General features: G+C 52.6%; 40 protein-coding genes (2 of these 40 running past the window's edge). 25 read left to right on the forward strand and 15 right to left on the reverse strand.

Features of this window, described 5'->3' with window-relative positions; genetic code table 11:
• The 4 genes in view from CRO74_RS18600 to CRO74_RS18615 are tightly spaced (at most 50 nt apart) and all read right to left on the reverse strand, a layout consistent with a single transcriptional unit that may run on beyond the window.
• A protein-coding gene (locus tag CRO74_RS18600) for a hypothetical protein (RefSeq protein WP_097127782.1) crosses the window boundary here: on the reverse strand, window positions 1-1840 show its 5' portion. The gene continues 266 nt to the left of window position 1, outside the view; only the first 1840 of its 2106 coding nucleotides appear in the window; the start codon lies at window positions 1838-1840; its stop codon lies off the left edge, out of view.
• A 5-nt stretch (window positions 1841-1845) separates the two neighbouring features.
• Window positions 1846-2670 carry an HpcH/HpaI aldolase family protein gene (locus CRO74_RS18605; protein ID WP_097127783.1) on the reverse strand — a complete coding sequence of 275 codons (825 nt, stop codon included), beginning with the start codon at window positions 2668-2670 and terminating at the stop codon, window positions 1846-1848.
• A gap of 50 nt (window positions 2671-2720) precedes the next feature.
• Window positions 2721-4961: a hypothetical protein gene (locus tag CRO74_RS18610; RefSeq protein ID WP_097127785.1), complete on the reverse strand. Its 2241-nt coding sequence runs from the start codon at window positions 4959-4961 to the stop codon at window positions 2721-2723.
• A 42-nt stretch (window positions 4962-5003) separates the two neighbouring features.
• Entirely contained in the window at window positions 5004-7280 is a 2277-nt protein-coding gene (locus CRO74_RS18615) for a ligand-binding sensor domain-containing protein (RefSeq protein WP_245877904.1), read from the reverse strand.
• Between the two features lie 501 nt (window positions 7281-7781).
• Here CRO74_RS18615 and CRO74_RS18620 point away from each other — a divergent pair.
• From CRO74_RS18620 to CRO74_RS18645, 6 genes are all read left to right on the forward strand, one after another.
• The gene (locus tag CRO74_RS18620; RefSeq protein WP_097127789.1) at window positions 7782-8324 is read left to right on the forward strand and encodes an RNA polymerase sigma factor; all 543 of its coding nucleotides are present in this window, start codon (window positions 7782-7784) and stop codon (window positions 8322-8324) included.
• A gap of 229 nt (window positions 8325-8553) precedes the next feature.
• On the forward strand, window positions 8554-8751 hold the full coding sequence (locus CRO74_RS18625; protein ID WP_097127791.1) for a hypothetical protein: 198 nt from the start codon (window positions 8554-8556) through the stop codon (window positions 8749-8751).
• Between the two features lie 80 nt (window positions 8752-8831).
• A complete protein-coding gene (locus CRO74_RS18630) occupies window positions 8832-12245 on the forward strand; it encodes a SusC/RagA family TonB-linked outer membrane protein (RefSeq protein WP_097127792.1) in 3414 nt (1137 codons plus the stop codon).
• Between the two features lie 21 nt (window positions 12246-12266).
• A complete protein-coding gene (locus tag CRO74_RS18635; protein ID WP_097127794.1) occupies window positions 12267-13910 on the forward strand; it encodes a SusD/RagB family nutrient-binding outer membrane lipoprotein in 1644 nt (547 codons plus the stop codon).
• Window positions 13911-14037: 127 nt separating this feature from the next.
• Window positions 14038-15309, forward strand: a complete 1272-nt coding sequence (locus CRO74_RS18640) for a hypothetical protein (protein ID WP_097127796.1) — start codon at window positions 14038-14040, stop codon at window positions 15307-15309.
• A gap of 102 nt (window positions 15310-15411) precedes the next feature.
• The gene (locus tag CRO74_RS18645) at window positions 15412-16785 is read left to right on the forward strand and encodes a PhoPQ-activated pathogenicity-related family protein (protein ID WP_097127797.1); all 1374 of its coding nucleotides are present in this window, start codon (window positions 15412-15414) and stop codon (window positions 16783-16785) included.
• 252 nt (window positions 16786-17037) lie between these two features.
• Here the strand turns inward: CRO74_RS18645 and CRO74_RS18650 are convergent, their stop codons facing one another.
• Window positions 17038-18114, reverse strand: coding sequence for a M48 family metalloprotease (locus CRO74_RS18650; protein ID WP_097127799.1), 1077 nt, complete (start codon window positions 18112-18114; stop codon window positions 17038-17040).
• A 166-nt stretch (window positions 18115-18280) separates the two neighbouring features.
• On the opposite strand from CRO74_RS18650, the gene CRO74_RS18655 reads away from it, so the two are divergent.
• A complete protein-coding gene (locus CRO74_RS18655) occupies window positions 18281-19267 on the forward strand; it encodes an aldo/keto reductase (protein WP_097127800.1) in 987 nt (328 codons plus the stop codon).
• Window positions 19268-19427: 160 nt separating this feature from the next.
• Here CRO74_RS18655 and CRO74_RS18660 read toward each other — a convergent pair whose 3' ends face one another.
• The 3 genes from CRO74_RS18660 to CRO74_RS18670 form a co-directional block, all read right to left on the reverse strand.
• Window positions 19428-20450, reverse strand: coding sequence for a WD40/YVTN/BNR-like repeat-containing protein (locus CRO74_RS18660; RefSeq protein WP_097127802.1), 1023 nt, complete (start codon window positions 20448-20450; stop codon window positions 19428-19430).
• 64 nt (window positions 20451-20514) lie between these two features.
• Window positions 20515-21024, reverse strand: coding sequence for a hypothetical protein (locus CRO74_RS18665; protein ID WP_097127804.1), 510 nt, complete (start codon window positions 21022-21024; stop codon window positions 20515-20517).
• Between the two features lie 152 nt (window positions 21025-21176).
• On the reverse strand, window positions 21177-21977 hold the full coding sequence (locus CRO74_RS18670; RefSeq protein WP_097127805.1) for a Rossmann-like and DUF2520 domain-containing protein: 801 nt from the start codon (window positions 21975-21977) through the stop codon (window positions 21177-21179).
• A gap of 202 nt (window positions 21978-22179) precedes the next feature.
• Here CRO74_RS18670 and CRO74_RS18675 point away from each other — a divergent pair, with 202 nt between their 5' ends.
• The 10 genes from CRO74_RS18675 to CRO74_RS18720 all read left to right on the forward strand — a co-directional run bounded on the left by CRO74_RS18675 (window position 22180) and on the right by CRO74_RS18720 (window position 38213).
• A complete protein-coding gene (locus CRO74_RS18675; protein WP_097127806.1) occupies window positions 22180-23706 on the forward strand; it encodes a cellulose synthase family protein in 1527 nt (508 codons plus the stop codon).
• Window positions 23707-23970: 264 nt separating this feature from the next.
• Entirely contained in the window at window positions 23971-31593 is a 7623-nt protein-coding gene (gene sov / locus CRO74_RS18680; protein ID WP_097127808.1) for a T9SS outer membrane translocon Sov/SprA, read from the forward strand.
• A gap of 117 nt (window positions 31594-31710) precedes the next feature.
• Window positions 31711-32865, forward strand: a complete 1155-nt coding sequence (locus CRO74_RS18685; RefSeq protein WP_097127809.1) for a BamA/TamA family outer membrane protein — start codon at window positions 31711-31713, stop codon at window positions 32863-32865.
• 100 nt (window positions 32866-32965) lie between these two features.
• Window positions 32966-34042: an aldo/keto reductase gene (locus CRO74_RS18690; RefSeq protein WP_097128680.1), complete on the forward strand. Its 1077-nt coding sequence runs from the start codon at window positions 32966-32968 to the stop codon at window positions 34040-34042.
• 107 nt (window positions 34043-34149) lie between these two features.
• Window positions 34150-34533 (forward strand): glycine cleavage system protein GcvH, encoded by a 384-nt coding sequence (gene gcvH, locus CRO74_RS18695; protein ID WP_097127811.1) that lies wholly within the window; start codon window positions 34150-34152, stop codon window positions 34531-34533.
• Window positions 34534-34632: 99 nt separating this feature from the next.
• Window positions 34633-35982, forward strand: a complete 1350-nt coding sequence (locus CRO74_RS18700) for a dihydroorotase (RefSeq protein WP_097127813.1) — start codon at window positions 34633-34635, stop codon at window positions 35980-35982.
• Window positions 35979-36530 carry a DUF4199 domain-containing protein gene (locus tag CRO74_RS18705; protein ID WP_097127814.1) on the forward strand — a complete coding sequence of 184 codons (552 nt, stop codon included), beginning with the start codon at window positions 35979-35981 and terminating at the stop codon, window positions 36528-36530. Before CRO74_RS18700 ends, CRO74_RS18705 begins: the two co-directional genes overlap by 4 nt.
• Window positions 36531-36542: 12 nt before the next feature.
• Complete coding sequence (locus CRO74_RS18710) at window positions 36543-37064, forward strand: DUF4199 domain-containing protein (RefSeq protein WP_097127816.1); 522 nt, start codon at window positions 36543-36545, stop codon at window positions 37062-37064.
• 70 nt (window positions 37065-37134) lie between these two features.
• Window positions 37135-37857 carry a gliding motility-associated ABC transporter permease subunit GldF gene (gldF, locus tag CRO74_RS18715; RefSeq protein ID WP_097127817.1) on the forward strand — a complete coding sequence of 241 codons (723 nt, stop codon included), beginning with the start codon at window positions 37135-37137 and terminating at the stop codon, window positions 37855-37857.
• The gene (locus tag CRO74_RS18720) at window positions 37857-38213 is read left to right on the forward strand and encodes a VanZ family protein (protein WP_245877905.1); all 357 of its coding nucleotides are present in this window, start codon (window positions 37857-37859) and stop codon (window positions 38211-38213) included. The genes gldF and CRO74_RS18720 overlap by 1 nt, the downstream gene beginning before the upstream one ends.
• Window positions 38214-38295: 82 nt before the next feature.
• Here the strand turns inward: CRO74_RS18720 and CRO74_RS18725 are convergent, their stop codons facing one another.
• Entirely contained in the window at window positions 38296-39666 is a 1371-nt protein-coding gene (locus CRO74_RS18725; RefSeq protein ID WP_097127820.1) for a tetratricopeptide repeat protein, read from the reverse strand.
• Window positions 39667-39971: 305 nt separating this feature from the next.
• Here CRO74_RS18725 and CRO74_RS18730 point away from each other — a divergent pair, with 305 nt between their 5' ends.
• Window positions 39972-40349, forward strand: a complete 378-nt coding sequence (locus CRO74_RS18730) for an NAD(P)-binding domain-containing protein (protein WP_245877906.1) — start codon at window positions 39972-39974, stop codon at window positions 40347-40349.
• 205 nt (window positions 40350-40554) lie between these two features.
• Window positions 40555-41640, forward strand: a complete 1086-nt coding sequence (locus CRO74_RS18735) for a fatty acid desaturase family protein (protein ID WP_097127822.1) — start codon at window positions 40555-40557, stop codon at window positions 41638-41640.
• A 95-nt stretch (window positions 41641-41735) separates the two neighbouring features.
• Here the strand turns inward: CRO74_RS18735 and CRO74_RS18740 are convergent, their stop codons facing one another.
• The gene (locus CRO74_RS18740) at window positions 41736-42605 is read right to left on the reverse strand and encodes a DNA/RNA non-specific endonuclease (RefSeq protein ID WP_097127823.1); all 870 of its coding nucleotides are present in this window, start codon (window positions 42603-42605) and stop codon (window positions 41736-41738) included.
• A 124-nt stretch (window positions 42606-42729) separates the two neighbouring features.
• Here CRO74_RS18740 and CRO74_RS18745 point away from each other — a divergent pair, with 124 nt between their 5' ends.
• Window positions 42730-44751, forward strand: coding sequence for a hypothetical protein (locus CRO74_RS18745; RefSeq protein WP_097127825.1), 2022 nt, complete (start codon window positions 42730-42732; stop codon window positions 44749-44751).
• A 230-nt stretch (window positions 44752-44981) separates the two neighbouring features.
• On the opposite strand, the gene CRO74_RS18750 is transcribed toward CRO74_RS18745, so the two are convergent.
• The 4 genes from CRO74_RS18750 to CRO74_RS18765 all read right to left on the reverse strand — a co-directional run bounded on the left by CRO74_RS18750 (window position 44982) and on the right by CRO74_RS18765 (window position 52283).
• Window positions 44982-46298: a DUF3472 domain-containing protein gene (locus CRO74_RS18750; RefSeq protein ID WP_097127826.1), complete on the reverse strand. Its 1317-nt coding sequence runs from the start codon at window positions 46296-46298 to the stop codon at window positions 44982-44984.
• 84 nt (window positions 46299-46382) lie between these two features.
• Window positions 46383-48614, reverse strand: a complete 2232-nt coding sequence (locus tag CRO74_RS18755) for a S41 family peptidase (RefSeq protein WP_097127828.1) — start codon at window positions 48612-48614, stop codon at window positions 46383-46385.
• Window positions 48615-48723: 109 nt separating this feature from the next.
• The gene (gene scpA, locus CRO74_RS18760) at window positions 48724-50913 is read right to left on the reverse strand and encodes a methylmalonyl-CoA mutase (protein WP_097127830.1); all 2190 of its coding nucleotides are present in this window, start codon (window positions 50911-50913) and stop codon (window positions 48724-48726) included.
• Between the two features lie 20 nt (window positions 50914-50933).
• Entirely contained in the window at window positions 50934-52283 is a 1350-nt protein-coding gene (locus tag CRO74_RS18765) for a methylmalonyl-CoA mutase family protein (RefSeq protein WP_097127831.1), read from the reverse strand.
• Between the two features lie 304 nt (window positions 52284-52587).
• Here CRO74_RS18765 and dnaA point away from each other — a divergent pair, with 304 nt between their 5' ends.
• The gene (dnaA, locus tag CRO74_RS18770) at window positions 52588-53997 is read left to right on the forward strand and encodes a chromosomal replication initiator protein DnaA (protein WP_097127832.1); all 1410 of its coding nucleotides are present in this window, start codon (window positions 52588-52590) and stop codon (window positions 53995-53997) included.
• A gap of 75 nt (window positions 53998-54072) precedes the next feature.
• Window positions 54073-55059, forward strand: coding sequence for a GNAT family N-acetyltransferase (locus CRO74_RS18775; RefSeq protein ID WP_245877907.1), 987 nt, complete (start codon window positions 54073-54075; stop codon window positions 55057-55059).
• Here the strand turns inward: CRO74_RS18775 and CRO74_RS18780 are convergent.
• On the reverse strand, window positions 55027-55446 hold the full coding sequence (locus CRO74_RS18780) for a helix-turn-helix domain-containing protein (protein ID WP_097127836.1): 420 nt from the start codon (window positions 55444-55446) through the stop codon (window positions 55027-55029). The two genes, CRO74_RS18775 and CRO74_RS18780, sit on opposite strands and share 33 nt — an antisense overlap.
• Before the next feature lie 914 nt (window positions 55447-56360).
• On the opposite strand from CRO74_RS18780, the gene CRO74_RS31675 reads away from it, so the two are divergent.
• The 3 genes in view from CRO74_RS31675 to CRO74_RS18795 are tightly spaced (at most 46 nt apart) and all read left to right on the forward strand, a layout consistent with a single transcriptional unit that may run on beyond the window.
• Window positions 56361-57089, forward strand: coding sequence for a WG repeat-containing protein (locus CRO74_RS31675; protein WP_179830247.1), 729 nt, complete (start codon window positions 56361-56363; stop codon window positions 57087-57089).
• A 25-nt stretch (window positions 57090-57114) separates the two neighbouring features.
• On the forward strand, window positions 57115-57513 hold the full coding sequence (locus CRO74_RS18790; RefSeq protein WP_097127839.1) for a cysteine peptidase family C39 domain-containing protein: 399 nt from the start codon (window positions 57115-57117) through the stop codon (window positions 57511-57513).
• Window positions 57514-57559: 46 nt separating this feature from the next.
• A protein-coding gene (locus CRO74_RS18795; RefSeq protein ID WP_097127840.1) for a thioredoxin domain-containing protein crosses the window boundary here: on the forward strand, window positions 57560-57671 show its start. The gene runs 227 nt beyond the window's last position; only the first 112 of its 339 coding nucleotides appear in the window; the start codon lies at window positions 57560-57562; its stop codon lies beyond the right edge, outside the window.

Here is a 57671-nt window from a genome sequence, read left to right on the forward strand (position 1 = left end):
GGATGGCGTTTACCGTAATGACCCATTCCGTGAGCAGCCGCTGAGGACGCCAGTCGACCAGCGCCCGTTCAAAATTACCGACCACCATCAGCCAGAGCAACACCAGAAAAATGAGCTGCCCTCGCCCGAGCCAGGTGGCCGGAACGATAGACAGCGGTTCCTGCGCGTGCCGACGGATGAGGATGATGAACAGGAGAAGAACCAGCAGCCAGGTTGCCTTGAACCAGCCTTCGGGTGTCATGTATAGGAAGTCGACGCCGGGCAGGTGGCCCAGATACGGCGCATCCCAGAAAGCGGCCGTGGTTTTTGGGCCATCCGGCGAAGGAACGACCTGTGTCCACACCTCGGGGTTCAAGTGCTCAGTCCAATCTTCGACGTTCTTGACCAGATTGACGTATGGAATGGCTAGCAAGACGAAAACGACAGCGACGCCCAGCGTCCATTTGCCGGGAGTCGGTTTCGGTGGATCGATATGAAGCGGAATCCGCGTTGCCAGAAAGCCCAGCGCCACCACAATAGCGATGCCGTTTACGAAGCCGTAACCCTGCTCCAGAAAGCTGTGCCAATTCTGGTGCTGCCAGTTGCTCCAGTTGGCGGTGATGGTTTTAACCGCTTCGCTTTCGGGCGAAAGCCCTTTGCCGATCAGTATGCGCGGGTTTCCGGGAGCCATCATCAGTTGCTTCACCCATTGAATCCCGGAAAAACCCAGTCCACCAATGATGCCGCTGATGAGCGACGCCACGGCAACGGGCAGCAGTTGATGTCGGCGCATCCAGCGAATCATACCGATAAACGCACCCGTAATACCCGCCCAGTCATCGCTACGGGGCGGGGTCATGTGGAGGCCGCCGTAGCTGGTGAACAAGGCGCTGCCGAGCACCGGAACGACCAGAAAGAAAAGTAGCCAGCCAGCCGCCATGTAGACAATGAGCGAGGCCCCGTGGCGGAACCGGCCAAACCGGTTAAAATAAGCCGTTATCCCAAGTAAAAGACCGATGATCCAGCCAATATGCTGCGGATAATCGCTGAACCCCTGGGGCCAGTTGTTGAGAAAATTAGCTGAATCGAAGGCCAGCGTTCCTGTTTTGGGGTCAATGTAAGTCGGATCGCCCAGTGGATAGGTCACCAGCGAAGCCAGCTTGCGGTCCAGATCAGCTACTTGCAGCAGTAGTTGAACCCCCCAGCCAAACAGCGCACCCACGCCCGCAAAAACGGGTAACAATACTATGTTTTTCTCCTTTCGGTCGATCAGGTCGTACAGGGCCATGGCCAGCAGTGCAAACAGAGCTGCCAGGTAATCGGCATCGAGCCAGTAGAGCGGACTCTTGTGCCGCGACCAGGTATGATCGGCCGGAAGGCCCGCCTGCAGCCATTCCACCAGCGGGTCTTCCACCAGGTCCTGAAGAAACCAGATGCCGAATAGAAACAGAATGGGCTTGACAAGCTGAACGAGTTGTTCCCGTTTGGCCACTGCCGCCAGTGCTGTTCCGGCTCCTCCCAGTGCGGCCCATAAAAAGCCAATGTAAAACAGACCAACGTACCCAAACCATTGCGTAGCTGTATGACCGCTCTGAGTATACGCAATGACCTGCATGTAGGAAATAGAGCCACCAAAACCCCAGCCAATGGCTCCGAAGAACGCAAAGTAAAGAACGCGCTGTCGCCAGTCGGCCCGGCCCGATAGCAGGGGGACGACGATGGCCGCGAGGCATCCGGCAAAGGCGGCTCCGTACTCGTGGCCAAAATTGCCCCGGATTCCCCAGCCAATGGACAGGGCCAGGCCGCTCAGCAGCATGGCATCTAACCGCCAGATGGGCGCTTGTGTAGTTGAAAGGCTCATGGTTGTTATACAATGGGCGAACTAACCGGCTCCGGCCCCTGATTGTCGCCCACGGCTTCCCGGATGAGGGTCAGATCGTGGCGCAGACGCTGGCTGAACAGAGCAATGTCGAAACTATGCACAACCATGTTGGCCCCCTCGTTTATCCACTTGATCTGGCGTTCGGGCTCCAGCGAAAAATGAATGCCGACGGACAGCCCGTTTGAACGGGCCGTGTGAATAATGGTGCGAACGGCTACTTCAAAGTCGGGGTGGTCGTACTGCTCCGGCAAGCCCAGACTGACCGATAAATCGTGCGGTCCGATGAACACGGCATCGAGACCCGGTACCGACAAAAGCTCGCCCAGACGATCCAGCGCGGGTACGCTTTCTATATTGGCAATGCATAGCTGGTCGGCGTTGTAGGCCGCGATATACGCCAGCATGTCGGCCGACAGGACTTCCAGGCCGCTCAGCACGTTAGCTAATCGTTCACCTTTCAACGGTCGAAATTTGGTAGCACCCACCAGTTCCCGAACCTGCTCCACCGATTCGAGGTAGGGTGCTACAACGCCAAGCGCCCCGCCATCAATCACCTGACAGGCCCGGAATGGGTCGGGACTCGGTATCCGGACGATGGGCGTAATCCCGTAAGCCCGAAACTGCTGGCACAGGGTGGCCAGCTCGGCCCGATCCATTGGAATGTGTTCGGTGTCCAAAAAGACGAAGTCCAGACCGACCTGACTGATGGCTTTCGGCCACATGGGAGCGGTCGATGTGATACAAGTGCCATAAACTCGCTGACCCTGTTGTAATTTCTGACGGAGACTCTGCTGGGTTGAACCCTTCATTTGAACACTGATTACACGGTTTGTCAACGGGTAACTACCCACAGTACGGATTACTGGCCCGTTCGGGCTATGGGTGCGCTGATTACGCCCAGGTAGCGGCCCATCCAGTAGGGTAGCAGCCAGATGTCGCCCGCGCTATGTTCCGATGCACCGTTGCCTCGCGTTCGGTCCAGCGCAAAGGTGTTGCCATTGTGCCGCTGGATGGGCCGTTCGGCGGGGGAGAGCACTTCTTTGGTGGTTTGTCCCCGGAAGTTATCGGCCAGCATCTCAAGATCTTCCCGGTGGCTGTTGTGGATCTCCCAGTCGATCAAATCGAGCGGGTGCTCCCGCAGGTACCAGGCGGCTTCGTTGAGGTCAAAGGTTTTGGTGCCGGTAAGGGCTGTAAAAATATTCCAGGCACCGTCTTTTTCGGGGCGTTCAATTTCCCAGTGGTCGAGTATCGCCTTTTTGTAGTTTGCCTTCAGGGTATCGTTAAACGCATAGCGGTACAAGCCCCAGTAACCCACAAAGTACATTTCATCGTCGGAGTGGTTCCATCCGTCCGACATATGCTTGCTGTGTTCATCGGCATCGTCGGACGCTTTTCCAATTACCCGCATGGGGCGCATCATATTCTCCAGATAGCCGTATTTCTGCATCAGCTCGAAGGCCTTCTTTTTATACTTTCCCTTTTTGGTGAACTGGTAGGCCGTTTGCAGCATGGCGATGATGTTGGACGAGTTCAGCTTCCGGTCGCCCACGTTGACGGGGAACGCGTTGACATACTCCGGGTTCCATTTTCCCCACAGCGTTGGCTTGCCATTAAAGTCGATCAGGTAGAGGTCGTGGCTCAGGATGTGGCTCATGAGGGTGTCGATGAGGGTAATGGCCCTGCGTTGCATCGACTTGTCGTCGACCAGTTCGGCCATAGCTCCGAAGGCGAAAATATGCCCGATCACTTCATCGCTGCTTGTGGTCGACTTCCAGTCCCAGCCGGGCTGGGGCGAATGCTGCCAGCGTTCGGGGTCGCTGAGCCGGGCAATATAGCCCGCCCGCTCGAACGACCGCGCCGGAAAGCCCGGTACCGGATTGATGGTGTACAACCGCTCCATGGCATCGAGCGATTCGCGGCAGTTTTGCAGGGCGTCTTTTTCTTTCGTAACGGCGTAGCGGAAGATTTCTCCGGCCAGATACATGGAGGTCCACAAGCCGTCATTATCCGAATCGGCCAGGTAACCCGTTGCCAGATTTCCCTTCTCCAGCCCGTCCAGCGAGGCATTGAAGCCATTCCGGATGTGTCGGCTCCGCACCTGTTGTTCGTAGAATACGGCTTTGTCGTGCAGGGTCATGGCTTTGGTAGTCAGCTCGGCCATACCCGCCGTGGTGAGCACCAGGACGCTGTTTTTTGGTCCGGCAACCAGTTGCGTGACCTCATTGCCCGGCAACCAGCGTTCGCCGTTGAAGTAGTTGAACTTCCCATCTGGCCGTAGGGAAAACGCGCCTTTGGTGGAGCCGAACCACAGTTGCCCGTTTATGTCGGCTACGGCTGTGAGTTCGGTCCAGGGGAGTTTCCGGTGGATGGTCCCGAGCTGGGTTTTGGTGAGCGGATCGAATTCAAGATAGCCGTCGGTAGTGCCGATAATTACTTTTTTACCCTGGCTGGTGAGATCGAAGGCGGTGAAATTCTCGCCATGCAGCACGTTGGTAAGTTTGTACCCTTTCTCCGCCAGCGTGTACAGGCCCTTTTTGCCCAGTACCCAAAACAGGCCGGTGGCGGGTTGATACCGCACCCCGATCACCTGATCGTCGGGCAGTTCGCCTTTCCACACAACCGATGTTTCGCCCACCAGGTGCAGGGCTTTCCCGTCTGAAACGAGGAAGGTGAAGTTAGCGCCACCCACAAATAACTGCGCTTTCGGCAACTGGTGTTGAGCGTAAAGTTTTCCGGCCCAGGCATTGCTCAGCACCGCCTGATCGTCGAGGTAAACGATTTGCTGGTCGTAGGTACCCACAGCAGCCAGTTTCCGATCCTGCATGGGTCGATAAGTGCGGTCGGGTGGTAAGGTACCGGGAATGAGAAACTGCCCGCTGTAAGGATGCCGCAATCCATCGGTACTCAGTAGCTGAATAACCCCGTTTCGGTCGCAGGCCAGGCTGGTGAGTTTTCCGGTTGTTTTCTCCGAATAATATTTGATGCTATACGTCTGTCCAAACGGTTTGTCCTGGTAAATCGACTGGGCGAGTAAACTCCGGCCAGGGGAGAGAACGGTAAGGAAGAGGATGAAGATTCGGGTAAAAGAGAAATTTTGCATAAGAATCGGGTATTCGGTTACGGATGATTGCAGACGGGTACTTTATCGGATCATGGTTAAATAGCGCCCCATCCAGTACGGCAATAGCCAGAAGACAGGTTCACGTTCAATATCGGGTGTGCCATTTACGGCGGCCCAGGGGTTTTTGTCCCAGCGTACTACGGTGCGGATGCTAGCCGGGGGAAGCTGGTCCACCTGAAGTTCGTCCAGTACGGGTGTTCGCACCAGCTTTACGTCTTCACGTTTAGTATGATCAACCGTCCAGTTGACCAGATCGAGGGGCGTGTCGACCAGAAAATCGACGGAGGGGGCAAGGTCAACCTGTTTATTGCGGGCGTAGCAGTACAAAAAATTAATGAGCGGGTTTTTGTCGGCCCGGCGTTTGGCCAGCCAGGTGTCCATGTGGTTTTCGTAGAAGGCCCGGAGTTTTGGGTCTTTCTCGCAGCGGATCAGGATTGGATACACATAAGCCGCCAGAATCACATCGAAGTAAATAAACCAGGCCGGATTCTGCCGGGCAATGTTAGCCATATTGGTCAGATACCCTTCCCGGTCGATCAACCGGCGGTAGTGCTGCTCGTAGGTGACGTTGCCGGTTGTGTAATACGCCAGTTTGAGAAAGGCCAGCAACTCCATCGAATTCTGGTTACGGTCGGGTGCCCAGTCTGGGTCACGGTTCAGCAAATCCGGCGACCATACGCCCCAGCGGGTAGGCCTGCCGTCAATGTCTGTCAGCGTGAAGTTGTGGGCGATCAGGTGATCCACTAATCGGGAAATATGCGCCCGAACGACTTTCTTCTCAGCTTCGTCGGCAACTAGTTCGTAGTAGAAATAGTAGCCCATCATATGGCCGCAGAGTTCATCGCTGCTGGTATCGCCTTTCCAGAGCCACTTGCCGTCCTTCGATTTTCGCCAGCGCACGGAAACGGGTTTGAACCGGGGCTCTTTCACTAGTTCGTCGGCCCGTTCCCGGTCGGTGAAGGTGCGGTTGCCATCGTCGATTTCGGTCCAGTCTGCCGGAACGATCGTGCGGGCAAAGAAGCCATCGGTTTCGGTCACCTCCTGAAGTAAGGTCAGGAACTGAAAAGCTTTCCGGGCTTTTTCCTTCGCATCCGGGTCGTGGGTAGCCGCATACCGGAAGCACTCCATGGCCAGGTAGTTACTCGTGTATTCACCATCGTTATCGTCGTCGTCGGGTGCCCACGTGCTAAGATCGCCGGGGGTTGTTAAGCGACATTGTCCGGCAATCCAGGGCGCGCGGATATGCCGCTTCATTAGCACATCATAGAAATAATCCTGCTTGCCAACCAGTGTCATGGGTCGCTTTCGGATGGCGCTGACCCCTTTTTCGGTGGCAATCCAGGCGGTGCCCTGCGCATCGAACGCAATGTCGTTTACGTGGTCGTCCAGCAGCCAACGGCGCGTGAACCGCAGGGAGTGACTGCCATCCGGCCGGTAGCGCACAATGCCCACCTCCGTACCCACCCACATACTCCCGTCCGGCGATGTCTCTACGCAGCGCACAAAGATGGACGGAATACCCTGCTCCGGGGTAAGCGTCCGGTTCTTCCGGCCCTGAGCCAGTATCGTTACGCCCCCGAGGCCCCCAACCCAAAGGTGCTGGCGGGTATCGAACGCGATGCCTTTTACGGCGGCACTCAACAGGTCTTCATTCTTCCGGAAAATGCGGGTCAGGGTATCGTTAACCTGGTAAAGTCCCACATCGGTAGCTACCCACAGGCCACCGCTGCCATCAGAAATGGCCTGTCGGATGGAGCGGGGCAACTGATAGACTTTTTTCTGACATCCCAGATCGGTAACAAGCCATACGCCCTGCGGCCCGAGGGCATACATCCCTTCCCGCGCCGGACAAACGACCGAAATGGGCGAATCGGGGCCTGTCACGCGCTCAGGTTTCTGGTCTTTATACCGATACAGGCCAGTCCAGGTACCCACCCAGACAACTGACTCCGCGTCTACCACTATCGAATAAGCAGGTCCATCAGGCATGCCCAAAACGGGTAGCCAGTTCGACTGATCTACTTTTTTTAAGAATACGCCCGCATCCGTAGCAATCCAGACGGTAGACTGGTTGTCGACCGCAAGGCTGCGTACGTTGGTGTCGTTTCCGGTACCATGTATTGGGTAAGCTTCGTGGTATTCCTGCCCGAAAGGCCGATCGGTATACACCGTCGGTGCAGGTATACGTTTCTGGGCCATCGAACGGCCCGGCCAACCGATGCCGACCAGCAACCCCGCAGCACAGAGAATGACCCATTGGGGAAGGCATCGATACGGATTCATTGGGCGTGTGGGCAAACGAGTGAATTAGTTTTAGCCGCTATAGTCAAAAGATATACGCCACTGCGACTCTATCGGACTATTGGCAAACGGGTAAATTTTGCATCTGCGAGGAGGAATGCCCCAGTTTGCCGGTCAACTAACGATGAATAAACTGTTATTTTATTGTTAACTGCGCCAAAAGTCAGGCTAAATAACGTGCTGATACTAAGCGGCTAAGATAATAATCCGCCGATTTAAATTATGCAGATGTGAAATTGATGCACTTTGCGCAAATAGACGATATTAATACGCAAAGCGCGAAGATTAATTGAAATATCGTAATCTATATTTGTTTCGAAGATTGGGAGAGGGCCAAATTATATTTGGCTATGTGGAGGTATGAGAACGAGAGGTTGCTATTTTTTGCTCAATTGTATAAGAATTATTTGGTAAATGATCCAAATTATATTTGGATATATGTCGAAATTATAGTGAAAAATTCGTAATCCCTAGTTTACCTAACCGCAACCCTTCCATATGACAAGCAACTATCCTATTGAATCCATCCTCGGCAGCGTCATTCAGGGTGATCAGGCTGCCTTTGCAAAGCTTTATCGGCACTACCGCACTCCAGCCCTCAAATTCTGTTTTTATCTGGTGAAAGACCAGGAAGAGGCTGAGAACATGATTCATGATCTTTTTATCAAAATCTGGGAGCGACGCACCCAAATCAACCCAACCCTGAATTTTAACTCCTACTTGTTTACCTGCCTTCGAAACATGGCGTTCGATTACCTGAAGCAGGTCGAAAAAAGCCAGCTCCTCCGGCAGCGTTACATGGAACAGATGGAGAGCGTTCCGGAAGAACCCGACGATCAGGAAGCCCGCATTCAGTTGCTCGAAGTAGCGATCAACTCCCTTTCCGAAAAACGAAAAATGATTCTGCTCATGAATGTCGAGGGGGGTAAATCCTATCAGGAGATTGCGGAGATGCTGCGCATTTCCAAAAATACCGTCAAAAATCAACTCGTAAAAGCCAAGCAGCTCCTGCGCGAAAAGCTCGATTTCGCCCTTTATTAATCATCTGTACGCCAAGTTGTGAACTAATGGCTTGGTCGTGTTAGCGATCACCCTGCACCTTGTGTTACCTATATAGATGTCGGTTAGCCTGTTTTTGGCTGGAATTCGCGGGTGCCTGCCGGGACATGCGAAGGGCCGGTCTGCTCGTTGAAAAAATAAGTGGCCTAGGGATAGTCCTTTATATGACGTTGTCCGTATTATAGGCAAACCCGCTAACGGTTACGATACAATGTCAACGGCTGACAGTAACTATCTGATCCAACAACTGCTCCGTAGCCAACTAACGAGAACAGAACTGGACGAATTCCTGGCTGGGCTGCATGATGAAGACGACGTCCGGGTGTATTCGGAGGTACTGGAAGCTTTCTTTATCGAACTACTGAAACAACACAAGCAGCAGCCTGAACCTGATCCGCAGGCTGACTAAGAAATACCCCTTCAACCCGTACTTATCCAAAACCCGTTTTTAACCCTTTGTATTTACTGACTATTTATAACTGAACACGCATGAAACCATTTTCTACTTTTCAGTTGATTTTGAGGCAAACCCTAACCATCGCTCTGCTGATGGGAGTTTGCGCTCTGCACACGTTGGCCGTTGGGTCGGCTACGGGCAAGCCGCCCAGAACGATTACCGGGAGCGTTACTCTGGGCACTAACAACCAGTCGGTGGCGGGTGTCAATATCCTGGTAAAAGGTACCCAGCTTGGCACCGTCACCGACCAGCGGGGTAATTACGCCATTACCGTAAGCACCGACAATGCGGTGCTCGTCTATTCATTTATCGGCTACAAAACGCAGGAGATTACGGTCGGTAACCGGTCGGTTATTGATGTGGCGCTGGTTGAGAACAACGAGGTGCTGGGCGAAGTCGTGGTTACGGCTCTGGGTATCAAGCGCGAAGCTCGCTCATTGGGGTATGCCGTTGGGGAGGTGCAGGGCAAAGACCTGAGCCGGGTAGCGCAGGAAAACGTACTGAACTCGCTGGCGGGCCGTGTGCCGGGCGTTCAGATCAGCTCAACCGGGCCGTCGGGTTCGTCGGTGAGCATGATCATTCGCGGGGCCAAATCCCTCAATACTGACAACCAGCCGCTGTTTGTGGTCGATGGGGTACCGGTCGCCAACTCGCTCAACAATGTTAGTCAGATTGGTAACGATAACCGCGTCGATTACGGAAACGCCATTTCCGACATTAACCCCGACGATGTGGAGAACATATCCATCCTGAAAGGCCCCAGCGCGGCTGCCCTGTATGGCTCACGGGCGGCTAACGGCGTGGTGCTGATCACGACCAAAAGCGGATCAAAATCGCAGAAGATGACGGTGTCGGTTTCGTCGAACACCGTTTTCGACCAGCCTTACCGATACCTGAAAATGGGCTCACAGTTTGCCACCGGTATTTTGCCGTTTACGCCGGAAAATAATCCGTATCCGGGGGGTATTCTCCAAATCGACGAGAGTTCGGCAGGTGGGGTTGGTCCCGAACTGGACAAAGGATATAACGCCATTCAATGGAACAGCCCCACAGGCCCCGACGGCAAGAAAATTCCGACGCCCCTGGTGTCGCACCCGAACAACATTCGTGACTTTGTTAGAACTGGTATTACGAGCACCAACGGCGTATCCATCGCCAACAATTCGGAGAAGGTCACTTACCGGTTGTCTTATTCCAACATGAATAGCCGGGGTATTGTGCCGAACTCCGATCTGTTCAAGAACACGCTGGCGATCAACACATCGGTGCGGGTCAATGATAAACTGACGCTGAGCACCAACCTGGACTTCAGCCGGAGTAATTCCAACAACCGGCCCGCCGGCGAACGGGGCACCAACCCGCTGCAATGGGCATATGGCGTCGGCTCACACATCGACATCAACGAGTTGCGGGATTACTGGGTGCCCGGTAAAGAAGGACTGCAACAGAAGTCGCAAAGTATCGGCAACTACAACAACCCGTACTTTCTGGCTTATGAGGTCAACAACAGCTTCGTTCGCGACCGGGTGTTTGGCAACCTCAAAGCCGAATGGCAGCTTACGCCCGAGATTAAACTGATGGGCCGCTACGCGCTCGATACCTACTCGGAGCAGCGGGAAACCAAAATTGCCAAGAGCTATACCGGCGAACCCAACGGGGCCTACGGGCTGATCAACCTCAAACGCTACGAGCGAAATGCCGACTTCCTGGCCACCTACACCAAGCGGTTCAATGCGCTGAGCGTTGTGGTATCGGCAGGCGGAAACAACCGGTATTCGCAGTCATCGGATCTGAGCACGAGCAGTCGGAACGGTGCGGGATTGGTTATTCCGGGTCTGTACACCATCCAGAACATCGCGCCAAACAACCTTCAGTATAACAATTACCTGTACAAAAAGGCCATTTACAGCGTTTACGGAATGGCCAATCTGGGCTTTAAGGACATGATCTACCTGGACCTGACCGCCCGCAACGATTGGTCAAGTACCCTACCGGTCGATAATCGTTCGTACTTCTATCCATCGGCTTCGCTGAGTGTGCTGCTCAACGAAATGATCCATATGCCCAACAGCGTCGATCTGTTCAAGCTTCGGGGCGGTATTGCGCAGGTGGGTAACGATGCCAATCCGTACAGCCTGTTTGCTACTCTGGGCGATGCCGGTGCCTGGAATGGCGTGACCCGCCTGTCCAAATCGGGGGGTATTCTGCTGCCCAATCTGAAGCCGGAGATCGCTACATCCTACGAAGTGGGTATCGACTACAACATGTTCCGGAACCGGCTCCGGTTCTCGGGAACGTACTACACCTCCGAAAACCGGAACCAGATTCTGCCTTCGCAAATTGCTCCGTCGTCGGGCTTTACTACCAAGAGCATCAACGCCGGTCTGCTCGAAAGCCGGGGTGTTGAACTCTCGCTGGGCGGTACGCTGGTTGAAAAAGGAGGCCTGCGCTGGGACCTGACCACAAACTACACCAAAAACACGACCCGCATCAAAGAACTGGCGGAGAGCATACCGTACTATACCTTGTGGACCGATGCCAAAGGCGGTGCCTGGACGTACGTGGGCGATAAAGTGGGCGACATTTACGATGCGGAGATCATTACCGTAACCGACAAAAACTCTCCTTATTTCGGCTATCCTATTCTGGACAACGACGGTTCCTGGCAGAGCAGGAGTGCGTCAACATCCAAGAACAAAATCGGCAACTTCAACCCCAACTTCATCCTGGGCGCACAGAGTTCGCTCTCGTATAAAGGCTTCACGCTCAACCTATCCCTCGACTGGCGGTCGGGTGGCGATTTCGTATCGCAGACGTACCGCTATATGGAATCGGATCTGCGTTCGCAGCGGTTTCTGGACAACCTGATCAATCCCGGCGGCCGTACCGGCGATGCGCTTCGTAACTGGCTGGTCGAGAATGCCGATCAGTACATCAAGATTCAGGGAAACAACTTCCCGATTGTGGGCGGCCCAACCAGTGCATACGGCGGGTATCCCTTTGAATTTGGCGGTAAAACCTATGCCTATGGCGTGTTCAATCCGGGCGTACTGGCTCAGTATGACGATAAAGGCAACATAATTGGCTATACCGAAAATCTGGGTGGTGCCGATACCAAAATTATTCCTTATGGGGATAACTACCCCTGGAGCTTTACCCGGGCGGCTACTTTCGATGCCTCGTTTGTTAAACTTCGGGAGATCTCGCTGGGCTACGACCTGCCCGCCAAATTCGTTAAATCCATTGGCTTGCAGAACGCCAGTTTCTCAGTCTACAGCCGCAACATCATTCTCTGGACCGCTGCCAAGATCAATGTCGATCCCGAAATGGCTTTCCAGCCCCAGTCCAGTCCGCAGGCGGGTACCCAGTTCAAACAGGGGATTGAACGCTATAACGTAACCCCCTGGGTTATTCCGGTTGGTTTCAAACTTGGCCTCACGTTCTAAGCACGTCAAAACTAGTTAGCCATGAAAAATATCCTGAAAAAGAACACTGTCTGCCTGGTTCTGTTTGTGTCTTTCCTGTTTTCCTGCAAAGACCTGAGCCAGTTGAATATAAACCCGAACGGCGTACAGCCCGAAACGGTCAACCCGAACCTGATTCTGCCCACCGTGCTCACCGAGACCGGGAAGGCGTTCGTAAACCTTGGCTTTCAGGACATTGCCGGGGTGGTTCAGCACACGCAGAAAGATGCCTGGTTTAACGGGCACAACGATTACGACTGGGGGGGCGACCAAAGCTGGACCCCTTACTACGACCTGCTCCGCAACAATGACCTGCTCTACCAGCGGTCGGTTACGCTCAATATGGAATTTCAGCAGGGGGTGGCGCTGGTCATGAAATCCATGATCTTTGGCCTCATCACCGACCTGTGGGGTGATGCGCCGTACACCAATGCGCTGAAAGGCGAAGCGGGTGGGGCAGATTACATAACGCCAAAATTTGACGATCAGGCCACGATTTACGCGGGCATTCTGGCCGATCTGGACAAAGCCAGCACTTTATTGTCGAAACCCAAAACGGCCTACTCCAGTATTGTGGAAAGTGCCGATGTGTATTACGGGGGCGATCCGACGAAGTGGCAAAAGCTGGCCAATTCGCTCAAGCTCCGCTACCTGATGCGCATTTCGGCCAAACAGCCCGATATAGCCAAAGCCGGTATTGAGAAAATCGTTGCTAATCCGGCTCAATTCCCGATTATCGACGATGCTTCGGCCGATGCTACTATGGCGTTTGTGGGTAATAACTCGGGCGATGCCTGGCCATCGAACACGGTATTTGACATCAGCGGCAGCAACTACCGCCGGATAAAAATGTGTACGACCCTTCTCAAACCCATGCAGGCAACGAACGACCCACGGCTCGCTATCTGGGCGAAGAAGGTAGAGATTCCGCTCTCGGTCGATGCCACAATGCCCGCCGGTACGGACAAGATTATGAACGGGGTGCGGTATCTGTCGCCGGATAAAGTTGGATCAACGCCCGTCGATACCGACCCGAATTACGTAGGGCTTCCCCCCAGTGTATCGCAGCTGCCATCGGGTTATAACTTCAATCCAACGCCGGGCCAGACCTCGGTCAACCCGCACGTTTCGTACCTGAACGAGATTTATACCCAGGCCAAAGGCCCGCTATTGAAAGCCCGGCTGATGTCGGCGGCTGAAGTGCGGTTCATTCTAGCCGAAGCTGCCCTGAAAGGCTGGGTCGCCGGGGATGCCAAAACGCAGTACGAAGCCGGGGTGAGAGCATCGCTCACCACCTGGGGTGTTGGTAGCAGTTACGCTACATTCATTACCCAGAAAGGTGTCGCTTACGAAGGTACACTGGCGCAGATTATCGGTCAGAAATGGATTGCGAGCTGGACAAATGGTACGGAGGCATGGTTCGACTACCGGCGTACCGGTTTACCGGCCTTGTCGGCGGGTGTTGCGGCTAAGCGGAAAGCACTGCCGCTGCGGTTTTACTACATGCGCGATGAGCTGAACCTCAACAAAGCCAATGCCGGAGCCGCCGTCGATAAACTGGAGGTAACCGCCAACTCCCAGTCCGACGGCAAAAACAGCGCCTGGTCGAAACCGTGGCTGGTTCAGGGAACCGGTAAACCCTGGTAGAGTTTTGTTTTGTAGGGGACCGCATCCTGCTGTCCAGCCGTCAGGCTAAAAATTTTCCATTAATTGCAATTTTAGCCTGACGGCTGGACAGCAGGATGCGGTCCCCTACAATAGTGCTTTGCCCTACATGAAAAAAATCGCCGTTGCGCTCATTATTTTCGGATTAACGGTCGTTTCCGTTTCCGCTCAGGTCTTTAAGGCAGGGGCGGCCGTTCGGCTGATTACCCCGAGTCCTCTGCTGCCCGTTTCCGGCGGAATTGGTACGCCCAAAAAAGCGGTCGAGGCAAAAGGGGAGTTGTTCGTCCGGGCCTGTGTTTTTGAACGGGGTGGCACACGCGTTGCCATCGTTAGCGTCGATAACCTGGGCTGGCCGTCGGTCCTGGGGAATAAATCGAGGGCGCTCATTAAGGGAATCCCGCCCGAAAATGTCCTGATCGGTGCTACGCATACCCACAGTGGACCGGATGCCTATGGCTTCCCTAACGAGAAAGGAGAGTCTTTTGCCGACCTTCCGTATCTGGACAAGTGCGTACACGCCATTGCCGATGCCGTCAACGAAGCGCTGGCAACGGCCAGTCCGGCCACCCTGAAAATTGCCGTTGGCGATGCCAAAGGACAGATCGCCTACAACTATTACGCCCCTGCTTTGTACGACCCTCGCTGCGGGGTTATACAGGCCATTGCCACCTCCGGCACAAATGCCGGTAAGCCCATTGTAACGCTGGTGAACTACGCCATTCACCCAGAGGTGATCGGCTCGGACCGGGGTATCCTTAGCCCGGATTTGTGCGGCCCGCTTTGTCAGCGAATCGAGTCGAAAGCGGGGGGCGTGGCCCTGTTCATGAACGGCGCTCAGGGCGGCATGGTCACCGCCGACAACCGAAGAGAAAACGGCAAAGAAGCCAACACCTGGGAGGAGTGTACCCGCATCGGCGAACTGCTGGCCGACGAAGCCCTGCGTATTGTAACCCCCGCTGAGCCACAAGCGAACCCAACTTTATTCTGTACCACCCGTAACGTAACCTTTCCCATCGAGTCGGAGGTGATGAAGTACATCGTCAAAAACTCACTGTTGAAGTACCCCGTAGCCGCCGGGGATAAGGTAGTGGCTCAGGTAAACCTTCTCAATCTTGGCAGCGCGCAGATACTCACCATTCCCGGCGAAGCCTTGCCCAACATCGGGTATTACCTGAAACGACACATGCACGCCAGTGTACCTTTGTTATTCGGCCTGACCAACGACGCCTTTGGGTATATGCTCACCAAAGTAGACTTCAACAGTTTTAAACGCTATGAGTACATCAGCCGAACGAGCCTTGGCGAAAACACGGCGGAGATTTATATGGACGAAGCCCTGAAACTAATTGCTGACTCGCCCAAGGCAGACGGCTATAAATAGCGTAAATGCCCTGTCCGTTCAGAATGACCAACTCGCATTACTGACTAACTTCCTAAACCCTGTCTCCCGCTCCTGTAAAGGGGTGGGAGAACCTTTTACTCCATGAAACTAAATCGATTCAAAACCCTTGCCCTCGCCGGTCTCCTTGGTGTCAGCGCCCTTTTTTCGTTCGAACTGCCCGAACCCGCCGACGTCATCACCCCGGCCACTGCGCTGGAGAGCTACCTGAAAAATGGCGATCAGTCGTCCAAGTGGGAAGTGAAAGACACCTATACTTATGGCGACATTACGGCCTATGAGGTGATGCTTACTTCCCAGAAATGGCGTGAACACCTCTGGAAACACCAGCTAACCGTCATGGTGCCGAAAGAAGTTACCCAGGACGGAGCTTTGCTGTTTATTACGGGCGGGTCTCTCAAAGAAGGCGAACCCAGATGGAACGGCCGCGAGGATGGATTCAACCGGGCCATGAGTACACTGGCTACGAAAAACAAGGCCATCGTGGCCGTACTTCGGCAAACGCCCAACCAGCCGCTGTACGATAATCTGACGGAAGACGCTCTGATCTCGTACACCCTGCACCAGTTTAAAAAAGACGGGGATTACTCCTGGCCGCTGCTTTTCCCGATGACGAAAAGCGCCGTTCGGGCCATGGACGCCGTGCAGGAACTGGCCAAACAGACGCTGCACAAAGACGTTAACCGCTTCGTGGTTTCGGGGGCCTCCAAGCGTGGCTGGACCACCTGGCTAACGGGAGCCAGCGACAAACGCGTTGCGGCCATTGCGCCCATGGTTATCGATGTGCTGAACATGCCCGTCAATCTGGATTACCAGATGAAGGTCTGGAATAAGTATAGCGAACAGATCGAAGACTACGTGAAAATTGGTATTCCGCAAACGGTACACAGCAAGGAAGGGGCGGCTATCAACCAGATGATCGACCCTTATTCGTACCGCAAGAAGCTAACCATGCCGAAAATACTCATTATGGGCACCAACGATGAATACTGGACGGTCGATGCCGTGAAACACTACATTGGCCAGATTCCGGGCGAGAATCATATTCATTACGTACCTAATGTAGGGCATGATCTGGGCGATAAACGGCAGGCGCTGGAAGCCCTGAACGCGTTCTTCGGAACGACCCTGAATCGCCAACCGTACCCGGCCTGCCAGTGGACCGTGACAACCACCAAAACAGGGGTGAACCTGACCGTAAAAGCCACCGCCGATCTGCTCGAAGACGCCGTTATCTGGTCGGCGAATTCAACGGATATGGTTTTTCAGGACGAGAAATGGGAGGGCAAAAACCTGGGTGTCAAAAACAAAGGAGCTGTGACACTAACCGACATGTATCCGGCATCGGGCTTCCGGGCGTTCTACGTCGATCTGAAGTACAAATCCCCGACGGGCGGCACCTACACGGAAAGTACCCGTATGTTCGTAACCGATAACGACGAGATTTTCCTGAACTAACGATCTTGCCGTCTTTCTTTAAAAACGGTCAACCCGAACCTTAGTTGCCTACCTCTTTTCATAGTGCATGCATGAATTCGGGTTCACGCCGTGAAATCGAGTTCATGTCGTGAAGTCGGGTTCTCAAACCCGAATTTGGTAGGTTTCTCAAAACCTACTGACTAATGATCCGGTAGGTTTTGAGAAACCTACCAAAAGTCAGGTTTGAGAACCTGACTCCACACCTTTAAAACCAGCCAGCCCGTTCGGTTTTCACTGAACGGGCTGGCCGTTTTTGAAGGTCGCTTCAACCTTGTCGCCATCGGCGAAATAGTAGATGCCTTTGCCGTTGGGCATGTTATTCTTGAACCAGCCCGCATATTTATCACCGTTGCGGTAGTAATAAACGCCATAGTCGGAGCGGAGGTTATCGCGGAAATTGCCCTTGTACTTTACTTTGCCGTCGGCGTAATATTCTATTCCTTCGCCGTGTTTGTCGCCCTCTTCAAACTCGCCCGCGTAGCGCTCACGGGTTGGGTAAACGAATACGCCCGTACCATCTTCGCAATCGCCCGACACACAACCAACAGTTGTCCGATTGCCGGACGGCTGGCTCGGTGCTTTGGTAGGTGTCACAACCGGGCGGGCTGCGGCCACGCTACCCGATGACGTATTGATAGGTTTGGGGGCCATGGCCGTTGGCGTTTTTATGACCGTTCGGCTTTTGGGGTACATGGCTTCTGCCTCCAGCCATCCTTTCCGAATGGCCTCTACACGGGCCGGTTTGGCAGGGTGCGTCGAGGTAGCGTGCTCATCGCCGAGTGCCCGAACGGCCACGGTGGCGTCTTCCAGCGATGCGCCTAACTGGTGTAGCACAAATCCCGAAAACTTGTCGGCTTCAATTTCCTTTATGGGTTGCCCACCCCGACCGTCGATGGTGTGACCCTGCAAATGGTGCCCGATCTCGTGCGCCATGATGCTGATCGCCGACCAGTCCGTTTCGGTTTCCTCTTCGATCTGCGCCATGAACGCGCCATCGTAGACAATAAACCGCTGGCCTTTCAGCACGGTGGCAAAGCAGTTGTCGGTGTTGGAGCATTCAATGACTTTGAAGTTCCGCATCAGGCCGATGGGTTTCAGGATTCGGTCAACGACGTTTTCGGCGTGGCGGTTTGAGGAGGTCGTAGGCGAGCAGATAACGTCTGGACTTACCTTGCCGCCGGTATAGCTGCAAATGAAGGCACCGGAAGCAAACGGCAGGGTCGTTGTGGGTGTTTGGGCAAACAAGGGTACGGCAAAGGCCGTTGTCAGGAAAACAGAGGATAAAGCTAAAGCCGCTCTCACAGGCATAACCGGGTAGGGGTTAATCGTTCAACACGGCAGAATAACGAAAAAAAGTCGGCCGCTATTTTAGGTACCAGAGGAGAAAGTTTTCTGAAATAGTTGCCAAAAAGGTATCTGGTGAGTGTTACCCGTTGCGGCTATTTGCTGAACTTGCCTGTAAAACCCGCAGATCATGAAATACAGAAAACTTGGTAATACAGCTGTTGAGCTATCGGCCATCGGGCTGGGCTGCATGGGCATGAATCATGCTTATGGTGAACCGAATGATGAAGAATCTATAGCTACCCTCGAAAAAGCCCTCGACATAGGTATTAATTTCTGGGATACCGCCGATGCCTACGCCAATGGGAAAAATGAAGAGCTGGTGTCGAAAGTGCTGGTCCCGAATCGTAACAAAATCTTCATTGCCACCAAGTTCGGCTTTCGTGCCGATGCCAACGGGAAACTGACGGAGTTCGATGGGTCACCGGCTTATGTGAAAACAGCCGTGGAAGCCAGCCTGAAACGACTGCGAACCGACGTGATCGACCTGTATTACGCCCATCGAATTGATCCCAATGTTCCCGTTGAGGACATGGTTGGGGCCATGGTCGATCTGGTGAAGGAAGGCAAAGTGCGCTACCTCGGGTTATCCGAAGCATCGGCCAATTCCATTCGCCGGGCCAACACCGTCCATCCGATCAGCGCGCTCCAGAGTGAATATTCGCTGCTCACGCGGGAGGTTGAAACGGAAATTCTGCCGCTTTGTAAAGAACTGGGCGTCTCCTTTGTGCCGTTTAGTCCGCTGGCGCGCGGGCTGATAACCAACGCGCTGGATGTGAATGAACTAGCGGCAACGGATTTTCGGAAGACGCTGCCCCGGTATCAGAAAGAGTACGAAGAGAACAATAGAAATCTGGCGCAGGGCTTTGCTGAAATCGCGGAGAACAAAGGTTGTACACCCGCTCAGTTGGCGTTGGCCTGGGTGTTGGCGCAGGGCGAAAACATTACTCCCATTCCGGGTACCAAACGCAGAAAATACCTGCTCGATAATGCCGGAGCGGTGGACGTTGCGCTAACGACCCACGACGTTGCCGCTATCGAAACCCTGCTGGCAACCTACCCGAACACCGGCAACCGCTATAACGAAGCGAACTTCAAGTTTGTGGATCGGAATTAACGGGTGTGGCAGCGTGTACCGCGTTGGGCATAGTCTATGACTATGTCCGGGTGTTATCCGGTCTCTGACCGGTTTGTCCGACAGGCCTCGCTCACCGGTCAGAGACCGGATAACGCACTGACATATCACAGACTATGCCGAACCTGAGACGACGCCTGGCTTACTTAAACCGCTGCACCGCCACTTTTCCTTTGGCGCCCACGGCGTAACAGGTGCCTTTGGCGCAGGCTACGGAATGAAAGCCGTCGGTGTCGAGTCGTTGCCAAGTCTGGCCCTGATCGGCGGAGAGGCTCGTGCCGGAAGGGCCTACGGTGAGTAACCGGTCGCCCGGAAGCAGGGCAACGGCTTCTTTAAGGCCGGGCGGGTCGGTGGGGGTGAGCAACTGCCAGGTTTGCCCGCCATCGCGCGTGATGGCCGCATTTGGTCCGGGCAATTGTTCCTGCTTGTAATTTCCCCCAACAACAACCCCGATTTTGTTCGTGAAAAAACGCATACCGAATAGCCCCGTCGCTTCAGCCGCCGGGAGCGGGGTATTACTGACCGCCCAGGTACGTCCCCGGTCGGCAGATCGGAACACCCGCCCGAACGTACCACCACCCGACGCAATCCAGACATTTCGCTTGCCCTGCACCACCAGACTGGTACCACTGGCGGCAAAGGCGGCTTCGTTCGGTTCCATCAGGGGTAGGCTTGCTGGTGAAACCGGTTGCCAGGTTTTGCCTCCGTCGTCGGTGGTGAGCATGAACCACTTACCGTCGATGGGGTCGCTGAAAACGAGGCCGTGCTGCTCGTCCCAGAAGTCGATGCCATCGAAAAATACCCCTTTTTGCTGGGTTTGGTAGAGCAGTGTCCAGTGCTGCCCGGCATCGGTCGTTTTATAGATACGGGCCTGGCCCTGTTCGGCGGGTCCGGCACTCATGAGGTAGGCCGTTTGAGCATCAATGGCCTGCACATCCCGAAAGTCGCAGGCTTGGGCATCGGGCACGGTGCCGGTTTGCCAGGTTTTTCCGCCGTCGGCGGTGCGGACGAAGGTACCTTTGGTGCCGCCAAGCCAGGCGATGTCCGGGCTGGCAACGCTAACCGCCCGGAAACTGGCATCGGTCGTTACGGCTTGTGGTTGCCATTGCGAAAAAGCGGGCAGCGTCAGCAAAAAGCTGGAGATACTAAGAATGAGGTGTTTCATCGGAAGTGTATTGGCGGCAAAATGGCAAAAAATAGGGTGAAAGCCAATCCATCCGATTGGGTGGTTAGGGCGTTGTCGGGCGTGGAAGTGGGCTGGTTTGCTGCGTCTGGGCTTTCAGTCGGTCAATTTCATCAGCCTGACTGGCGGCTTTGAAATAATAGTAAAGACCAAGAATCAAAAATACTTTCGAGAGAATAAAGATGGCGATAAAGGCGGTACGCCAGTACTTATGCACTCGTATATGCGTGTTGTCTACCTCAACATGCACATAAGACGGCTCCCTCTTTTCGGATTCGGTCGATTGCGGTTCCGTATAGGTATGGGCCGGTTCTTCCCATTTTTGTACCTCTGTCTGGCTGATGCGCAGCTCAATCTTTTCCCGGATATCGGGTGGGGGAGGCACGGCATTTCGCAGGAAATACTCTTCCATACTGGCTTCCAGTTCATTTAATTCGGCCAGTACATCCGCATCTGTGGAGAGAAGCTTCTCGACTTCTTCCTTTTCTTTCTCCGTAGTTGACCCCAACAGATACGCTTCCAGAATACCACTTCTTAAATACTGATAGGTCTTCACGGTACATGCGATTAAGACGAACGAAGGTACTTAAAATACGGGTAAATCGCTTCTAATACGCTTGTAAGGGACATTTGTAACCTTTTAGTGCTGGTTTTCGACAGGCACCTTATAGAGAACCAGATCGAAGATCAGCCGAAAGTTATGGTTGATTACTGACGATACTGATGCTGAATACTTTGCGTGAGTAGCTGGTAAATTTCGAAGAGCTTCGGCTGATTGCTGAGGTAAGTCAAATGAGTGTCTATAGTAGTCAGGTCACCACGGCGGGCGGGGCCTGTCTGCACATCGGCAGGGTCAGGAGCGGCCAGCCCTTTTCGAAAAGTTTCGCCGATGATGGGCCTGAGCAGATCGAAATCCAGCCCGTCCTGAACGGTGAGGTCGTGGGCGAGCGTCAGCAGGTGGTTGGTGAAGTTACAGGCAAAAACAGCGGCTACGTGCAGCGTCCGGCGTTCTTCGGAGGTGATGATGTACACAATATCGCTGATGTCCTGACCTAGTTGAACCAGTATCTCTTCCGTTACGCTGTCGCCCGATTCGATACAGAGTGGAATTTCGTCGAACACCATGAACGACTGCCCTTTGCTGAACGTCTGGAGCGGATAGAAAACGCCCGTCAGGACCGGCACATCACTGTAAACAGCCATCCACTGCTCCAGCGAGGCCAGCGTACGGGCTCCCGCTGTATGAACCAGAATGGCATCTTCCGGTAAAACCAGTTGCGAACAGACCGGTTCGAGGGCATCGTCGGGGATGGCCAGTATGAATAATTTCGATGGACTGTCGGCGAAGTTCAACTCCGAATGCGTATGCGCGTCGTATAAATTACTGACCAGCTGACGGGCGTGCTGTAGTTGTCGGCTGTAAACCTCATTGATGTGATGGCCAGCATTTTCGAGCGCCGGGGCAAGGTGCCAGGCAAGATTACCGGCACCGATAAACGAAATTTCCATGTTCAAGTATAGGCTATTTTACGGGAATCTGAGTTTGATGGCCAACTGCCAGACCGGAAATTTAGTGAACAAATCCCGCGACACAGCCTAATTAGGACCTCCATTTACTAACCATTTAGGCTCTTATCCAGTTACTCCTTAGCTTAGTCTACTAGAATATTAGATTATTAGCACATGGTACTATCGTCTCGTCTTCGTCAATATGGAAATTCTGGTCCTGATACTATACGCAATGGCATTACTCCTGTTGTTCGTATATAACTGTGGTCAATTAAGTCTGATAATCATTTATTTGCGTTCAGAAAAGAAGCGCCGGGCAATGGCTCAATCGCCGGTCAATTATTCGCCGGAAACGCTGCCCCGGCTAACCGTTCAATTACCCATTTACAATGAATTGTACGTCGTTGAGCGGTTGATTGACGCCGTTGTGCTGCTCAAATACCCAAAAGAAAAGCTCGATATTCAGCTGCTGGACGACTCGACGGATGAAACTGTCTCCATTGTGGCCCGAAAAGTGGCCGAATACAAACAGCAGGGATTCGATATCGAACACATCCGTCGGCCGGAGCGGAAAGGGTTTAAAGCCGGAGCCCTCGCGTATGGGCTCACCCTGGCCAAAGGAGAGTTTGTCGCTATTTTCGACGCCGATTTTGTACCGGACCCCGAGTTCCTGCTGAAAACGGTGCCGCACTTTTCCGATCCGAAAGTGGCTATTGTTCAAACCCGCTGGGAACACCTGAACGAAGACTTCTCGCTGATCACGCAGTTGCAGGCGTTCGGGCTGAATGCCCATTTTACGGTCGAGCAAAGCGGACGTTATGCCGCCGGACTACTGGCTAACTTCAACGGTACTGGTGGCGTCTGGCGCAAAGTGGCCATTGCCGATGCCGGTGGCTGGCAAAGCGATACCCTGACGGAAGACCTGGACCTGAGCTACCGGGCGCAGCTGCGGGGCTGGAAGTTTGTATACCGGGAAGATGTGGGTTCGCCCGCCGAGTTACCCGTGGCCATGAATGCCCTCAAGTCGCAGCAGTACCGCTGGATGAAAGGGGCCGCCGAATGCGCCCGCAAGCTGTTTGTGAACGTTCTGAAAACGCCGGGCGTCTCCCTGTCGATGAAGCTGCACGCGTTTTTTCATCTTTTCAGTAGTGCCACCTTTATTCTGGTGCTGATTCTGGGGGTTATGAGCGTGCCCCTCATTTACATTCGCAGCCAGCACCCGGAGTGGGAATGGGTGTTTGTGGTCATCAACCTGTTTCAGTTCAACCTGCTGATCCTGATCACCTTTTACGGCATACCCGTGTGGTTTTTGAAAGGCGCGAACAAAGCCCGGCTGGCCTGGTACTTTCCTATGTATTCGTCCCTGATGATGGGCTTGTCGCTGCACAATACCATTGCGGTGATTGAAGGGTACATGGGCCGTAAGACGCCTTTTGTCCGGACACCCAAGTTTAATGTAAAAACGGCCGCCGATAGCTGGGCCGCTAACAAATACATCAGTCGCCGGATTAGCTGGCTGACTATTGCGGAAGGGTTTCTGGCTTTGTACTTCTTCTTTGGTCTTGGGCTGGCTGTTTACCTACAGGATTTTCGGATGTTTTTTCTCCATATCATGCTGATGGTGGGCTTTGGCATGGTTGCCATTTATTCGCTGATTCAGGCTGTAAGGCGCTCATCGCCAGTACATGTCTTGCCCTTGACCGGCGTGGTGGTTAAGGAGTCTCATTAAGTGTTTTTAAATTCTGGCCTGGTAATTGTAGGGCGTTAAGTGACAGGTGCGGAGTGCTTCACGAACGAAAAATATTTTAAATCGTTGTGACACTTATTCGTATGCCATTCGCTTAATGCCTACTTTTGTTATATAGATATGCTATACCGAAAGAAAACCGCTATATAAAAAATCTGTCATTCAATTAGACGATTGGGCCAATTTTGGCCGTTTGATAGAAGAACGTCCCATACGCTACAAATTCTGAACTATAAAGTACCCTCAATGGTGAACCCTTACTTTGTTCACACGTCTGTCGTTAGCCACTTAATTCCCGCTGTCACCAGGCTCCTGTTTGTTCCGAACGGGTGGCTTATGATGGGATGCTGGTTGCTTGTGGGGCTGGGTGTGAGTTTAGGACAGGAACAGCCCGCCACGACACCCGCCCGACGCGGAGCGGCTAACCGACGGCAACAGGCCGCAGCCGATTCGGCCCGTGCCAATGCTCGTCGCCGGGCAATTATACGCGCCGATTCGGCTAAACAGGCCATTCAGGAACGTAATGATAGTATCCGTTCGTTACGAAGCGCCAACCGGCGGCCAACCGTTAACTGGCCCGATCGACGTGCCTCCCGGTTCTCGGAGCGGTCATCTAAATCACCATTTATTCTTCGCGATCCCAAAGGCGTTTCGACCGATTTCCGGTTAGGCCCCGATGGCGACATTGCCGTTACGGAGCGGGTACGGTCGGGGGTATCGCTGTCCGGAGCGCCCATGAGCAACACGGCTACCAGCTCCGCGCCGGTTGTGGGTACCGCCGTGCAGGGGGCTATTCTGCCGCCTTCCCAATTTGGCCTGCCGTACCGACCCGGCGAAACGATTCCCTTTTCAACCTACAATCAGCTTCAGAACCAGCGGGTCGAGCAAAATATCTGGCGTGAATACAGTGCCAAACGTGATGGGCAGAGTGCGCTGAGCGGCCGGGGACTAGTGCCTAAGCTCGAACTGCCGCCCGTTATCGACCGGCTTTTTGGCGGTAGTCAGGTCGACTTCAAGCCCAATGGGTTCGTAACCCTCGATTTTGGCTATCTGTACCAATTCATCGACAATCCGGTCCTTCCCGTTCGGCAGCGCCGTAATGGCAACTTCCTGTTCAATGAGCAGATCAGCATAAATTTCAACGGTAAGATCGGCGAAAAACTGGGCGTACTGGCCAATTTCGATACCAAAGCCAGTTTCAACTTTGAGAACGCCCTCAAACTTAATTACCGGCCGGGTGGTGGACTACCCGCTTTGGGCACCGGACAGGGGTTGCCGGGAATGCCTAACCTGCCCAGTGTTCCGAACCTGCCCGGTACACCAAACTTGCCGGGGATGCCAGGGATGCCCGATGCACCGGGAATGAACGGGTCGATACCCAATTTTACACCCCAGAACGAAAGTATCCTGCAAGGGCTGGAAGTCGGTAACATCAGCTGGGCGGTCAATAGTCAGTTGATTCCGGGCGTACAAAACCTGTTCGGTATAAAAACCCAACTGCGGTTTGGGAAACTGAACGCCACGCTGGTAGCTTCCCAGCAGCGGTCGCGGAAGAACGAGATCGTGCTGCGGGGAGGAACGTCGAGCCGTCCGTTCGAGATCCGGGCTGATCAGTACGACGAAAATCGACACTTTTTTCTGTCGCAGTTTTTCCGGGCCAACTACGAATCGTCGTTAAAAACATTACCTCAGGTAACCTCCGGGGTGAACGTGACGCGTGTTGAAGTGTACGTGACGAACCGAACAAATACTACCGAATCCCTGCGGAATATCGCTGGTTTTCAGGATTTGGGCGAAGGCAACCCCTACGCGCAGAATAACCCGAATCTGCCGCCCTTCTCGCGCAACAACCGAACCCCGACCGACAACGCAACCAACAGTCTGTATAACCGACTGACGGCCAATACGGCCAACCCATTTCGACAGGTAGACCGGACCAATGAGATTCTGACGGGCACCTACGCACTTAACAAAGGAACCGACTACGACCTGCTTCGGGGCGCCAAACGCCTGACCGACCGGGAGTACAAACTCCAGCCCGAACTGGGGTATATCTCACTGGTAACGCCCCTGCGCAACGACGAGATTCTGGCCGTTGCCTACGAGTATACCTACCAGGGTCGACGTTATAAGGTAGGTGAACTGACCGAAGATTATCAGGCCCGACGGGACGATGAGGTGCTGGTACTGAAACTGCTGAAGTCGGCCACGCTCCGGAATAATCTCCAGTTGCCGATGTGGAACCTGATGATGAAGAACATCTATTCCCTCAACACGGCACAAATTACGCGTCAGGGATTCCAGTTGCGGGTTATTTACAAAGATGACCTCACGGGTATCGACAACCCCAACCTCCAGGAAGGACCGATTCAAAACATACCGCTGGTGCAGGTGTTCGGCATGGACCGGCTTAATCAGCAGCTGGACGCCCAGCCCGATGGGAACTTCGACTACGTCGAGAACATCACCATTGACAGTCGGTACGGGAAGATCATTTTTCCAACGCTGGAGCCATTTGGCGCTTATCTGGCTACTAAACTGGGCAACGACGCAATTTTACGGTCCAAGTATGTATTCGATCAGCTGTACCGAACTACCCAGACCGACGCTCAGCAAATTGCGGAGAAGAATAAGTTTTTCCTGAAAGGCTCTTTTCAGTCGGGCAATGGTGCCGATGTACAGTTGCCGTATGGCGTCAATGAGCAGTCGGTAACGGTAACGGCGGGCGGTGTGCCGCTGGTAGCTGGTCAGGATTACGTGCTCGAAGCGCAGATTGGCCGGTTGCGGATTATCAACGAGAGCGTGACCAATTCCGGTCGAGAAATTAGGATTAGCTACGAACAACCCGATCTGTTCCAGAACCAGATTCGCACCCTGCTTGGTACCCGGCTGGATTACGCCATCAACAGAGACATTAGTATTGGGCTGACGGCCATGCACATGAAAGAGACGCCCGCCGGTTTTCTGACCCGCGTGGCCCTTGGCAACGAGCCCGTCAATAACACCATTCTGGGCGTTAACGCCAACATCCGTAAAGACGCCCCCGGCCTGACGCGCCTGCTCGATGCCCTGCCGGGCGTGCAGACCAAGGAACCGTCGGCCATTCAGCTCAATGCCGAAGTAGCGCAGTTGTTTCCCGGTACGAACCCAAAGGCGCGGAATGAAAGTTATCTGGACGATTTTGAAGCGGCACGCACCATCTTCGATCTGACCCGCCAGCCAACGCGCTGGCGATTGGGGGCTACTCCCCAGCAGTTTCCGCAGGGCTCCTTTGCCGATCCGCTGCCGTATGCGTATAACCGCGCCCGTATGTCGGTATATACGGTTGATCCCAGTATTTTTGGCTCGACGGGTACGCTGGGCGTAGCCTCGAACATTGACCTGGAGGATGTAAATGGCCACGTTTACGAGCGCCCTTTCCTGCCGCAGGATTTGTTTCCGGGCCGTTCGGCGCGGGTGGTTCAGTTGCCTGAAAGTATTCTCGACGTTTCGTACTTCCCGGCCGAGCGGGGGATGTATAACTACAATACCAACCTGGATGCCGCCGGTCGGCTGCCGAATCCAAGACAGAACTTCGGGGCGGTAACGCGGGCTATTGCCTCGGACATTGATTTTGACAACGCCAACATCGAGAACGTAACCTTCTGGCTGATGGACCCCTTCGTGCCCGGTGAGGCCGGTAAAGTACGGGGCAGCAACGACGATACCAAAAACATAAACAACACCACAGGCGGTAAGCTGGTCTTTAACCTCGGCGACATTTCGGAAGATGTCATCAAAGACGGTCGGTACGAGTTCGAGAATGGTTTCCCGGCCAGTGCCGATACCGCAAATAACCCACGAATCGGGGGCGTTCAGACAACCAGTTGGGGAAAAGCACCGACGCAGCAGTTTGTGACGAACGCGTTTCAGAGTGGTGTCCGCGAACGGCAGGATATTGGTCTGGACGGATTAAGCAGCCAGCCCACTATTCCGGATGGCGTGACGTCCGAACAGCAGTTTTTTCAGAACTATCTACGGACTATTCAAACACGCGTAACCGACCCGGCGGTACTGGCTGATATTCAGCAAGACCCCTCCGGCGATGATTTTAAATTCTATCTGGGCGAAGAGGCCGATCGGCAGAAATACATTGTGGCACGGTACAAGTGGTTCATGGGCATGGAGAATAACTCGCCCGAAAATACCAGCACCAACCAGTTCCTGACCCCCGCATCGTCTACATTGCCCGATATCGAAGACCTGAACATCGACAATACCGTCAACGACAATGAAGCCTATTACGAGTACGAGATAGATTTGCGGCCCGGTCGGCTGGAAGTAGGTCAACGATACATTGTGGATAAGGTATCGGTACCGACAAAAGGGGCGCCGGGGGGCGTTGTTACCTGGTATCAGTTCCGGATTCCGATTCGCGAGCCGCTCCGCAAAGTGGGCAGCATCAACGGCTTTAAGTCGATGCGTTTCATGCGGATGTACCTGACGGATTTTGCCGAACCGGTCGTGCTGCGGTTTGCCCAGTTGCAGATGGAGGCCAACCAGTACCGTAAGTATACCGGCGATCTGACCCAGCGCGGTTTGCAGGAAGTGCCCGAGCCCTACGACGCCAACTTTACGGTGTCGACGGTGAACGTGGAAGAAAACAGCAGCACCCAGACAAGCGCACAAGGGGGCGATAAATACATTTACTCCGTACCGCCGGGCTATGTTCGCGACCGGGATTATACCCAACCGAACGTCGTTGAACTCAACGAGCAGTCGATGCGCCTGAGCGTAACCAACCTACGCGATGGCGATTCGCGCGGAGCATTCCGGAACACTAATTTGAACTTGCTGTTCCGGGAGCGGCTCAAAATGTTCGTACACATGCACAACCCGGACAACGAAAGCGGGCAGGTGTCTACCTTCATTCGGGTGGGAACGGACTACACGGACAACTACTACGAAATTGAAATACCCGATCTGGTAGCTACCCCTTCCGGTAATCAGCCTGCCGAGGTAGTCTGGCCGACCGCTAATGAACTGGATCTGGCGCTGGATGAACTCATTAATCTGAAAGCCAACCGAAACCGCTTGTACACCCGCCGAACGTCGCTCCCGTACTCGGAGCGATCGGCAAATAACCGCTACATACTAACGGTAGTTGGTAGTCCCGATTTAAGTTCGGTGCAGTCGATTATGATTGGCGTTCGCAACCCCAAGAAGGAAGGAGACGGCGAACGACCCAAATCATTCACGGTCTGGGTCGATGAACTGCGGGCCTATGGCTACGACCAGCACGCGGGTATGGCCGCCATTGGGTCGCTGAACATGAAACTGGCCGACATTGGTACGCTGACAGCCTCCGGCCGAATCACGACCTTTGGGTTCGGTGGGGTACAAACGCGCATTGGCGAGCGAGCTCTCGAAACAACCGCTGAATTTGGCTTCTCGTCGGCGCTGGCCGTCGACAAGTTCCTGCCTGCCAGCTGGGGACTTCGTATTCCGCTCTACGTAAACTACGACCACCGCAACGTGGACCCGCATTTTGACCCGCTGGACCCCGATACACCGCTGGAAACGTCGCTGTCGACAAAAGCAGAGTCGGACCGGGATAGCTACCGCCAACTGGTGCAGGATAACACCACCCGCCGGGGGTACAATTTCTCGAACGTCAGGAAGGTAAAGACCAACCCGGAGTCCAAATCGCACTTCTGGGATTTCGAAAACTTTGCGTTTACCTATGCCTTTACGGATGCCAAGCGGACCAATATCCTGACGCAGGAATACCTCCAGCAACAGACGCGCGGGGGCATTGCCTATACCTACAGCGGTCAACCGAAAGCGTTTGAGCCTTTCCGTAACAAAGCGTCTTTCGAAGCGCCGTACCTGCGCTGGCTCAAGGATTTTAACCTGACGTTACTGCCTACGCTGGTGTCAATTCGCACCGATCTGGACCGGAGTTTCGTTAAAACGCAGCTTCGCTCCTCGGATTTAACAACCAATGGCATTATACCGCAGTACGAAAAGTATTTCCTGTTCAACCGGTATTACGACCTTACCTGGAACCTCACGCGCAGCCTGGTACTGACCTATCATGCCCAGGCCAACGCCATTATTGACGAACCGGCGGGCGATATCAATACCCAGGCCAAGCGGGATTCCATCCTGTCCAGCCTGAAGAACCTCGGACGGATGAAGAACTTCGTGCAGGACATCCGCGCCACGTATCGACTGCCGCTGGACAAAATACCGCTACTCGACTGGATTGCCGCCGATGCCGTGTATGGCGTTGGGTACCAGTTTCAGGCCAACTCCTATGGCGTGGTCGATTCGCTGGGTGTACCCTTTGGCAACGTTATCCGCAACAACCGGGAGCGGGGCATTACCGGACGGGTCGATTTGATTCGTTTGTACAACAAAATCCGGTACCTGCGTTTCGCCAATACTCCGTCGCCCATTCGTAAGAATTTTGCCCGTAACCCCGGCGACATCGAGGATGTTGTTCGGAGTGAAAACACGGTGCTGAAAAACTTTACACGGGCTTTGCTGACGGTTCGGGGGATCAACTTCTCGTACACGCAGCAGGAGTCTACCATTCTGCCAGGCTTTTTGCCAACGCCAAAACTGTTTGGCGTCAGCCCTGAGAATGCACCGGGGCTTGGGTTTGTGCTCGGTAGTCAGGACCCGAACATTGCGTACAAAGCAGCCGACAAAGGCTGGCTTTCGCCCAGCACGGTACTCAATACGGCTTTCCAGCAAAACATCACCCGGAAGTTTACGGCCAACACGACGCTGGAGCCTTTTAAAGATTTTAGGATGCAGATTAACTGGCGGCTGGACCGAACGGATGCCTATCAGGAATACTTCCGCCCGGGGGCGCAGGGTGGGCCGTTCGAAACCTATTCGCCGGTTCGTAACGGACAGTTCAGCATGTCGTTCTGGTCGTTCCGAACGGCGTTCGAAGGGTTGCGTGGGGATAATACCTCGCCCATTTTCGACCGTTTTGAGGAATATCGGGCCATTTTTATTGAGAAGTTGACAAAAGCCAATGCCGAAGGCGTGGTGAAGGGAGAATACACTAAAACATCGCAGGATGTGCTGATCCCCGCGTTCTTTGCCGCTTATAGCGGACAGCCGGTTGATAAAGCCCAGCTGTCGCCGTTCTACAATTTCCCTTTACCAAACTGGACAATTGCCTACAATGGTTTGTCGGGGCTGGGTATTATCCGGAAACAGTTCAGTGCGTTTACCATCAACCATAGCTATTCGTCGACCTATAGCGTCGGGAACTTCATCTCGAATCTGGACTATACGGCGGCTTACGTCAACCTGGCCGTGCAGGGTTACCCAATGGCAGCGGCCATCAATCAGTTGGGGCAGTACGTGCCGGTGTTTGCGATGAGTACCATCACCATGTCGGAGAAATTCCAGCCGCTGATTGGCGTGCAGTTTCAGACAAAGAGCCGCATCAGCGGGCGTCTGGAATATAACCAGAGCCGCGATGTAGCGCTGAATCTGTCGAACTCGCAGGTGGCTGAACTGAGCAACAAAGACCTGACGGCTTCGATAGGCTTCACCCGGCAGAATGTGCGCATCCCGTTCCTGATCAATGGGGCCGTTAAGCGGTTGAAAAACGATCTGACGTTCTCCTGCAACCTGACCCTGCGCGATACGCGGGCCATTCAGCGAAAACTGGATGCCGAGCAGATTATTACGGCCGGTAACGTGAACTTCCAGCTTCGTCCGCAGGTCAGTTACATCGTTAACCGGCGGTTGAACTTCAACTTCTATTTCGACCGTACGTTCAACGACCCACTCGTATCGAACTCCTTCCGGCGGGCTACTACCTCGGGCGGTATCCAGGTGAAGTTCAATCTGGCGGAGTAAGGCTGGGGTCATTAGACCGGTTGTACCCCCAAAAATGCCGCCGATGTAGTAAAACGGGGCTCTTTAGAACACATTTTGCCCGTATTGGTTTTCTGATAAACGCTAGGCGCTGGAAACGTGGCAGGGAAACAAGTTGCAGGTTGTCTGATAGGCATTTTGCTGGCCGTGTGTCCGGTCCTGGCTCAGCAGCATATACCAAAATTTGCCCAGCGTGGACTTGGCCGGTTCATCTATCAAACCCTGAACGACACCTCGTCGACAGCTTCCTCGCGGGTGCTTGTTTTTCCGACGGCGGGCTACGCGCCCGAAACCAGCCTGGAAATCGGTGTACGGGCCTTCTCCCTGTATTACGCCAAAGACGACACGCTGGTGAACCGATTGAGCGAAATCGTATTGTACGGTTTTGTGACCCTGCGTGGCCAGTTTGGTGCCCAGCTCGAAAATGCGGTATACACCGATAAGAATACCTATTACCTGCTGGGACGGGCCCGGTATCAGCAATTTCCGCTATTATACTACGGCATCGGTCCCAATTCCAAACGGGCTAACCCATCGTTAGTCAATTCCAGTTACGTACAGTTTCGGCAGCGGGCACTGCGAAAAGTGGTTGGAAACCTTTATGCCGGACCGGAAGTCGACTTCCAGAGCTTGCAGGGTGTTTCATTTGAACATACCGATCTAGCTGCTGCTGAACTGCCGTTGGGAGGGCGCGGGTCTACGACGCTGGAACTGGGGGTTACGTTGGTTTATGACAATCGGAAAAACATCCTGAATGTGCGGAAGGGCGCTTTTTTTGAAGCGGCTGTCCTGCGCAACGTCCTGCGGACCGAAAATTTCGGGTTTCAGCGTATTCTGTTCGACGGACGGCTGTACCGGCCGCTGGGTACCCGAAACCGGGTGCTGGCCCTACAGGCAACGGGTATGTTCATAAACGGTGATGTACCGTTCAATAGTCTGGCCCTGTTGGGGGGCGAAAATACCATGCGGGGCTATTACCTCGGCCGTTACCGCGACAAAAACCTGCTGGCAGCGCAGGCTGAACTGCGCTGGCTACCTTTTGTCTTCAGCCGACGCTGGGGCGGCACGTTATTTGGTGGTGTAGGTACCGTTGCCCCAACTGTCAGTGAGGTACAGCTCAACCGGGTTCGGTGGGCGGTTGGGGGCGGGGTGCGTTTCCTGTTTTTCCAGAAGAAAGACGTGTACCTTCGTGCCGATCTGGGCATTACGCGTGAAGGTACCGGCATCTACTTCTCACTGGGCGAGGCCTTCTAATTTCAGTAGAAGGGTATTCCCGTCTCGTTGGGTCATAGGTTATGCCGGGCATTAACATTCCGGGATGTTACCGGTTGATGTAAGCAAACAAATAAACCACATGAAATACAACCAACTTGGCAGTACCGGCGTACTCGTCTCCGAAATCTGCCTCGGCACCATGACATTTGGCGGCAACGGCTACTGGAAAGCCATGGGCGAACTTCAACAGGATGCCGTCAACGACATTATAAAAACCGCCGTCGATAACGGCATAAATTTTATCGACACCGCCAACGTGTACTCCTTCGGCGAGTCGGAACGGCTGCTCGGGCAGTCGATCAAATCCCTCGGTCTGTCGCGCCATGAACTCGTAATTGCTACAAAAGTAAGGGGCCGCATGGGTGAAGGAAAAAATCAGGTGGGCCTGGGCCGTTTGCAGATTATGCAGCAGCTGGACGACAGCCTCAAACGCCTGCAACTGGATCATGTCGACCTGTACCAGATTCACGGATTTGACCCCATCACGCCCCTGGAAGAAACCATGCGCGGGCTGGAAGATGTGGTCAGGAGCGGTAAGGTGCGCTACATTGGCTGCTCGAATCTGGCGGCCTGGCAGGTCATGAAAGCCAATGGTATTGCAGACAAGTACGGCTGGACGAAGTTTATTTCTACCCAGAACTACTACTCCATTGCCGGTCGTGACCTCGAAAACGAGATCGTGCCCATGGTGCAGGATCAGCACATGGCGATTTTACCGTGGAGCCCGCTGGCGGGTGGTTTTCTGTCCGGTAAATACACTCGAACCAATAAACCGGAAGATGGGTCACGGCGACTCAACTTTGACTTCCCGCCCGTTAATCAGGAACATGCCTACGAGATTATTGAGGTGATGCAGTCCATTGCCGAAGCCCATCGCGAAGACGGATCGGGGGTATCGGTTGCCCGGATTGCGCTGGCGTGGGTACTGGCAAAAACCGGAGTTACCAGTGTAATTATCGGTGCCAAAAACACGGATCAACTGCTGGACAACATCAAAGCCGTTGATATACGCTTAACGACGGAGCAGCTTCAACAACTCGACGAAGTCAGTGCCAAACCCAAGCCGTATCCGCAATGGATGATCGAACGACAGGGTAACGATCGGCTGGGGGCATCTAATTTCTCCCCGAACCAATCGGCGGTAGCTGCCAAATGATTGACTATCAGTAAAATCCTGCTGCCGGGCAGAACGTCCGGGGTGGTATCGCTTGCAAATACGCCCTCATCTGTCGTATTTTGCGGGCATAAATCAATTTCCCAACAATGAATTTTCCTGCAGAACTAAGCTATACGGAGGATCACGAATGGATTCGGATAGAAGAGGACGGTACGGCCGTAATTGGTATTACTGAATTCGCACAACACGAACTGGGTGATATTATCTTCATCGATGTTGCGACCGTTGGTCAGTCATTACCAAAAGGTGAAGTTTTTGGCGCAGTAGAGGCTGTTAAAACCGTATCAGATCTGTTTCTGCCGGTAGAGGGAGAAATCCTTGAACTGAACCCGGCCATCGAAAAATCGCCGGAACTGCTCAACAGCGATCCTTACGGCGAAGGCTGGATTATCCGTCTGAAACCGGCGGATGCGTCGCAGCAGGATGGCTTACTAACCGCCGATGCCTATCGGGAATTGGTTGGTGCCTGATTTACCGCATTGAACTCCAGAAGGCTCCGCAAGGGGCCTTTTTTTTAAACAATCATTTTTACCCGGCCTCTGCTCCCGAAAACCGCCGGGACGTCACTCATGCAACTCCTGATTCGTTCTGCCCGTATTGTTGATGCTGCTTCATCGTTCGATGGACAGGTATGTGATATTCTGGTCGAAAACGGCCTGATTCGTCAGATTGGTGCCCAGTTGCCCGTCGACACGAACGTCCGGGTCGTGGAGGCCGATAATCTTCACGTCTCCCTCGGTTGGGTCGACATGCGCGTGCTAACCCAGGACCCCGGTTACGAACACAAAGAAGACCTGACCAGTGTATGCCGGGCCGCTGCCGCCGGGGGCTTTACAGACATTGCTGTACTCCCCAACACGCAGCCCGTTGTGGATGCCAAGGGCACATTAGCCTATATCCAGCGGATGGCCGAGGGGCAGCCGGTACGGGTACACGTCATTGCTGCCGTTACGAAAAAAGCCGCTGGTGAAGATTTTACGGAAATGCTCGACCTGCATCATGCGGGTGCCGTTGCGTTTTCTGACGGGAACCACCCGCTTCAAAACCCCGATCTGCTGCTAAAGACGCTGCAGTATTTAGAGCCAATTAACGGGTTGTTTATGAACCGCCCGGAAGAAATGCTGCTAACCCGCTTTGGGCAGATGCACGAGGGTGTTCAAAGTACGCTGCTCGGACTGAAAGGCATGCCTGCTCTGGCCGAAGAGCTGATGATCGAGCGCGATCTACGGCTGCTGGAGTATGTTCTCGGGCATGGGGCAGAGGAGATAGGGCATGGAGCAGAGGAGAATGAGTCGGAACTTTACCCTCTGCCCTCTGCCCCCTGCCCAATACCCCCCGCGCTGCACTTCTCTACGATTTCCACGGCCCGGTCGGTGGAGTTGATCCGGCAGGCCAAAGCGCAGGGAAGCCCGGTAAGTTGCGACGTAGCGGCTCATCAGCTGGTTTTCGACGATTCGGCTTTGTCCGGCTTCGATACAAATCTGAAAGTAAACCCGCCATTCCGGTCGGTGGCTGATGTGCGTGCGTTATGGGATGGCCTGAAAGATGGCACCATCGATGCGATTGTATCGGATCATACGCCCCATGATCCTGAATGTAAAAACCTGGAATTCGATCAGGCTGACTTTGGTATTATCGGTCTGGAAACGGTTTTTTCAAATGCCGTCATGCATAACCAGGACCTGCCACTGGCGCAGCTTATCGAAAAGCTGACCACCCGGCCCCGGCAAATACTGCGCCTGCCGGTAACGACCATTGCCGAAGGGCAACCCGCCACCCTGACGCTCTTCGACCCTGCGGGCATCTGGACATACAGCCGTACGTTATCCAAATCAAAAAACTCACCATTTCTGGGCCAAACGCTCACGGGCCGCGTAATCGGCACGGTGCATCGCGGCCAGTTCACGACCACCTTATGAAAAGTATCCTCAATTATTTTGGGCATCCGCTATTAAAGTTTCCGCTTCTTGCCGGGTTGGCTACGGGTGTTCTCTGCTTTCTTTATTTCCTGGGTCTGTATGCCATCGGGGTACCGGCGCTGGGGAACATCCGCGTCCTCGACTACGGGATTCACATCATTATGATGATTGCCACCGTCTGGTATTACCGGAAGCACATTGGTCAGGGGCGGCTTCATTTATGGGAAGGCTTAACCATTGGTTACGTTCTTAATACGGTAGCCGCTCTGGTAACGGGCTGGCTTATTTACCTGTTTGTGACGCAGATCGATCCGGGCGTTTTTGCCGAGTACGTCACGAACTCGAAAAAGCTGCTACTGGAAGGTAAAAAGCAGATCACCGATCAGTTTGGGCCGGAAACCTTTGCCCAGCAGTGGGAAAAAGTATCGAACATGCAACCTGGCGTGTTGTTGCCCGACGAACTCACTAAAAAAACAGCCCTGGCAGTATTGCCCGTTCTGATCATTTCGCTTATTTTCCGGAAGCAAGATTACAGCATCATGCAGTAAAACCAATTTATTATGGAAGAACAACCGTCTACCGCTCGTGTGGCCCTGAAATGGGGTGTTATTTTTGGCCTCGTACTGATGGCGATTACCCTGGTTATGTACCTCACCGACCAGACGACCAACCCGTTGTTCAGCGGGCTGACCTTAGGGGCTATGGTTGCTTTTCTGGTACTTTCGATGCGGGAATTCCGGTCGTTGAATGGGGGGTATATGACCTATGGCGAAGGGCTTGGACTTGGCGCGCTTACGTCTGCCGTGGGCGGAATACTTTCTTCTGCTTTCACGACCTTTTACAATGTATTCATTGATCCAACGGTACAGCAGCGGGCTATGGAAAAAGCCCGCGAGAAACTGGAAGAGCAGGGAAACATGTCTGACGAAGCCATTGATCAGGCCATGGAATGGTCGGAGAAGCTACAGTCGCCGGGTTTTACGTTCATTGCCGGGGTGTTTGGCACGTTAATCGTTGGCTTTCTTTTATCGCTGATTGTAGCTGCGTTTATACGGCGCAACAAAGCAAATCCGTTTGATTAACTAGTGTTTCAGTAGGCTGCGAAGATAAACCACCTGCCGAAACGTATTAACCGTAAACAGAGCTTTATCCGTGCTGGCTATTTTTCGTAAAGAGGTCAATCAATTCTTCTCGTCGCCAATTGCCTACATCATCATGGGCGTATTCCTGATGGCTGTAGGGCTGTTGCTTTGGGTGTTTCCGGATACGAATCTGCTGGAGAATGGGTATGCCGATATGGGTACTTTTTTTAACCTGACGCCCTACGTCATGCTGTTTCTGGTACCCGCCATCACCATGCGGTCCATCGCCGACGAAGTGCGGGCGGGTACGCTGGAGTGGCTTCTCACCAAACCCGTCAGCCGGTGGGGCGTGGTAGGCGGCAAGTTTCTGGCCAGCTGGCTGCTGGTTGTGGTCACGCTGGTACCTACGTTACTGTATTATATTACGCTATATCAGCTTGGTTCGCCCATAGGCAATATTGACTCGGCGGGTGTATTTGGGTCATACATTGGGTTAGTGTTGCTGGCGGGTGTGTTTGTTGCCATTGGCTTGTGGGCCTCTTCGCTCAATGATAACCAGGTAGTAGCCTTTGTGCTGGGTGTATTCTTTTGCTTCTTACTGTATGTTGGTCTGAGTGCCCTGGCGGGTCTGACCCTATTTGGCGGCTTTTCGTACTATTTATCTTTGTTTGCGCTGGATGAGCAATACCGGGCACTGGGCCGGGGTATTATCGACACCCGTAACGTTGTGTATTTGCTTAGTCTTATTATACTTTTTCTTCTTTTTACGGCCAACAGGCTGAAATCAACCTGATGAAAATTACTCCAACTCTAGTGCGATGGATGGCCATTGCCTGGACAATCATAATGCTGATCGGCTGTTTGACACCGCATACCGAATTGCCGGATGAATTACTTACCTGGAACGACAAGGGGCAGCATTTATCCATATTCGCCCTGTTTGCCATACTCTGGCGCATGACGGGCTTCCCGTTCGTTACGGTCATGGTGGTGGGCCTGCTTTTTGGTGGGCTGATTGAAGTCCTTCAATATATATTACCCATCAATCGCAGTGGAGACTGGATGGATCTGGCTGCCGATTTTGTGGGTGTTCTAATCGGCTTGTTGCTGGTCCCCGCCGTTCAGAAAATGGTGAAAATTGGCTATTGACCGATGTATAGGGCTTAACCAATAAAGGCCTGACGTTGCCAGCAACGTCAGGCCTTTATTGGTTTTAATCAGTAAGCCGCCGTTAGCGCATAGCTGTTGGCCGGGAAGCCGCATTGCATTTGGCACTGATAATCTTGTAAGCCTGTGAATAGCCCAGCTCACCGGATCGGCTCAGATCGATACAGGCTGCGGCCTCATCGCCCGAATCGAACCGGATAATACCGCGCAGGTAATAGGCTTCGGCATGACGGGGGTTTAATTTAATCGTGCTGTTGCAATCAATGAGCGAGCCTTTCTGGTCCCCAAGCGATGACCGGACAACCCCACGAATAAAGTACGTTTCGGCGTTGGTGGGGTTGAGTTCAACGGCCCGGTTAAGGTCTTGCAGGGCTAGTTTACTCTCGCCACCCGAGTTGCGGATGATGCCCCGCACCAGATAGGCATCGGCGCGGTCGTCTGCCAGTTCCGTAGCCTTGTACCGATCCTGAACAACGGAGCCGAATAACTGGAGCGTACTGGCCGTAATAAAGTCACTGTAATAGGCCTTGTTGGTGGTGTTGACAGCTCCCATCTCGATGGACTTGTCAATATCGGCAACGGCCTGTTTTACGTTGCCCAGTCGACTTTTGCTAAAACCACGACTGAATAAAGCCCGGAAATGATTGGGGTTCAACTGTACGGTTTTGTCAAAATCAGTGAGTGCGTTTTCAAACTCACCCAATCTCGACTTAACCAGCCCTCGCCGGTAGTAGAGTTCCGCGTCGTCCCTGCTTATCTCGATGGCCCGGTTAAAATCGAGTATTGCATTTTTATAGTCATCCAGTTTGAATCGGGCATATCCACGCCCTGCCAGTGCCTGCGATCTGTTCGGTGATTTTTCAAGGCATAGACTGTAGTCGGCCAGCGCCCCTTTGTAATCGTTCAGCTGCATTTTACAGTTTCCTCTGGCTATCAATATGGCAACATCGTTGGGAGCCAGGGTTATGGCTTTGTTGAAGTCGGCCAGCGCGCTGTTCGTGTAGTTGATCTGAAGCCGGCAAAGCCCTCGGTTGTAATAGAGCAAGGCATCGTTGGGACTCAACTCAACCGCCCGGTTAAAATCCTGCATGGCTCCCCGGAAGTCTTCCTGGCGGGTTCGGTTTATACCCCGGTACAAGTACGCGTTGGCATCGCCGGGGGTAAACTCAATGGCTAAGTCGAGGTCAAGGTTAGCGCCCTGGATATCATTCAGGCTGATTTTGGTCAGCGCCCGATTATAATAGCTCGGCCCATTTTCTGGGTTTTGAATGATCGACATGGTGAACGCCTGTAGGGCACCCGGGTAATCTTTTGCGGCACTTTTTTGGATTCCTTCGTTAAAGTAGTCAGTTGCTGTTTGTGTTTGCTGAGCAAAGGACAAATGCATTTGAGTGATCAGGTAAAGAAAGAAAAGGGATACGTACAATGTTCGCATAGTATTTGATTAGTGGGTGTTGATTTATGTAGAATAGATGCCTGGACTAATTGTCGCTACAATTAATGAATAAAAAGGCACATATATGTATACTAAATACAAAATAAGTTTTCAATTTCTGGGCAGTTAACAAATAAGGCTTATCCGTGTTGCCTATATAGAGCCGCATATAACCTCTAACGCACAGGTCAACCAACGGAGATTTCACGGCATGGCGGTGTTAGTAGGCTGGTGATCAACGCATAGTCTGGTGGAATAAGGGCAGGGCGTTACCGAAAAAATCGCCAACTTAACCGCTCAAATCATTGATTGTTATAAATATTGGATTTATTGGTTTAGGAAAGATGGGGTTCAATTTCGTCAGTAATCTGGTAAAACATGGCCATACTGTTGTTGGCTACGACATTAACGAAACGTTAGTTGAAGCCATTAAGGGCGAAGGAGCCCAGGGAGTGAGCACCTTACAGGACCTGTATACCGCGCTGCCTGAGAAGCGGGTATTATGGCTGATGATTCCGGCCGGTCCATTAATCGATATTGTTATGGAGCAATTGCTGGCCATCATGCAGGCGGGCGATGTGGTTATTGATGGGGGTAATTCACATTATAAAGACTCGCTTGCATGGCGTTTTTCGGGACATCTCGGTAGAAGACGGCTATTTGTACACGGGCCCGGCGGGTAGTGGTCACTACTTTACGAAACGAGTTTGGTAGACATGCTGTTGAGAAAAAATAAATTTTATCTTAATAAAATACTATCAAATTAAATTGCCTTACTTTCGTTGACAGTATATGGAGGTTCAGGCAGTTTCGAGTTCGCTATGGACATGAAACTGCCTGAACCTTTTTTTTAATAGACATCTTATCTTAAACTCAACATACGTTTACATGAAGGTATTAAGCACCCTACACGACCCTACTTTCCAAGGTCGTGATTACAGCAGATTGGATCGTTTTTTTCTCCACTATATTAAAGACGAGCGGGATCTGCCCTTTATTTACCTCACCCTCCGTATTAGTCTGACGCTTATTCCCCTGAGTGTACTTCTGTTTATGCCTTTCGTAACCGGCTGGGCCTGGTGGGCTGTAGCGGCCGTCCATTTTTTTATCAGCAATTTCAGGTTCAAGGGGCCCTTCGGGCTGATGCTGCACTGCACGAGTCATCGTCCGTTTTTTAAGCCGGAGTACGGCTGGATGAATAACTACCTCCCCTGGATATTAGCTCCTTTTTTCGGACACACGCCCGAAACGTATTATAGCCACCACATCGGCATGCACCATCCCGAAAATAACCTTGAGGATGACGATAGTAGCACAATGACGTTTCAGCGAGACAGCTATCGGAGCTTTCTGGCTTATTTTGGTCGGTTCTTTGTCGTTGGCGTACGGAATCTGCTGGACTATCTGCGGCTGAAAAACCGGGGCAAGTTAGCTACCCGCGCGCTCACGGGCGAGATCGCCTTTGCTATCGTTTGTGTGGGATTGTGTTTCGTGAACTGGGCCGCTACGGTGCTGGTATTTTTGCTGCCGCTCGTTATTTACCGGCTGGTCGCGATGCTCGGCAACTGGACACAACATGCGTTTGTGGATGGCGAAGATCCCGGAAATGCCTATAAAAACAGCATTACCTGCATTAACGTAAACTACAATAAAAAATGCTGGAATGACGGGTATCACATTAGCCACCACGTTCGCCCGGCCATGCACTGGACCGAACACCCGACTTTTTTCCTGAAAACAATTGATAAATACGCCCAGAACAGAGCCATTATTTTTGACGGTCTGGATTTTGGGCGGGTATTTTTTCTGCTGATGCGCGGTAAGTACGATGTGCTGGCTCAACACATGGTCAACATCAATAATACCTTTGCCGACGATGCGGATGCGATTGCGTTACTGCGTCGCCGGACGCAGCGGATACCGGTAAAAATGGATGTTCCGGCTATGAGCCAGGTGAGCGTGGCAACCGCCTGAGCATTTGTAAGCCATCTGGTTACAGAGGCCCAAAAACATTGATGAAGGAAACTCCTGACTATCTGTGTTTTTGGGCCTCTCTTTTTGTACATCTGTCAGCTGTTGCTGCCGTCAATCCGTTTCTCGATAATCTGCTGGATGTCAATGGGTACGGTTGACAGGAAGTCGTAGCCGGTCATGCTTTCGATAGCGTCGATGGTGGTCAGGTAAGCGCGCCAGGGCTTGTCGGCAGCTAATTGGCTGTTCGGAATGGATACCGCAATAACACGTGTGTTTTCGGTGAGCTGGAAGGTATTGTCACCAGTGGCCGGAACCACAATGACTATCTTCCAGAGTGTGGCCGGAACCGTTAGTTTTCCGTTGGCGATGGAGGTGGCAAACCCATTTTGGCCCGTGCCGCCGGTACCACTTGTACCGGCCAGAATGTAAACATCGTTGCCGTTGCTAATGAGCTGCCGTTCATACTCTTCCAGATTCTTCCAGACTTCACGGTTGTGGCGTGGCGCTTCTGGCACGATGTTGGTGAGGAGAAAGGTAGCGGCATTATCTTCGGGCGTTGCATCGCGGTCGTCGGAAGGGCAGAGGTGCCCCCGGTCGAAGCCGGAGTTGGTATAATCGGACGTGCGTACCGCCGACCAGCCTGCCGGTAAAGCCGGGTCAGGACGGAAAAGGTCCGCTCGTTTGGTGTCGCCTTTCCAGGCCGTACTCAGGTGCCAGCTTACCCAGTTGGCAATGCCCCGGCTGCGGCTGTACGAAAGCGTATACTGGGGTCGGCTGATGAGGTAATTGTCCGGATCACCGGTGGATGCCTTACTTGGATTGCCAAGGGCGAGGTTATCGGTTCGGCTAAGGGCAGCGGCTGTGCTGGTGGCGGGTAACGACGGACGAACGGTAAGACAGCTGTTGAGCAGCAGGCTCAGACCAAGCGCCCAGGTTATAGTTTTAAGTTGATGGAAACCTTTCATTGATTTTACTGACATTCTTGCTGAACTTTACAAATAATCCATAAATGTACTGATTCTCTACGTTGGCGTAAGGCCTGCCAGGGGAAAGAATCAGGACGAATCCAATTGACGAATACCCGCTGTTATGGCTAAAAAGAAGCAATCACAGGGCTACGAGAATCCTCGACCGCCCCAGGACAAAACGGTCACTCCTAAACCTGCTTTGACAAATACAGGCAGTGCTGGTCGACCCCGCGCCACCGACCCCGGCCAGCGCCCGGTGGTAAGAACCAATTCGCCAAACCAAACAGACCAAAATACTGACCTGCCTATTAACGACCGGCAGGTAAAATGGTGGCCTCCCGTAGTACTAGCGCTCCTGGGCGTTGCCTTGTATATCAACACGTTTGGGCATCAGTATGCGCTCGACGATATTGCGGCTGTGGGGCAGAATTTGTTCGTGAAGAAAGGTATTGCTGGTATTCCTGACTTGCTGCGCACCGAATTCTGGCACTTTAGCAATATTTCGCTGGGTTACTACCGGCCTTTATCACTAATTACATTTGCGCTGGAGCAGGAGTATTTTAAAGATAATCCGAACATCAGCCACATGATCAATGCGGGTCTGTATGGCCTCACAGGCCTGGTGGTAGGTATACTGCTGCAAAAATGGCTTGTTAATCAAACCATTACGGCGTTCCTGATCGGGCTGGTTTTTATTGCCCATCCACTGCACACCGAAATCGTGGCCAACATCAAAGGGCGCGATGAAATACTGAGTTTTCTGTTCATTGCACTCATGTTGCTAGCGTATTGGCGGTATCTCGAAACGACCCAAAAGGGCTGGATTATCGGGGCTTGTGTATCGCTCTATCTGGCTTTCCTGTCCAAAGAATCGTCCATCGTTAGCCTGGCACTTATTCCGGCTATGCAGTACTGGTTTGCCCGCCGGAATCTCTGGAATTCGCTCATTAGCCTGTGGCCGTTCCTGATTGTAGCGGCTCTGTTCTTCTACCAGAAGCAGAAAATGATTGGTACCCTCAGCGGTACGCCCCCCGTCGACTGGGCTAACTATCCCTACGCCATTGAGAAGACGCAAAAGTCTACCATGTTCAAGTTTCTGGAATACTACATCCGCCTGCTGGTTCTGCCGCATCCGCTGGTGTATGATTATTCATACAATGTAATTCCATCGGGTGGGAAAGGTGATCTATTGACCTGGGCTGGTTTCTTTACCTTGGTCGGGTTGATCTGGCTGGCCTGGAAAGGGTTCGTTAAACGTACCCTTTGGGGATTTGGTATTTTCTGGTTCTTTGTCACCATGGCACCAGGGCTGGGCTTTATCTGGATTCGTGGCGGTATCTTTGCCGAACGATTTACGTATGCCGCCGTCATGGGCTTTGCCTTTGTACTTGTGTGGGGATTGAGAAAGTTACTGGTCCGTAACCCGGTCGATCCTGCTGAACCCTCAGCCCAGTCGCACCTGGTTCGCTATACCCCTCTGCTGGGGCTGATGGCGGTTATTGCCGGTTTGTATTCGTTCAAAACCGTAGAGCGCAACCGCGACTGGGAGAATAACTTCGTTCTGTTCAACTCGGCCCTGCCGTATGCACCCAACAGCTGTCAGGTACAGCGGCACGTAGCGAATGAGTGGATTGAAAAAGGCCTGAAAGACCGCGCTAAAGCCGATTCCATTGCCAACGCAACGAACGCCATCAAGCCCAAGCCAACACCCGAGCAGATCAAAAAAGCCCAGACCCTGATCGATACAAACATTGCTCATGCCAACAAGCACGGGCGCTGGGCACTCGACCATCTTCAGGAATCAACCCGCATCTATCCGAGCTTCGGTGAAGCGTATTTCTCGATGGCCTATGTGTTTCAGAAAATCACACCTAACGTCGACTCGGCCAAATACTATTACAAGCAGACAATCCGGGCGGCCAATGCCTATGCACCGGCCTATAATAACCTGGGTGTAATTTATCAGGGCGAAGGAATAGCGCAGAACAACCGGCAGAAACTGGAACTGGCCTCGTATTACTACAATCGGTCGATGGTGGTGAACCCTGCCTACGTCGACGGTCAGAACAACCGCATGAACCTGATGAAAGCCACGGGAATCGACGTACAAGCCCTGCCCGATTCAATTATCAATAAGTATTGATTGTATTCAAAAAACTTATTGGTTTACATATAAAAAGCCCGGTTCTGGATCAGAATCGGGCTTTTTATATGGTTAATTCAAGTTGCAAGCTACGCCTGAACTACACCATTCTACAAACATACCGTGCCTACGAAACTTAAAGTCTTGAATATCAATCTACATAGTCCATTGTTCACGTTAGTTGTATTCCGAGATGGATTGACACTTTGGCGCCTGATGCAATAATAAGCTTAAGGTAGCTGATCCAGATTAATGGCCGGAGCCAGTTTCTGAGGTGATCTTGTCAAATCCGTTTTGAGGGGCGTATAGTCATCGAAGAAGCCGCAGTTTCGCAGAAAAAATCGCTGATTTGGGTGTAAGCCACCCGCAAAATCCATCCGGTACAATTTCCGGGCCGTATTGTCGCCCGTGAACTGCGCCTGGGTTAGTTCCTGCCAGATCCCTTCTTTACTTCTGACCCACTGATTCGAGAACTCAACCTCCCGCGACACGTTTCCCGTTTCGGGTGTGAAGTTTTCCAGGAACGAATAGAGCGACTTGAGATACGTTGTCGTTTTGGGCCGTTTAAAGCTGGCGATCAACTGCCAGCTGGTCTCATTAGCTGGCAGTTGATAGGCTGTATAGGTCGTGTATTCACCCGTATCGGGCTGGCCGTGTATCAGAAATTTGTAGGTCTGACCTGCCACCCAGTTGTAGCGTACGTAACTTTGTCCGCCGGAGCCTTCATTGCCAAATTCATTCGTAATTACGTTCGGCCCCTTTCGGTTCAGCAGGATTTTCTGATCGGCCGGAATCTGGCTAGGGTTATCGGTCTGAAACGGACTCCAGACCGAAAAAAGGATTCGTCGTTCGGTAGGTGAATTGACCTGCATCCCGAAATACCCTTCGCCAAAACCGTTGGCCATATAATACGACCCGATGACATCATTGCCTTTCGGCACCGTCACCTCATTGTAAAACCATTCGGCATCCACGCCTTCTGGAATGGGGTAGCGTAAATGAACCGACGGCCCCCGCCGACCCCAATAGAAAAAATTCCCTTCGTTGTTGCGTACAAAAGCTGTTTCTTCATCCACAGCCTGTCCGCTAATGCCAAAATCGGTCACGTCGGCATAGGTTGTGCCCGTCTTACTGACACCCTGCAAAATCAGTTTAACATAACCGACCTTGGGAATAGCCCATTGGCCAAGCGGATAATCGGTGAACGTGCTGCTCTGAACATCAATTTCTGTTGATTTTCCCAGCACTGTAACGCGTAATCGGCTCTTACCCGTTGGAACGCGTAGGTTGATGGATAGGTTTACCGTTCCCGTCTTCGCAAACCGCACGTACGTCTCGACTATACTGGCGGGGCTTGACCAGTTTGTTGGCCCATCTTTCGAAATAGCGTCCGGGTTATTTGTGGCATTCATTATCCAGCTATTGCCGCCAAGGGGCACCCGCACTACGTTGGGCTCGTGACCGGTGCGGGCGGCAACGGATGTGCTGAAACAAAGGAAAATCGGTAAAAGTAGCCAGCTGACTAAGAGCCAATTGCGTACGATCATAGTGAAGGGAGAAGTAGCCGAAGAAATTGACCAGCAAAGTAGTGCCAAAATCAATTCGTTGGCGAGCCGTCACAAAGTCCGCCATTAGTTTCCTGCCCGGATCAGACTTATAGCTTTTTCCAGGAGTTCATCACGGCCGGACTCAATGCCCTTACGAGTAGGGCGCATTTCTACATCCACCCCTACGCCGATTCGCTGGGTTTCGCGGCCGTCCGGATAGTTGACGCCAATGCCGCTGATCATGGTGTACAGACCACCGGGTAAATAAAAGGGCGAGATGTTGCCATCGGCCGCAGCTGTTGTGCTGCCCAGAACAACCGCGCCCGGTGCTTGCCGAAAGGCCATAGTATGGTACTCCGCCGAACTCTGGGTTAGTTCGTTGACCAGAATAACGACTTTCCCTTTGTAAGCCTCCCGTACACTCCGCTCGCCGACCAATATGGGCGACTGCCAGCGGAAAAGGCCGGGCGTCTCAACGTTCCCCGCCGTGAACTTAGCGAACAGTTTAGGGGTAGTGAGGTATTTCCCCAACGAAAAAACGACAAACTCCGAGGGGTAACACCGCATGTCAATGACCAGCCCTTTTGTGTTGCTGAAAAGGCGCATGATGTCGGGCAGTTTGTTGGCCTTTATATTCCCTAGGAACAGGTAGCCAATATCCGGATGCAGGAGTTGATAGCAACTGTCTTTGGGGTAACTGCTGTAATCAATCTGATCATTAAATTTTGCCTGACCGGGTTTGTACCGATTCATGACCACGGTTTGCGTTTTGCCCGCTCGTTCAATTCCCAGTTTAACGGTGTTTGTATGACCGGCCAGCAGGTCGCGGCTTATATCGCGGAGTTGGGTAGGCTCGTTCGATGCGGGGTAGTAAGGCTTGCGTTGCTGAATGAGTGCGCTGGTTGGTACGCCATCGACAGACGTTACAACATCGCCCCGTTTCAGCCCCGATAACCTGCCCAGTGAGTCGTTGAAAAAGTTAGTGACCACAAACTGATTCTCGATGTATCTGACCTGAACCGGCGAGAAGAAGCTCCCTTTGTAATCTTTCCGAATAATTTGGTCGCCCCACACATTGGCGTGCGTATCGTGAATGCGGCCGATGAGGGATAGCGCAGCCAGCCGATACGCCAGTGAATCGCGGGCATTGACAAACGCCGGAATAAACGTTGGCAGCACCTTGTTCCAGTCTTCGCCGATGAGGTGCTTGTACGGAAAAAAGTACTGGATGATGTTCCAGTAGCGGTAAAGCGACAGAAGCCGGTAGCCCGCGTCTGGTGTGGTCATCCGTCGGTAGGGCAGTTCATTTTTAAATTCGGGATTGCCCACCTGCGGAAACAGGCTCACGTAATAGGACTTGTTCGGGCGTTTGGCCTGCCGAATGGTCATTAGCTGGGCCTGTAAAGGCTCGCCCAGTCGGGCTACATCCGTAAGCCAGACGAGGTCTGGGCGTAGAACTGCCTGGGTCGTGTCGGGCTCTTTAGCGGTCGTTTTCACCGGGCCGAAAGTGGTAAGCCAGTTCAGCAGCACTTCGCTACGCTGAGCCGTAGAGGTTGCTTTCAGTACGGCAGGCATTATTCGAAACAGCTCGGCGTCCATATTATGGTTGCCTTCGGTTACGGCAGGGTGGTAGTATTTGACAAACCCCCATACTTTACCCAGCAGATCCAGGTTGTCGATTTGCTGTTTAGTAAGCGCGGTGAGTTCAATCCCGGAACCGTTGGCAAAGGCCGTGTCGGTCTGGGCTTTACTCAATTTTACCACTTTTGCCGGAGCCTTTTCGACGGGCACTCCATCGACCGTCAGCTCGACATCGTCGAACCAGGCGGTTCCTTTTCCGACCAGAATACCCCCCAGATGAATACTGGCGGCTTCGTCGGGGATGGTGAGGGTAATGGTGCAGGGTTGCCAGTCGGTGGTGCCTTTGATACCCCGGTCGGCCATGTTGTCAAACGCAAGCGCTTTGCTGGCCGCGTCGTCGATTCGCATCCACAGGCCCGCATAGGTGTTTGGTTCTGTACCCGTGCCGCTGGTTTTAACGAAGGCCTTCAGAGTGAGCTTTTTGCCTGCAAAGGTGGCTGGTACCCGCCAGTGACTGCCCCCAAACGTACCGCTATTTTTATAGGCAACCTGAAGCGCATACCGGCCACCGTGCGTTACCGCCGAATCGAGCGTAAAGAGGTAGTCGTTGCTAAGACTATTCCAGCCAACGGGCTGGCCGGTAGCGGTACGCTGTTCAAACCCGAAGTTACCCGTTTGGGCGAATAGGGAGAGGCTGGTCAGGCTGGCGAGTAGAAGGAGATACGGGCTTTGCATATAAGGTCGAGGGTGTCAGATACTGACGCATAAACGAGGTCATCCGGCAAACTCTACCCATGTGGTTTAGTAAATTAAAGAATATTAACGTATGGCGATAAGTCTAAGCTTATTCCGCCATCAACTCCGCCAGAATTTTCTGAGCCGCTACGGAAATTACCGTGCCGGGACCAAATACGCCTTTAACGCCCGCATCGTACAGATACTGATAATCGCCAGCCGGGATAACGCCCCCGGCAATGACCATAATATCGTCGCGGCCAATCTTTTTCAGTTCGTCGATGAGTTGTGGTACCAGCGTTTTGTGTCCCGCAGCCAGACTCGATACGCCCACAATATGCACGTCGTTTTCGGCCGCCTGCCGGGCTACCTCGTCTGGTGTCTGGAACAGCGGCCCCATGTCGACATCGAAGCCGAGGTCGGCAAAGCTGGTGGCAATGATTTTGGCACCCCGGTCGTGGCCGTCCTGTCCCATCTTGGCCACTAGAATCCGGGGACGCCGACCGTCGAGTTCGGCAAATTTGTCGCTCATTTCGCGGGCGATCCGGAAGTTCTCATCGTCCGACACTTCGGCGGAGTAAATGCCTGATACGGCCCGAATGGTAGCCTTGTGACGGCCAAACGCGTTTTCCATAGCATCGGAGATTTCACCAAGGGTAGCCCGGTGCCGGGCCGCTTCTACTGCGAGGGCGAGCAGGTTTTGGGATTTGGGCAGAGGGGTTTGGGCAGAGGGTTCACCGGAAGATAGGGGTGGGGTCATGGCGGCTTCGGTAATTGCGGCCAGTGCCTGCTTGACTTTTTCGTTGTCGCGTTTCGCCCGAACGTCGTTCAACCGGTTTAGCTGACTTTCGCGTACCGCTTTGTTGTCGATGTCGAGCAGTTCTATGTCCGTTTCCGAAGACGGTTTGTAGCGATTGACACCTACAATGACATCTTTGCCGGAGTCGATCCGGGCCTGTTTCCGGGCTGCGGCTTCTTCGATCCGGAGTTTGGGCAAGCCCGTTTCGATGGCTTTGGTCATGCCGCCCAGTTGCTCTACCTCTTCGATGAGCGCCCACGCTTTTTCGACCAGTTCTTTGGTCAGAAATTCGACATAATACGACCCGCCCCAGGGATCGACAGCACGGGTAATGTCGGTTTCGTGCTGTAAGTAAAGCTGGGTGTTACGGGCAATACGAGCCGAAAAATCGGTTGGCAGGGCAATGGCTTCGTCCAGGGAGTTGGTATGCAGACTCTGCGTGCCACCCAGCACTGCCGCCAGGGCTTCAATGGTTGTACGGGCCACGTTATTGAACGGGTCCTGCTCGGTCAGGCTGTAGCCAGACGTCTGGCAATGAGTACGAAGGGCAAGCGATTTGACGTTTTTCGGTTCGAACTGCTTCACAATTTTGGCCCAGAGCAACCGACCGGCCCGCAGCTTGGCAATTTCCATAAAGTGATTCATGCCGATCCCCCAAAAGAAGGATAAACGCGGAGCAAACTCGTCGATACCCATACCCGACCGTAAGCCCGTTCGGATATATTCAAGTCCATCGGCCAGGGTATACGCCAATTCAAGCTGAGCGGGTGCTCCGGCTTCGTGCATGTGGTAGCCGCTGATGCTGATGGAGTTGAACTTGGGCATGTACTGCGCCGTATAGGCGAATATATCGCCCACGATGCGCATGGATGGCTCCGGGGGGTATATGTATGTATTTCGAACCATGAACTCCTTCAAAATGTCGTTTTGAATGGTGCCCGACAGTTTTTCCGGTGGAACGCCCTGTTCTTTAGCAGCTACGATAAAAAAGGCCATAATGGGCAGTACAGCCCCATTCATAGTCATGGACACCGACATCTGGTCGAGGGGAATCTGGTCGAAGAGGATTTTCATATCCTCCACCGAATCAATCGCTACCCCGGCCTTGCCCACATCGCCAACCACCCGCGGATGGTCGGAGTCGTAGCCCCGGTGGGTGGCCAGATCAAAGGCAACGGATAGGCCTTTCTGGCCGGCTGCGAGGTTACGCCGGTAAAAAGCATTTGACGCTTCGGCGGTCGAGAAACCCGCATACTGCCGAATGGTCCAGGGCTGGCGAACGTACATACTGGCATAGGGGCCCCGCAAAAACGGCGGAATACCGGCGGCATAATTCAGGTGCCCGGCATCCTGTACGTCGGTCAGCGTAAAGTGCGGTTTTAGTTTAATGCCTTCGGCGGTCGGGAACGTGCGGTCGGTGCGTACGGACACGGACTGATCGTCGGACGTAGTCTTATCGACCGCTGAAGGATGTTGTATAGTTGTGAAATTGGGTCTCATATCGGGTGCGGTGTGTTAATTTATTCGAAGGCTTTCGCTAATCGACGGCTCGGTAATACCGTTTCAGAAGCCACCGGAGGGGTGTAGGACGGAGAGCCGGATTCGTCGAGCCGAAATTTCGTAACGCCGACCAGCACCTTCCCCGCCCGAACCGCTTCCACCTTTTCCTGGTAAGCTTTGTCCAGTTCGGCCGATATGAATCCACTGGCCAGAGCCTTCGCAAATCCGCCTTTTTCTTCGACAGACATGAACAGGGTCCAGGCGGTTTCAACCAGCTTCGCCGTAAGGGTTTCTATATAATAAGACCCGGCTGCCGGATCGGCAACTTTGTCCAGGTAGCATTCGTCTTTCAACAAAATAGACACATTGCGGGCAATGCGAGCCGAGAAATCGGGGTTGGTTGAGGTGCCTAAAACGGTATCGTACGGGTGTATCGTCAGGGCGTCGCAACCCCCTATGACAGCCGCCATAGCTTCGGTTGTAGCCCGCAGCAGGTTGGTGTTTGCCGTAGCCGCAGCGTCGTAGAACGTCGACGTTTGGCCCTGTACAAAAAAGGATGAAGGGTGAATTGAGGATGAATAGGCCGTAATCAGGCGGCCCAGTAACACACGTAAAGCGCGCAGTTTGGCAATTTCCAGAAAGTAACTGGTACCAACCGACAGCGAAATTACCGTTTTGGGAATAATCTGCTCCAGGGTCAGGCCGTTGTCGGTCAGTTGGTCGTAGGTATCGGTTAGCGAAGCCAGGGTAAAGGCCAGCTCCTGCGAAGCGGTGGCTCCGGCATTGTGAAATGCGTGGCTGCTGGCGCAGATGGTACGGAACTGGGGCGAGTCGAGTGTCTGGCGGGTAATTGTCGCCGTCGACTCGCTGGTGTCTGTTAATAATCCGCCTTTCAACTGGTAAGGGGCCACGGTTTTAAGAACCTCAACAAAGCGGGCGGTTTGTTCGGCAGGCAACCGAACGAAAATAGGCGTTTCACTCAGTTTTATACCGTTCAGCAAACGGGACAGGCTCTCGGTTGTCCAATCGGGCTGAGCGGATGGCATCGACAGCACGAGCGCATCGGCCCCACGGGTAAGGGCGTCACGCAAGCTGGCATTGGTCGACTTGTCGTTGGCAACAACGTATTCCGGTGCATTGAGCCAGCCGGGCGTTTGTTTTTGAGCTGCCTGAATTGTTTGGATGGACGAGAGCTGGGTTAGATCATCGGCAGTATAATAGGGGTCTACACTAAACCCCTCCGGGCTATGCCAGCGGAGGCTTTCCAGGGCATCTTCGCTGGTTTGAGTCACTTTAAGCTCTTTCAGCACCTGGGCCATCCAGTCTGATTTGTCGGCGGATGGGAATATTGTTGAGAAAAAAGACACCATCAGGGATGTTTAGGATAAGATAACAGTAAAAGTACTGTTTTTCTTTTTTCTGGGGCGAGCTCAAGTGTCTAACTGATGAAACGTGACTCTTAATTGCATTATTCAAAGGGATTTTCTTTCGCCCTTGCCCTTCTGTCCGAATCGCGTAATTTTAGCTTATCGTCAAAATATAGACCGATAACTCAGAAAAACGTGACCTCTCCTACACCAGACGGTCAGATATTTTCATACATTTGTCTCCCTTTTTTGATGGCACCCAACGTAACAGAAGTATAAACCCGTGAATGTAACTCCTCAGACCGGCATGCAGCGTGAAGTAACGACGGTGTGGAATCGCTGTCTGAATGTCATACGGGAGATCGTCCCCGAACAGAGTTTCAATACCTGGTTTGAGCCAATTGTTCCGCTGCGGCTGAACGGCCATGTGCTCACCATTCAGGTGCCTAGTGAATTTTTCTACGAGTGGCTGGAGGAGAATTTTGTACATGCCCTGCGTAAAGCCCTCGATACCGCAATCGGTCGGGATGGTCAGCTTGAATACTCCATTATTGTCGATAAAGGTAACGAGCAGAACAGACCGCTTACGGTTAATGTGCCCACCACCAAATCGACGCATACCTCCAAGCCGGATAACGTCAATCCCGACATTCTGAAGAGCCCGTTTCAGCTCAAAGACCTCGATTCGCTTACGCTGGATTCGTACCTCAATCCGAGTTATACCTTCGATAATTACGTGGAAGGAGACTGTAACCGGCTGGCGCGTTCGGCGGGATATGCCGTTGCCGAGCGGCCCGGCGTAACGTCTTTCAACCCCCTCATGATTTACGGCGGGGTTGGACTGGGTAAAACCCACCTGGTGCAGGCTATCGGTAACTTTATCAAGAATAACAACCAGGGTAAGTTCGTCCTCTACGTTACATCGGAGAAGTTTACGAATCAGTTTCTCAACGCCGTTCGTTCCGACGGTATCCGCGACTTCACGTCGTTCTACATGCAGGTCGATGTGCTGGTGATTGACGATGTGCAGTTCCTTCAAAAGAAGGAGAAGACACAGGAGATCTTCTTCCACATTTTTAACCACCTCCACCAGTCCGGCAAGCAGATCATCATGACCTCCGACCGGGCACCGAGAGCATTGGATGGCCTCGAAGACCGATTACTCTCGCGCTTCAAATGGGGACTCTCCGCCGATCTGCAAACGCCGGATTTGGAGACGCGCATCGCCATTATTCAGAAAAAACTTCAGGCCGAAGGGATCTACATCGAAGATACCGTCATTGAATATCTGGCCCACAGCGTGAATACAAACGTTCGTGAGCTGGAAGGTGTCATTGTGTCATTGATGGCGCAGGCATCGCTCAACCGGCGCGAAATTGACCTCGAACTGGCCAAGAAAACGCTGCGCAATATCGTGGTCGACTCCGAGCGCGAAGTGACCATTGATACCGTGCAGGAAGCGGTTGCCAATTATTACAACGTGACCATCGCCGATCTGAAAGCCAAAAGCCGCAAGCGTGAACTGGTTCATCCGCGCCAGATAGCTATGTATCTGGCCAAAGAAAAAACAGATTTGTCCTTGAAATCCATCGGCTATCATTTCGGCGGTCGCGACCACAGCACGGTTATTCATGCCATTCAAACGGTAAGCGATCTGGTAGCGAAACCCGGTGAAACCCGCGATAGTGTCGAGAAGCTGAAGGCGATGTTTAAGTAAGCAGGCCCGGTTTATTGAAGCCCGATTCTTCCCGAAAGGATACTTTTGGCTACTTCGTTCGTCAGCATGATAACCATGCTGAAAACAATTCCCCGTCATAAACTCGACGCCAACGCCTGGGATGTCTGCGTGGCAACCTCACGGCAACCAGGTGTCTACGGCTATACCTGGTATCTGGATGCCGTACTGCCCGCCCCCGGCTGGAAATGGGTTGGCGTTGTGCAGGTTGATCAGACAGGAACCTACCACGCCGTTATGCCCGTTCCCCTGCGCCGAAAGATGGTAGCTGGTATCCCGTACGAATGGGTCGTGCATCAGCCCTTTTTCTGTCAGTTTCTATCCGTCTTCAGTGCTGATGAACTACCGGATACCGACTCGTTTTTTCGGCATATGGTCGAGCAGTTCCGGTATGGTTCGCTGTATTGTACAAACCAATTGCCCGGCATCGATCTGCCTTTTGCCAGCTTTCAGCTACGAACTACCCATGTCATCTACCTGTCTTTCGGGTATGAGGTAATCTACAGCAACTACACCCGCGACCGTAAGCAGAACCTGCGTCGGGCTCAGCGTGCGTTTGAACTGGATAACCGCTGGGCCATTGTTGAGTCAAGTGATGTTGAGCCGTTGCTGGCGTTGTTTCGGGAAAACCATGCCGCAACTATTGACGGGGGCGTAGCGGACTGGGCCTATGACATGTTCAGAAATCTGGCTCAGGCGCTGCACAAACGCGGTTTGGTTACACTGCGGTATGCCGTTTACAACGGACAAATTGAAGCGGGAGCGCTGTTTATCTGCGATGACAGGCGCATTATTTACCTGTTCAATGCCGCATCTGCCACCGGCCGACGGGTAAACGCCCGTACCATCCTCATTGACCAGCTCATTCAGGAAAAAGCCGGGCAGAAACTAATCTTCGACTTCGAAAGCCCCGAAAAGCCGTCCATTCGCAAATTTTACAAGAGTTTCGGTGCCGTTGAAGAGCCGTTCCAGGCCATGCGCTGGAACCGGCTGAGTAAGCTTGAAAACCTGTTATGGACTGGATGGCGGTATTTGAATCGGTAACGATCTGACTTGTTGGTTCCTTAATCGTTCGATTTCTTCTTCCAAAGATATGATTCTGGCTTTCTGAACCTGAATTAGCTCTTTCTGAATCGAGAGTAGCTCGTCATGAAATGCCAATTGGGTAGAAGGATGAATGTGCTGGTTATTGCTATGCGAATTGTCTCTATTTTGCTGTATAACTTTCACGGAAACTACTTCTGTGAATAGTTCAGAAATCGGAACGTCAAGTACCTCGGCCAGTTTTTTGATTTCATCCCCATCCGGGCTACTTGATTCTGATTCCCAATTGTGAATTGTTGATTGTGCTACACCAACAAGATCGGCTAATACTCGTTGACTCATTTTTTTCTTATCACGTTGCTGACGTATGTTAGTAGCAATGCCCATCCTACCTATCAATGTAATTATATGTCTACAATTGGGCCATATTCAGAGAATTAATCAAAATTATAATTAAATTATTACATTAATCGTTAAATATATAATATTTTTGATTATGTTTACTACGTAGGTGCGCCATTTTTGTATTGCACAAAGCTTCACATCACGTGTGGCGGGTAGGCGACTAATAATCACATGAAAAATTTATTAAAAGTACTGACTTTGTCAGGAGCAGAGGTACTAACCAAAGACCAGCAGAAGCAAATTTCGGGAGGTAAATCTAAGGTTCCAGTAACTTGCTGGTGTCCGGGTGCAGGGAAAGGTAAGTGTGATGGTGATTGTAACCACTGTGGAGGTCGCGAAGGTTGTTTTTAATATGTTTCTTGAATTTCACACAGCAAAAATTATTTGCTGTGTGAAATTTTTTATGAAAAATTAAAATGCTACTATTTCTTTTAGTAATAAACATTTTTCTAAATCAACCGCCTTTGATAAATAAAAAGGTACAAAAATCCTATGTAGTATTTGAAGGTAAAAAAATAAACTATGATACTTTATTTAAAGTACATGTAAATATTTATGCCATAGGGATAGGAGGAGGTAAATTCAGATTTCTTAATCAGGAGAAGCAAAAAATTTCTGATATATATGGATGTTGGGGAGATACTTTCAAAGAAGGGATTCTGCCTGTAATGAGTTCAAAGACAGGGGATTTGGGCTTGTTAGATGAGAATTTGGATGAGATAGTTCCATGTAATTTAACGGGAGTAAGTTATTTTGAAGGAGGGTTAATTCAAATTGTTAGATACGGAGAGCCTGGCGTTGATTATAGGTATCAGCTTCCTCTTTCTGAGTATAATGTTTTGGGTCGGAACCCTTTAAATAAGCGTGACAACTATTTAAATCATCAATTCGAATTGATGATCCCCAAATATTACGATTCTATAGTGCCTTATCGCGATGGTAAAATCAGGATGGTCATGAAGAAGGCACTGTTTGGTTTTCTGGATACTACAGGTCGTGAGGTTGTGGCCCCTACACTAACTGACTTTGATGCAGATAACCAATATAGCTGGCAACACCTGCGCCGGGTTCAGCACAAAGGGTTGTTTGGTTTCGTGGACGACCGCAACGGGCAACAGATTATTCCGTTCGCGTATGAGGCTACTGTAGCGTCTACGTATCCATTCACCTGGGTACGAAAAGCCGGTAAGTGGGGCTGTATCAACCAGGCAGGGGTAGTTCTGATTCCGTTCCTATACGATAACGTCAGTTATTTCGATGCCGATAGCATTAGCCTCGCGGGGCTCAATGGCCGTATGGGTCATATCCGGGCCAACGGCAGTATCGTTACGCCACTGCTTTATGAATCGGCCCAGCCCTTTGCCGAGGGGTTAGCCCTGGTGAGTCAGGAAGGGCGTTATGGGTATGTAAACCAGAAAGGTCAGCTGATTATTCCCGCCGTTTATACCCGTGCGGCCTCTTTTCGACATGGGCATGCCCATGTCGAGCGATTCGGAATAAAAGCTACAATTGATAAACAGGGCCACTGGGTCAACTACCGGCTCGGTACGGGCTGGAACCTGAGTATTGTGTTGTTTTTTTTGATGCTTGTACTCTTCGTCGCTTATCGGCGCAGAGCATTCTAAGCCCCAACCCGCTTTATCATTTACCATGCAACTTTCTTATAACGATCAGATCATCAGGGTCGTCAGTTTGCTGCTGACCCAACTGAAAGTTCCCTTTACCGCAACATCGCTCCGGGACGACCTGGAAACCCATCCTGACTTTCCGAGTCTTCATGCCGTAACGGGTGTATTGCGGGAACGTAACATCGAAACGGCGGCTATTAAGCTATCGGCCGATCAGCTTTTTACCCTTGACGCACCAGTCTTGATCGTTCCCGATAGCGATTTGCAGGAGCCATCGCTTATTTCGAGCATTAACGAGGGCTATATTACCCGGCAATACCCAGATGGACGGGTATTCGTTAGCACACTGGCCGATTTTAAGGCTACATGTATCTGTTTGGATAACTGTTGCCTGGTTTTCGGGTTCCTGCATTGCCTTTAGGTTGGTTATACGAAAACTTCTGACAGTCTCTGCCAAGGTGAAGCCATTGCGCACTCAGTTAGGTAAACTACGTCGGGGTGAGACTATTTTCGGTGCCTTATTAAATAACCAGTCTGCCGTTCAGTTTCAGGAAGTGGACAACGATATTTCTGTTGGTT

The organism is Spirosoma fluviale (assembly GCF_900230225.1).
Classification (GTDB): domain Bacteria; phylum Bacteroidota; class Bacteroidia; order Cytophagales; family Spirosomataceae; genus Spirosoma; species Spirosoma fluviale.

What these genes read in the sequence shown, in the direction of transcription:
- CRO74_RS18755 (WP_097127828.1), bottom strand. Translation starts at nt 48,614, where the DNA reads ATGCAAAGCCCGTATCTCCTTCTACTCGCCAGCCTGACCAGCCTCTCC.
- CRO74_RS18630 (WP_097127792.1), top strand. Translation starts at nt 8,832, where the DNA reads ATGAAACCATTTTCTACTTTTCAGTTGATTTTGAGGCAAACCCTAACC.
- CRO74_RS18675 (WP_097127806.1), top strand. Translation starts at nt 22,180, where the DNA reads ATGGAAATTCTGGTCCTGATACTATACGCAATGGCATTACTCCTGTTG.
- CRO74_RS18635 (WP_097127794.1), top strand. Translation starts at nt 12,267, where the DNA reads ATGAAAAATATCCTGAAAAAGAACACTGTCTGCCTGGTTCTGTTTGTG.
- CRO74_RS18705 (WP_097127814.1), top strand. Translation starts at nt 35,979, where the DNA reads ATGAAAAGTATCCTCAATTATTTTGGGCATCCGCTATTAAAGTTTCCG.
- CRO74_RS18745 (WP_097127825.1), top strand. Translation starts at nt 42,730, where the DNA reads ATGGCTAAAAAGAAGCAATCACAGGGCTACGAGAATCCTCGACCGCCC.
- CRO74_RS18660 (WP_097127802.1), bottom strand. Translation starts at nt 20,450, where the DNA reads ATGAAACACCTCATTCTTAGTATCTCCAGCTTTTTGCTGACGCTGCCC.
- scpA (WP_097127830.1), bottom strand. Translation starts at nt 50,913, where the DNA reads ATGAGACCCAATTTCACAACTATACAACATCCTTCAGCGGTCGATAAG.
- CRO74_RS18640 (WP_097127796.1), top strand. Translation starts at nt 14,038, where the DNA reads ATGAAAAAAATCGCCGTTGCGCTCATTATTTTCGGATTAACGGTCGTT.
- CRO74_RS18735 (WP_097127822.1), top strand. Translation starts at nt 40,555, where the DNA reads ATGAAGGTATTAAGCACCCTACACGACCCTACTTTCCAAGGTCGTGAT.
- CRO74_RS18765 (WP_097127831.1), bottom strand. Translation starts at nt 52,283, where the DNA reads ATGGTGTCTTTTTTCTCAACAATATTCCCATCCGCCGACAAATCAGAC.
- CRO74_RS18645 (WP_097127797.1), top strand. Translation starts at nt 15,412, where the DNA reads ATGAAACTAAATCGATTCAAAACCCTTGCCCTCGCCGGTCTCCTTGGT.
- CRO74_RS18605 (WP_097127783.1), bottom strand. Translation starts at nt 2,670, where the DNA reads ATGAAGGGTTCAACCCAGCAGAGTCTCCGTCAGAAATTACAACAGGGT.
- CRO74_RS18710 (WP_097127816.1), top strand. Translation starts at nt 36,543, where the DNA reads ATGGAAGAACAACCGTCTACCGCTCGTGTGGCCCTGAAATGGGGTGTT.
- CRO74_RS18775 (WP_245877907.1), top strand. Translation starts at nt 54,073, where the DNA reads ATGCTGAAAACAATTCCCCGTCATAAACTCGACGCCAACGCCTGGGAT.
- CRO74_RS18740 (WP_097127823.1), bottom strand. Translation starts at nt 42,605, where the DNA reads ATGAAAGGTTTCCATCAACTTAAAACTATAACCTGGGCGCTTGGTCTG.
- CRO74_RS18625 (WP_097127791.1), top strand. Translation starts at nt 8,554, where the DNA reads ATGTCAACGGCTGACAGTAACTATCTGATCCAACAACTGCTCCGTAGC.
- CRO74_RS18720 (WP_245877905.1), top strand. Translation starts at nt 37,857, where the DNA reads ATGAAAATTACTCCAACTCTAGTGCGATGGATGGCCATTGCCTGGACA.
- CRO74_RS31675 (WP_179830247.1), top strand. Translation starts at nt 56,361, where the DNA reads ATGATCCCCAAATATTACGATTCTATAGTGCCTTATCGCGATGGTAAA.
- CRO74_RS18620 (WP_097127789.1), top strand. Translation starts at nt 7,782, where the DNA reads ATGACAAGCAACTATCCTATTGAATCCATCCTCGGCAGCGTCATTCAG.
- dnaA (WP_097127832.1), top strand. Translation starts at nt 52,588, where the DNA reads ATGCAGCGTGAAGTAACGACGGTGTGGAATCGCTGTCTGAATGTCATA.
- CRO74_RS18700 (WP_097127813.1), top strand. Translation starts at nt 34,633, where the DNA reads ATGCAACTCCTGATTCGTTCTGCCCGTATTGTTGATGCTGCTTCATCG.
- CRO74_RS18725 (WP_097127820.1), bottom strand. Translation starts at nt 39,666, where the DNA reads ATGCGAACATTGTACGTATCCCTTTTCTTTCTTTACCTGATCACTCAA.
- sov (WP_097127808.1), top strand. Translation starts at nt 23,971, where the DNA reads ATGGTGAACCCTTACTTTGTTCACACGTCTGTCGTTAGCCACTTAATT.
- CRO74_RS18610 (WP_097127785.1), bottom strand. Translation starts at nt 4,961, where the DNA reads ATGCAAAATTTCTCTTTTACCCGAATCTTCATCCTCTTCCTTACCGTT.
- CRO74_RS18790 (WP_097127839.1), top strand. Translation starts at nt 57,115, where the DNA reads ATGCAACTTTCTTATAACGATCAGATCATCAGGGTCGTCAGTTTGCTG.
- CRO74_RS18655 (WP_097127800.1), top strand. Translation starts at nt 18,281, where the DNA reads ATGAAATACAGAAAACTTGGTAATACAGCTGTTGAGCTATCGGCCATC.
- CRO74_RS18650 (WP_097127799.1), bottom strand. Translation starts at nt 18,114, where the DNA reads ATGCCTGTGAGAGCGGCTTTAGCTTTATCCTCTGTTTTCCTGACAACG.
- gcvH (WP_097127811.1), top strand. Translation starts at nt 34,150, where the DNA reads ATGAATTTTCCTGCAGAACTAAGCTATACGGAGGATCACGAATGGATT.
- CRO74_RS18780 (WP_097127836.1), bottom strand. Translation starts at nt 55,446, where the DNA reads ATGGGCATTGCTACTAACATACGTCAGCAACGTGATAAGAAAAAAATG.
- CRO74_RS18670 (WP_097127805.1), bottom strand. Translation starts at nt 21,977, where the DNA reads ATGGAAATTTCGTTTATCGGTGCCGGTAATCTTGCCTGGCACCTTGCC.
- CRO74_RS18690 (WP_097128680.1), top strand. Translation starts at nt 32,966, where the DNA reads ATGAAATACAACCAACTTGGCAGTACCGGCGTACTCGTCTCCGAAATC.
- CRO74_RS18750 (WP_097127826.1), bottom strand. Translation starts at nt 46,298, where the DNA reads ATGATCGTACGCAATTGGCTCTTAGTCAGCTGGCTACTTTTACCGATT.